Genomic DNA, 55,295 nt, shown 5'->3' with positions numbered 1-55,295 from the left:
GGCAACCTCGACACGCGCCTCGCGAAGCTCGACCGCGGCGACTACGCGGCGATCATCCTCGCCGCCGCCGGCCTGAAGCGCCTCGGCCTCGAAGCGCGGATCCGTGCGCTGCTCGACGTCGAGGCCAGCCCGCCCGCGGCCGGCCAGGGCGCGCTCGGCATCGAGATCGCCGCGCACCGCGACGACGTCGCCGCGTGGCTCGCGCCGCTGCACGACCCGCGGACCGCGCTCGCGGTCGAAGCCGAGCGGATGGTGTCGCGCGCGCTCGGCGGCAGCTGCGAGGTGCCGCTCGCCGCGCACGCGGTGTGGCGCGCGGGCGAGCTGTACCTGACGGGCCGCGTGTCGACCACCGACGGCAAGCGCGTGCTGACGGCCGACGCGTGCGGCGCGGTCGTGACCGTCGCCGATGCGCTCGCACTCGGCCGCGCGGTGTCCGACGAACTCGAGGCGCAAGGCGCGCTCGACATCGTCCAGGCGCTGCTCGCGAGCTCGCAGGCCGCGGGCAAGGGCGACGCCTGATGGCGGGCGGCGCGCGCGCGTTCACCGCTGTCCTGACGCGTCCGGACGGCCAGTCCGACGCGCTTGCGTCGCAACTGGCCGATGCCGGCTGCGACGTGCTCGAATTCCCGCTGATCGATATCGCGCCGGTCGACGATCCGGCGCCGCTCGACGCCGCGTTCGCGGCGCTGGCCGACTACGCGCTGGTGATCTTCGTGTCGCCGAACGCGATCGACCGCGCGCTCGCGCGCTACGGCGCGATCTGGCCGAACGCGCTGCCGGTCGGCGTGGTCGGGCCCGGCAGCGTCGCGGCGCTCGAGCGCCACGGCATCGCGGCGCCCGCGCATCGCGTGATCGCGCCGCAGGCGCCGGCCGACGGCGGCGTGCCCCATTACGATTCGGAAAGCCTGTTCGCGAGCATCGACGCCGCGTTCGGCGGCGCGCAGGCGCTGGCGGGCAAGCGCGTGCTGATCGTGCGCGGCGACGGCGGGCGCGAATGGCTCGCCGAGCGCCTGCGCGAGGCCGGTGCGGACGTCACGCTCGTCGCCGCGTACCGCCGTGTCGTGCCCGAGCCGCGCGTCGGCGCGTGGGAGCGCGTGCACGCGCTGCTCGACGGCCGGCCGCACGGGTGGCTCGTCACGAGCTCGGAAGGCGTGCGCAACCTGCACGCGCTCGCGCGGGCCCACCTGAACGATGCCGAGATCGACGCGCTGAAGCATGCGCCGCTCGTCACGCCGCACCCGCGGATCGAGCAGACCGCGCGCGCATTGGGTTTTGATAGGATTACGCTGACCGGCGCGGGCGATGAGCGCATCGTCCGCGCGTTTCGAACGATGGCCGACGAGGCCGTCCAACCGGCGACAGCCGCACCGGTGACTAAACGCATGACAGATACCAACGATTCCAAAAGCGTCGCTTCCCAGCCGGCCGCTGCCTCCGCGCCGCCGTCCAGCCCTCCTTATCGCGCGCCCGAACCGCGTGCGCGCCGCGGCGGCAGCGCGGTGCTGTGGTTCGTCGTCGTCGTGCTCGGCTGCGCGGCGGGTGTCGGCGGCTACGCGCTGAACCGCAAGATCGACCGGCTCGACGGCACGTTCGTCGCGCGCCAGAAGGCGCTCGACGCGCAAGCGGCCGAAACGCGGACGAAGACCGAGCAGGCGCTCGCCAGCACGCACCAGGTCGACACGCAGCTCGCGCAGCTCGACGGCAAGCTCGCCGATGCGCAGAGCGCGCAGCAGGCGCTGCAGCAGCAATACCAGGACCTGTCGCGCAACCGCGATGCGTGGATGCTCGAGGAAGTCGACCAGATGCTGTCCAGCGCGAGCCAGCAGCTTCAACTGACCGGCAACACGCAGCTCGCGCTGATCGCGCTGCAGAACGCCGACGCGCGTCTCGCGACGTCGCAGAGCGCGCAGGCCGTCACGGTGCGCAAGGCGCTCGCGCAGGACATCGAGAAGCTGAAGGCCGCGCCGGCAGCCGATCTCACCGGCCTCGCGATCAAGCTCGACGACGCGATCGCCAGGATCGACGCGCTGCCGCTGTCCGGCGAGGCGATCGTGCCGCACGCGGCGCCGAAGGCCGCGCCGGCCGACGCCGCGTCGTCGGTCGCCGCCGGCGAGCCGCGCTGGAAGGTGTGGTGGCACGCGTTCTCGGCCGGCCTCGGCCAGCAACTGAAGGGCCTCGTGCAGGTGCGCCGGATCGACAACGCGGACGCGATGCTCGCGTCGCCCGACCAGGGCTACTTCGTGCGCGAAAACGTGAAGCTGCGCCTGCTCACCGCGCGGCTGTCGCTGCTGGCGCGCAACGACAGCGCGATGAAGGCCGACCTGCACGCCGCGCAGGCGTCGCTCGGCAAGTATTTCGATCAGGCGTCGAAGGACACGCAGACCGTCGAGGATCTGCTCAGGCAGGTTGACGGCGCATCGCTGACGGTTGCGGTGCCGAACCTGAACACGAGCCTGAACGCCGTTCAGCAGTTCAAGAGCCGGGGGTAACGATGACGCTTCGAGGAATCGCCTGGCTCGCGGTCCTGTTCGCGATCGCCGCGGCGCTCGCCACCGTCGGCCGTTTCGACGCGGGGCAGGTGCTGCTCGTCTATCCGCCGTACCGGATCGACGTGTCGCTGAACCTGTTCGTGATCGCCATCGTCGTGCTGTTCATCGTCGTGTACGCGCTGCTGCGCATCGTGCGCAACATCTGGCGCATGCCGCAGCGGGTCGCCGCGTATCGCGCGCGTTCGCGCAACGAGAAGGCGCAGGCGTCGCTGCGCGATGCGATCGCGAACCTGTACGCGGGCCGCTTCTCGCGTGCGGAGAAGGCCGCGCGTGAAGCGTTGTCGGTCGATGCGAACCTGGGCGCCGCGAGTCTCGTCGGCGCCACGGCCGCGCACCGGATGCACGAGTACACGCGCCGCGACGACTGGCTGTCGAAGGTCGACGCGCCCGAATGGCAGGATGCACGGCTGCTCGCCGCGGCCGACATGCGCGCGGATGCGCGCGACGCCGACGGCGCGCTCGCCGCGCTGGCCGACATGCAGGCCGGCGGCAAGCGCATCCATGCGCAGCAGGTCGCGCTGCGTGCGCAGCAGCAACTGAAGAACTGGGCCGAGGTGCTGAAGCTCGCGAAGGCGCTCGAAAAGCGCGAGGCGCTGCATCCGGCCGCGGCCGTGCGGCTGCGCCAGCAGGCGGCGGAAAACCTGCTGCGCGAGCGCCGGCACGACCCCGATGCGCTGCTCGAAGTGTGGCAGTCGCTGTCGCCGGTCGAGCGCCAGTCGCCGCGCCTGGCCGATCTCGCGGCCGAGCTGCTCGTGCCGCTCGAGCGCCGCAACGAAGCGCGCCGCATCGTCGAGGACGCGCTCGCGCACAACTGGGATGCGCGCCTGCTGCGCCGTTACCCGGACACGGCCGGCGCCGATGCGCTGCCGCTGATCCAGAAGGCCGAAGGCTGGAAGAAGGATCATCCGGAAGATGCCGACCTGCTGTTCGCACTCGGCCGCCTCTGCCAGCAGCAGCAGCTGTGGGGCAAGGCGCAGTCGTTCCTCGAATCGGCGCTGAAGCTGGCCGACAACGAGGCGCTGAAGGTGCGTGCGCATCGTGCGCTCGCCCGCCTGTTCGAGCAGCTCGGCGAAACCGACAAGGCCGCGAAGCACTACCGCGAAAGCGCGCTCGCGATCACCGTGGTCTGACGCTGCGCTGCGCCGCGCCGCGTAAAAAGCCCCGAACGCCGAACGCCGAACGCCGAACGCCGATCGGCCTTCGGGGCTTTTTTCGTTCGTCGCGAGGCAGCGGGGCGCGTGGCGCGTTATGCGCCGAGCCTGCGCAGCAGATCGTTCTCGCTCGGGACGAACCAGACCGATTTTCCGCGATTGGACTCGCGAACGAGCGCGCGCAGCGCTTCGCTGCGCGCGAGCCAGCGGTCGATATCGCCGATCACGCCGAGCCGGACGCCGTAGTTGGTCAGCTTTTGCAGCACGGCGCCGGCCAGCCCGCTGTCGAGCCGATAGAAGTCGTCGTGCAGTGCGTCGGTGGCGATCGCGATCCAGTCGGCTTCATGCTCGTGCGCGAGCGCGATGAGGTCGAGCGCATCGCTTTCCCGCTGCACGAGGCCAGCGGAAGGATCCCGGACCAGCACGCGGTTGCCGGCGGCCTGAACGATTCGGTCGGGCATGCGGGTTGGCTCTGTCGACATGATCGTTACGCGCCGCGCATCACTTGTCGACGAGCCGCTTCGGCACCGACAGCGCCAGCAGCCCGCCGAGCACGAGGAACCCGGCCAGCATGTACATGCCCGCATCGTTGCTGCCCGTTACCTGCTTGAGCCAGCCCATCAGGTACGGGCTCAGGAAGCCCGCGAGGTTGCCGATCGAGTTGATCATCGCGATGCCGGCCGCGGCGGCCGTGCCGCCGAGGAAGGCGGTCGGCAGGCTCCAGAACAGCGGCAGCGTCGTCAGGATGCCGATCGTCGCGAGCGTGAGGCCGAGCATCGCGAGCGCCGTCTGGTGGGCCCAGATTACCGACAGCACGAGGCCGAGCGCGCCGATCGCGGCCGGAATCGCGAGGTGCCAGCGGCGTTCGCGGCGCTTGTCCGCGCTGCGCGCGATCAGGATCATCGCGACCACCGCGGCCGCATACGGAATCGCCGACAGCAGGCCGATCATGACCGTGTCGGTCACGCCCGTCGCCTTGATGATCGTCGGCAGCCAGAAGCCGACGCCGTAGAGCCCCATCACGAACGAGAAATAGATCAGCGCCATCAGCCAGACGCGCGGGCTCGACATCACGGCGCCGAGCGGCGGGTCTTCCTTGGTGGCTTCCTCCGCGTCGACGTTGCGGGCGAGCAGCGCCTTTTCTTCGTCGGTCAGCCACGTCGCCTTCACGATCCGCTCGTCGAGCGCGAAGAACACGAGTACGCCGGCGAGCACCGACGGAATGCCTTCGAGCAGGAACAGCCATTGCCAGCCGTGCCAGCCGCTTACACCGTCGAACGCCTTCAGGATGAAGCCCGAGATCGGCCCGCCGATCACGCCGGACAGCGCGACGGCCGTCATGAAGAACGTCGTCATCCGGCCGCGCCGGTGCGCGGGATACCAGTAGGTGAGGTAGAGGATCACGCCGGGGAAGAAGCCTGCTTCCGCGACGCCGAGCAGGAAGCGCATCACGTAGAACATCGCGGGCGTCGTGACGAACATCGTCAGGATCGAGATCACGCCCCACGTCGCCATGATGCGGGCGATCCACACGCGGGCGCCCACCTTGTGCAGGATGATGTTGCTCGGCACCTCGAACAGGAAATAGCCGAAGAAGAAGATCCCCGCGCCGAGCCCGTACACGGTATCGCTCAGGTTCAGGTCGCTCGCCATCTGCAGCTTCGCGAACCCGACGTTCACGCGGTCCAGATACGCGACCACGTAGCACAGCAGCAGCAGCGGCAGGAGCCGCCACGACACCTTGCGATAGGTTGCTTCCTCGAATGCGCCGGACGAGCCCGGCAGCGATTGCGTCGATGTTGCCATGTTGTCTCCTGTTTTATAGTTGGCCGGCGCAGACGCCGCGGCGTCCGATCCGGTTTCGTGCGAAGCAGGACGGGGCGATCGAGCGTCCCGGTACGACTAGATGCAGCGCCCGCCGTCGACTTCGAGGCACACGCCGGTGATGAATTCGGCTTCGTCGGACGCAAGATACAGCGCGGCGTTCGCGATGTCCTGCGGCGTCGAGAAGCGGCCGAGCGGGATCGTCGCGAGGAAGCGGCGGCGATTGTCCGGTGTGTCCTCGCAGCCCATGAACTCGGTCATCAGCGCGGTTTCGCCGAGCACCGGGTTGATGCAGTTCACGCGGATGCGGTCGGCGCCGAGCTCGGCCGCGAGCGACTTGCTCGCGGTGATCATCGCGCCCTTCGTGCTGTTGTACCAGACGAGGCCCGGGCGCGGCCGCACGCCGGCCGTCGACGCGACGTTCACGAACACGCCGCCGCCCTGTGCGCGAAAGTACGGCACGAAGGTCTGCACGCACCAGAACAGGCTCTTCATGTTGACCGCGTACACGCGGTCGAACTCGGCCTCCGTCACGTCGAGCACGGGCTTGTTGCGGTGCGTGGTGCCCGCGTTGTTCACGACGATCTGCACCGAATGGAAATCGTCGAGCGCGGCCTGCAGCAGCGCGCGCCAGTCGTCCTCTTTCGACACGTCGCCGGCCACCGCGATCGCCTTGCCGCCCGCGAGCGCGATTTCGCTCGCGACGCGCTCGGCCGCCGCGCCGTTCAGGTCGTTGACGACGACGTTCGCGCCTTCGCGCGCATAGGTCTTCGCGATGCCTTCGCCGAACCCCGAGCCGCCGCCCGTGACGATGGCCGTCTTGCCGCTCAACCGCATGGTGTGTCTCCTGTGCGGGTCATGAGAGTCGTCGTGTGTCGCGCTGCGGCCGGGCGTGGCCGGCCGCGTGTCTCGCGCCGCGCGTTCAGCCGTGCCGGATCGCGATCGTCTTCAGCGCGGTGAAGCCATACAGTGCCTCGAAACCTTTCTCGCGGCCATGGCCCGAATGGCCGACGCCGCCGAACGGCAGCTCGACGCCGCCGCCCGCGCCATAGTTGTTGATGAACACCTGGCCCGCGCGCAGGCGCCGCGCGAGCCGCATCTGGCGGGCGCCGTCGCGGGTCCAGATGCCCGCGACGAGGCCGTACGGCGTGCCGTTCGCGAGTGCGACGGCTTCGTCCTCGTCGACGAAACGCATCGCCGCGAGCACGGGGCCGAACACTTCCTCCTGCGCGAGCCGGTGCGACGGCGGCACGTCGCGCAACAGCGCGGGTGCCTGGTAGAAGCCGGTTTCGGGTGCGTCGGCGACGACCTGCCCGTGGCCGGCCATCGGAATGCCGTCGTGCTGGGCGTCGGACAGGAAATCCCACACGCGCTGCTGCTGCTTCGCGTTGATCAGCGGGCCGCAATCGAGATCGGCGCGGCTCGGGCCGACGCGCAGCCCGTTGAACGCGGTGGCGAGGCGCTCGACGAGTGGCTCGTACACCGCGCGCTCGATCAGCACGCGGCTGCCGGCCGAGCAGGTTTGCCCGCCGTTCTGCACGATCGCGGACACGAGCACGGGCAGCGCCGCGTCGAGATCGGCATCGGCGAACACGATTTGCGGCGACTTGCCGCCGAGTTCGAGCGTGACCGGCACGTGGTTCTCGGCCGCCATCTGCGTGACCAGCTTGCCGGTGGCCGGCGAACCCGTAAACGAGATGTGATCGATGCCCGGATGGCGGGCGAGCGCGGCGCCCGCTTCATGGCCGTAGCCGGTGACGACGTTGAGCGCGCCGGCCGGCAGCCCGGCCTCGGCGGCCAGCTCGGCGACGCGCAGCACGGACAGGCACGCGTCCTCGGCCGGCTTGACCACGCATGCATTGCCGGCCGCGAGCGCCGCGCCGACGCTGCGCCCGAAGATCTGCATCGGGTAGTTCCACGGCACGATATGGCCCGTGACGCCGTGCGGCTCGCGCACCGTCAGCACCGTATAGCCGGCCTGGTAGGGGAGGGTTTCGCCGTGCAGCTTGTCGGCGGCGCCCGCATAGAACTCGAAGTAGCGCACGAGCGCGGCGGCATCGGCGCGCGCCTGCTTCAGCGGCTTGCCGGTGTCGCGCGCCTCGATCGCGGCGAGTTCCTCGATCGAATCGGCCACGCGCGCCGACAGCCGCATCAGCGCGCGGCCGCGTTCGGCGGCGCTCGCGGCGCCCCACGGGCCCGCGAACGCGTCGCGGGCCGCGGCGACCGCGCGCTCGATGTCGGGCGCGGTGCCGCGTGCGATCGTCGCGAACGGCTGGCCGTCGGACGGATCGACGACCGCGATGGTTTCCAGTTGCGCGGGCAACGTCCATTCGCCCGCGATGAAGTGCTTCGCCTCTTCCATGCCTCCTCCTGTCGACCCAAGTTAGCGCTTTAGCGCTTACTTGGGTCCCATGCAACGCGGTCGACCCAAGTTGGCGCTTTAGCGCTTCTTTGGGTCCGATGCATAGCGGTCGACCCAAGTTAGCGCTTTAGTGCTTCTTTGGGTCCCGTGCATAGCGGTCGACTCAAGCAAGCGCTTCAGCGCTTGCCCGGCCCCCACGCACCGCGGTCGGCCCGGGTCGGCGCCTTGGCACCGACTCGGGCCGACGCTTTGTGATCAACCTGCCACGTCGTCGCCGGTTCAACAGCCCGACATCCGGAACGATTATCGCGCCGATCGTCATCCGGACGCCACCGGTCGATTGGCTATAATGGCGCATTCCTTTTTGGGGGACGCCCGCGGCCGTGCATCGGCCGCGGCGCCCTGTCCCGAATTCCCATCGACCTACAGAGAGTGCTCATGAGCTTCAATCATGTTCCGGCCGGCAAGGACCTGCCGCAAGATTTCAACGTGATCATCGAGATTCCCGCGCAAAGCGATCCGGTGAAGTACGAGGCGGACAAGGAACTGGGCCTCCTCGTCGTCGACCGCTTCATCGGTACGGGCATGCGCTACCCGGTGAACTACGGCTACATCCCGCAGACGCTGTCGGGCGACGGCGATCCGGTCGACGTGCTGGTGATCACGCCGTTCCCGCTGCTGGCCGGCTCGATCGTGCGCTCGCGCGTGCTCGGCATGCTGCAGATGACCGACGAGTCGGGCGTCGACGCGAAGCTGGTCGCGGTGCCGCACGACAAGATCTGCCCGATGACGGCGAACCTGAAGACGATCGACGACGTGCCCGAGTACCTGAAGGACCAGATCAAGCACTTCTTCGAGCAATACAAGGCCCTCGAGAAGGGCAAGTGGGTGAAGGTCGAAGGCTGGGCCGGCATCGAAGCCGCGCACAAGGAAATCACCGACGGCGCCGCGAACTACAAGAAGTAAGCGGCGTGCCGGCCGACGGCCGGCTCGTGCGGAACGCGAACCGCGCGTGTCTCGTCAGGAGGCCGCGCGGTTTTGTTTTGCGCGCGCGGTTTTCCGGCGGGCGGACGCGGAGACGGGCGGCAGCGAGGTAGCCGGTGCGTTCTTCGCGCGTTTCGCGCGGGGCGCGGCAACGGACGGCGCGGTCGCTTCGGCGGCTTTCGTGGCCGAACGACGGCGGGCCGGTGCGGAAGCGGCGTCTTCGCGTGCGTTCGCGGCGGGTTTGCCGGCGGCGGCCGGTGCCTTCCTCTTTGACGACGCGGATGCGGGCAGGTCGGTTTTCTTTACCGGTGTGCGACGCGACGACGTCTTTTTTGCGGCTGCATCGCCGTCTGGTTTTGCAGCACGTTTCGCGTCCGGTGCGGCTTGACTCGCCTTCGTCGACTTCGATGCTTGTTTGCCCTTCGCAGGCTTCGCCGTCTTCGCGGCCGTTGCTGCCCCGACCACTTTCCCGGCCTTCACCTTTTTTCCGGCAACCTGTTCCGTTGCAGCCGTCTCCGCCGCAGCGTCGACATTTTCCGCCTTCACCTTCTTCCGCCCGCGCGCCGTCACCTTCGTCCCGGCTGTGTCGCCGTTCTCGTCGAGCGTGACCACCGCCGGCAACACCGACTCCAGCGTGCGCAATCCAGCCGCGAGCTCGCGCTTTTTCGCGGGCGTGAGCCGCTTCACCCAGTATTCGGCGCGCGACGCGCTCGACCGGTCGGGCAGCGCAAACGCCGCGAGCACCGCGCGCGGCTTGCGCGAGCGCGTGTAGCGCGCGCCCTTGCCGGACGCATGTTCGTCGAAGCGCGCGGCGACATCGGTCGTGATGCCCGTGTAGACGCTGTCGTCGGCGCATTCGATCAGATACAGAAACCAGGACATGGCAGGGCGGCGGGATGCGAAGCCGCCAGTGTCTCAGAAAAAACGGGCTTCAACGCCGCCGGTCGCCGTGCCCGTCGCGAAAGCGGCTCGGCGCCGCGCCGAGTTCGCGCGTGAAGAAGCGCGTGAACGCGCTCGTCGAACGGAAGCCGACGCGCACGCCGATCTCGCCGATCGGCAACTGCGTATTGAGCAGCAGGTCGCGCGCCTCGCCGAGCCGCGCCTGCGCGACGAGCGCATGGAAACCGACCGCTTCGCGATGCAGGCGCCGGCGCAACGTCCAGCGCGACATCGCGAAGCGCGTGCAGACGTGCTGCATCAGCGTATCGGTCGGCACGTCGGCGTCGTCGGACGTGCGCAGCCAGTCGCGCACGCATTGCTCGACCGACGAGCCGAACGTCGAGCGAGCGCGCACGCGTTCGCGCGCGGCGTCGGCCGCATGCCGCTGGATGCCGGCGAGCGGCGCGTTGTAGCGCTCGAACGGCGTGTCGAAGTGCGCGGAGCGCAGCACGATGCGATTGTGTGAGGCATCGAACGATACCGGCGCGCCGAGCATGTCGCGCAGCGCGGCAACGGGCGCGAACGCGCGGCCGGCGAATGCGGCGTCGTCGACGCGCACGTGCGGGTCGTACAGGCGCGCGAGCGCCGCGAGGATCGCGAGGTTCGCGAACGCGCTGCCCGCGTGCCGGCCGTCGCCTTCGTTCACGTACTCGAGCGCGATCGCGTCGCCGTTCTCGTGCGCGAACACCCAGTCGACGTTGCCGATCAGCTCGCGATAGTGCAGGTAGCCGTGCAGCGCGTCGCGCAGCGTCGCCGCGTTGCACGTGATGCCCGCGAGTTCGGGAAACGGCACGAGCCACGGCACGACCTGCGGCGGCGGGCGGTGCCACGACAGCGGCCAGTCGTCCATCAATTGGAGCGCGGCCACGTGCCGATCGCCCGCGATGCGGCGCGTGTCGTCGGCGAGCTCGGCCGGCCCGATGCCGAGTGTTTCGTAAAGCGGTGCCGGATCGATGCCGTTCGCACGCGCGTCTTCGCACAGCCAGCGGTAGATCCGGACGGATACCGATTTCTGTTGCAACTCCATGTCTGTCTCCCTGTCGTCATGCCGTTCGGGTTTGTCCCCGCTGCGAGAGGTCAACGCATGCTCCTGCCGGTCAAGCGTGGTGACCGGTCGATTTTTAGACTTGGAGTGGCCACAAGTACAACAGAACGATTCTGGAGGATCAATGAAAACTTCGCTGTTCCGGTGTTCGACGATTGCGTCCGCGTGCGCGCTCACGGTGCTGCTCGCATCGTGCGGCGGCGACGACATTCACGCCCCGACCGATCCCGACGCGGCAGCCGACCAGCGCGCGGCCGCGCTCGTCGCGCAACTGACGACCGACGAAAAGCTGCAGCTCGTGCATGGCACCGGCATGCCGGCGCTCAGCCTGGGCGGCCCGTTCCCGGCCGACGCGCTGAACGGCGCGAGCTACATCCCGGGCGTGCCGCGGCTCGGCATTTCGGCGGTCAGCAGTGCCGATTCGGCGGGCGGCGTGAACGTGAAGAATGCGCGCGTGACCGCGCTGCCCGCGCCGGTCGCGCTCGCGGCGACGTGGGACCCGGCGCTCGCGGGCGCCTACGGCACGCGCATCGCGCTCGAACTGCGCGCGCTCGGTTTCGCCGAGGGGCTCGGCGGCGGCGTGAACCTCGCGCGCGAGCCGCGCAACGGCCGCACCTTCGAATACATGGGCGAGGACCCGGTGCTCGCGGGCACGCTGAGCGCCGCGCGCACGCAGGCCACGCAGGCGCGGAAGGTGATCGCGACGATCAAGCATTTCGCGTTCAACGACCAGGAAACCAACCGGATGACGGTCGATTCGGTCGTCGACGAGCGAACCATGCGCGAGGCCGAACTGCTTGCGTTCGAGATCGGCGTGAAGGACGGCCAGCCGGGCAACGTGATGTGCGCATACAACAAGCTGAACGGCGTGTATGCGTGCGAGAACCCGTATTTGCTGACGACGGTGCTGAAGAACGAGTGGGGTTTCAAGGGCGTCGTGCAGTCCGACTGGGGCGCGACGCATTCGACGGTCGCGGCCGTGCAGGCCGGCCTCGACGAGGAGCAACCGGGCGCGGCCGACGACGGCAACGCGCCGCTCGGCTCGTACTTCAATTCGAAGCTGCGCGCGGCGCTGCAGGCCGGCAGCGTGTCGGTCGCGCGACTGAACGACATGGTGCAGCGCAAGCTGCGCACGCTGATCCGCATTGGCGTGATGGACGCGCCGCCGAAGCCGGGCGGCGCGATCGACGAAGCCGCGGGCAATGCCGATGCGCTCGCGATCGCACGGCAAGCGGCGGTGCTGCTGAAGAACGCGGCCGCGCCGGGCGACACGCAGCCGGTGCTGCCGCTCGCCGCCGGCGCGCTCAAGTCGGTCGTCGTGATTGGCGGCCATGCAGACGCTGGCGTGCTGTCGGGCGGCGGCTCGGGTGCGGTGCCCGCGATCGACGGCAACGCGGTGACGTCCTGCCAGCAACCGGCCGACATGCTGTTCGGCGGGTGCGCGACCTGGTACAAGTCCGCGCCGCTCGCGGCGATTCGCGCGAAGGCGCCGAACGCGTCGGTCAGCTATCTCGACGGTACCGACGCGGCCGCGGCGGCCGCCGCGGCCGCACAGGCCGATGTCGCGATCGTGTTCGCCACGCAGTGGCAGACGGAAGGGCTCGACCTCGCGAGCCTGTCGCTGCCCGATGCGAAGGCGGACCCGTACAACCAGCAATACGACCAGAACGCACTGATCGCCGCGGTCGCCGCGAAGGCCAAGCGTGTGATCGTCGTGCTCGAGAACGGCAGCCCGGTGCTGATGCCGTGGCTCGCGAACGTGCATGGCGTGCTGGACGTGTGGTATCCGGGCGCGCAGGGCGGCCAGGCGATCGCCGACCTGTTGTTCGGCGACGCGAATCCGTCGGGCCGGCTGCCGCTCACGTTCCCGAAGCAGGAGGCCGACCTGCCGCAGCCGGCGATCGATCCGTCGAACCTGCAAAACGTTTATGCGGAAGGGCTCGCGTACGGCTATCGCTGGTTCGACGCGAAGGCGATCGAGCCGCTGTTCCCGTTCGGCTACGGGCTGTCGTACACGACGTATGCGTTGTCGGCGATGTCCGCGCAGGCTGACGCCGCGGGCAACGTGACGGTCGGCGTGACGGTGACGAACACCGGTGCGTGCGCCGGTACGCAGACGGTGCAGATCTACGCGGCGCTGCCCGCGTCGCTCGGCGAGCCGCCGAAGCGGCTCGTCGGCTGGACCAAGGTCGCGCTGCAGCCGGGCGAGGCGCGCACGGTCAGCGTCGCGGTGCCGGCGCAGCGCTTCGCGGTGTGGGATGCGAGCGCGCACGCATGGCGGATCGGCGCGGGCAGCTACGGGTTGTCGGCGGCCGCGTCGTCGCGCGATCCGCAGGCGCTGTCGCAGACGGTGACGCTCGCCGCGCACTGAACGCGCGGTGGCCGGACGACAGGCGGCGAGGCCATGCTGGGCTTCGCCGCCTGCGCGGCGCGCCGGATGACGTTAGCCGGTGTTGCGCCGGAACGGATCGTGTTCGCGCAGTTCGTCGACGTACGCGTGGATATGCTCGGTTTCGCGTTCGAGAAAGCGCGCGACCGCATCGGAAAACGCCGGATGCGCGAGCCAGTGCGCGGAGTGCGTGACGGTCGGCAGGAAGCCGCGCGCGAGCTTGTGCTCGCCCTGCGCGCCGCCTTCGAACGTGTCGAGGCCGGCCTCGATGCAGAATTCGAGCAACTGATAGTAGGCCGTTTCGAAATGCAGGCAGGGCACGTGCTCGATCGCGCCCCAGTAGCGGCCGTACAGCGTGCCGCCGCCGTGCTCGCCGCGCCGGTACACGGCGAGCGCGCTTGCGATCGGTTTCCCGTCGGCTTCCGCGATCACGAGCAGCAGGTTCTCGGGCATCGTCGCGCCGATCGTGCGGAAGAAGTCGAGGTTCAGGTACGGGCTCGAATAGTGCTCGCGGTACGTTTGCCGATAGCAGCGCGAGAAGAAGCGCCAGTCGGCGTCGGTGATCCGATCGCCGGTCAGCCGGCGGAAGGTCACGCCCGCGTCGTGCACCTTGCGCCGCTCCGCGCGGATGTTCTTGCGCTTCTTCTGCTCGAGCGTGCCGAGAAAATCGTCGAAGTGGCGGTAGCCGTCGTTGAGCCAGTGAAACTGCACGCCTTCGCGCAGCATCATCCCCATCGATTCGAGCAGGCGCGCTTCGTCACCGGTCGGAAACAGCACGTGCAGCGACGACACGTCGCTCTGCTCGGCGAACGCGAGCAGCGTGGCCGCGAGCCGGCGGCGCGCGTCGTCGTCGGCCGCGAGCAGCCGCGTGCCCTGCACTGGCGTGAACGGCACCGCGCACAGCAGCTTCGGGTAGTAGGGCAGGTCGTTGCGTTGATATGCGTCGGCCCACGCCCAGTCGAACACGTATTCGCCGTACGAATGCTGTTTCGCGTAGACGGGCGCGGCGGCCGCGAGGCGGCCGGTGCGCGCGTCGGTCAGCGTGACGAAGTGCGGCGACCAGCCGGTCTCGTCCACCGCGCATCGCGCGACGTGCAGCGCGTCGAGGAATTCGTGGCGCAGGAACGGCGTGGGCTGCGCGTCGCCCGCGAGCAGCGCGTTCCATTCGTCGGCCGGCACCTCGGCGGGGGACGACAGGATGCCCGTGCGATAATCGATGCGTTCGTGTTTCAAGCGTGAATCCGTACCGTTGGATGTTGCCGGATGCGGGCCGCCGTGGCCCGCGCCCGGATCGATTTCGTCAGCCGTTCAAGGCGCGCCGCCGGGTTGCGCCGCTCCCGCCATGAAGACCCGACTCGCTCTCGCCCAGATCAACGTCACCGTCGGCGATTTCGCCGGCAACGTCGCGCGCATCGTCGCGGCCGCGCGCGCCGCGCACAACGATGGTGCGCAATTGATGGTCGCCCCCGAACTCGCGTTGTCCGGCTATCCACCCGAAGACCTGCTGCTGCGACCCGCGTTCTACGCGGCGGCGGCCGCCGCGCTCGATGCGCTCGCCGACGCACTGAAGGCGTTCGACGGGCTCGCGGTGCTGGTCGGCCATCCGTTGCGCGGTCCGGGCAGGGGTGCGGGCAGCGGTCCGGGCAACGCGTCAGCCGTCGATGGTAATGCAAACCGCCCGATCGAGCGCGGCGTGCCGCCCACCGACACCTTCAACGCGGTGTCGCTGATCGTCGGCGGCGAGATCGTCGGCACCTACCGCAAGCAGGATCTGCCGAACGCCGAGGTATTCGACGAGAAGCGCTATTTCGCGACCGACACCGAGCCGCTCGTGTTCGAGCTGAACGGCGTGAAATACGGCGTGATCATCTGCGAGGACGCGTGGCATGCGTCGGCCGCGCAGATCGCGAAGGCGGCCGGTGCGCAGGTGCTGCTGATCCCGAACGGCTCGCCGTATCACATGAACAAGGAGGCGGTGCGCATCGACATCCTGCGCGCGCGGATTCGCGAGACCGGGCTGCCGATGGTCTACGTGAACCTCGTCGGCGGCCAGGACGAACTCGTGTTCGACGGCGGGTCGTTCGTGCTCGACGGCGACGGCGTGCTCGTCGCGAAGATGCCGCAGTTCGACGAAGGGCATGCGATCGTCGAATTCGACGGCGCGCGGCCGCTGTCCGGCGCGATCGCGCCCGAGCTGTCGACGCACGCGCAGGTGTACCGCGCGCTGGTGACCGGCGTGCGCGACTACATTGGCAAGAACGGTTTTCCCGGCGTGCTGATCGGGCTGTCGGGCGGCGTCGATTCGGCGCTGGTGCTGGCCGTCGCATGCGATGCGCTCGGGCCGGAGCGCGTGCGCGCGGTGATGATGCCGTCGCGCTTCACGGCCGACATCTCGACCACCGATGCGGCGGAAATGGCGCGGCGCGTCGGCGTGCGCTACGACGAGATCGCGATCGCGCCGATGTTCGATGCATTCCTCACCGCGCTCGCGGACGAATTCGCGGGCCGCGCGGAAGACGCGACGGAGGAGAACATCCAGGCGCGCATCCGCGGCACGCTGCTGATGGCGCTGTCGAACAAGTTCGGCTCGATCGTGCTGACGACCGGCAACAAGAGCGAGATGGCGGTCGGCTACTGCACGCTGTACGGCGACATGGCCGGCGGTTTCGCGGTGATCAAGGACATCGCGAAGACGCTGGTGTACCAACTGTGCCGCTATCGCAACGAAACGACCGATTACGCGCTGCGCGACGTGATTCCCGAGCGGATCCTGACGCGCGCGCCGTCGGCGGAGCTGCGCGAGAACCAGACCGACCAGGACAGCCTGCCGCCGTACGACGTGCTCGACGCGATCATGCGGATGTACATGGAAGAAGACCGGCCGCTCGCCGAGATCGTCGCGGCCGGCTACGCGCAGGCCGACGTCGAGCGCGTGACGCGGCTCATCAAGATCAACGAATACAAGCGCCGCCAGGCGCCGATCGGCATCCGGGTCACGCATCGCGCATTCGGGCGCGACTGGCGCTACCCGATCACATCACGTTTTACCGAACGGCTCGATTGACCGGTGCTGGGCCGGAGGCGGCCCGCCGGCTTACAATCGGGAACGCGATTTTTCATCCAAACGAGCATTGAGGGACAACCATCATGAAACGCATCACCGCCATCATCAAGCCGTTCAAGCTGGACGAAGTCCGCGAAGCGCTCGCCGAAGTGGGTCTCACGGGCCTGACCGTGACGGAAGTGAAGGGCTTCGGCCGCCAGAAGGGCCACACCGAGCTGTATCGCGGCGCCGAATACGTGGTCGACTTCCTGCCGAAGATGAAGATCGAGGTGGTCGTCGCGGAAGCGCAGGTCGATCAGGTGATCGACGCGGTGATCGGTGCGGCGCGTACCGGCAAGATCGGCGACGGCAAGATCTTCGTGTCGGACGTCGAGCGTGTGATCCGCATTCGCACCGGCGAAGAGAACGAAGCGGCCGTCTGAGCGCCGCGTCCGCGCCGCTCGATCAATCCCGGCCGCTTCGGCCGAGCGGGCCACGGGTCGCAAGAATCCGCCGCCCAAAAGAAAAAACGGTGCGGATACCCGGTTGGGTACCGCACCGATACGCGCCTCTCGCAGCAGCGTGGAAAGTGTTGTCGAATCGTTCTTTGACGGCGCCTGATCAGAACAGGTGCTGGATGCCGGCGTAGACGCCGGTCTGGCTGCCGCCCGGATGCGGGTTGCCGGTCGACACGGCGGTGCCCGCACCGTTCGCGTTCAGACCGAAGTTGGCCGACGAGCTGTTGCGCACCGTCGCGGCCTGCAGGTCGAACAGCGTGCGCTTCGAGATGTTGTACGAACCGCCGATCGTGTAGATGTTCGCGTTGCCGCCGCCGTGGTTCGCGTTCACGTGATACACGGCCGCGATCAGCGCCGCTGCCGGCGTCGCCTGCCACGTCACGCCGCCCCACACCTGTTGCGTACCCGTCACGCCGGCGTTCACTGCCGGGCCGCCGCTGCCGTCCGCGCGCGATGCCTGGTAGGCCGCCTGAACCTTGAACTGGCCGAGGAACACGTTCACGCCCGCGAAGTATTCGCGCGAGTAGTTGAACACGTCCGAGAAGCGGCCGTTGCTGTCGCGCGTTTCGTCGTAGATGCCGCGCAACTGGAACAGCGAGTTCGTGTAGGTGACCTGACCGCCCATTGCACGACCCGGTTGGCCGGCCGTCGTGTTGCCGTTGAAGCTGGTCGAATTCGAGAACGAGAACTGGCCGTAGAAGTCGAGGCCGTAGAGCGACGGCGACTGGTACGACACGTTGTTGCTGGTCTTGTTCCAGTTGCGGCCGCGCACCAGCGAGGCCGTCGACCAGGCCGACTGGCCGAACGGGTCGAAATCCCACACGCCGTTGGCGATCGCGAGCTCGCGACCCAGCAGCAGCGTACCGTAGCGGTCGTTCGAGATACCGACGGTCGCGAAACGATCCCAGATCGAACCGCTGAAGCCGCCCGTCATCGTGTTGAACGCGCCTTCGATGTGGAACAGGACCTTGTTGCCGCCACCGATGTCCTCGCTACCCTTCAAGCCCCACAGGCTCGTGCCCCAGTCGCCGCTTTCCGCGCGCACTTGGTGGCCGTTTTGCAGGCCGTTCATGTACTCGATACCTGCATCCAGGCGGCCATACAGCGTGACGCTGCTCTGCGCGTGCGCCGTCACCACCCCAGCAGCCATCAGCGCCGCCGCGACCAAAGCTTTCTTCATCATCTCCTCCATACCCTGTCAAAAAGTCAACCCAGACTGCACGAGATGCCCGGAGCGCGAGCGCCGGGCAAAAGCGGGATAACCAGGGAGACCTCGTGCAGGGCCGGTAAGCGCGGCACGCGGGCAAGCAGACGGAAAACCGTTGAGCGGTCCCGCGCAGCCGGGTCGGCCTGCGGGGTCTCCTTGTTGTGTCGTGAAGCTAAACTACATTTCACGAACTTCGTTTTGCTACTTTGGTTACTAATTTAGCAAAAATACAATTTTGTGGCGACGGAAATCGTTGTTTGACTAACCGCTGTCGCCAAATTGCCATGCAACACGGTGCGCAACAGGGGGCCCAGGGGTTCTCGATTACCGGAAAACCCTTGTCCCACAAGGGAGACATGGATTCGGCGGGCGTGGCTCAAGGATTGCCACTATTGACGTTGCAAAGGCGCCGGCGTAAGCGCGAAAGTCGCGAAATTGGTAAGTATTTCGTAATGATTCCGGCGATTGCAGCCATCGCCGATCGACGCCGGAAACGCCCGGCCGGCAACGCGCTGCGTAGGGCCTGTTCACGCTAATAACGGGCCAGCCCCACGAATGAATTTTTCCAAACAGGGGAACGCGCCTTTCCGCCCGCATGGCGGCGTCGTTCGTCGTTGCAATAGCTACGGCTATTGCGCCTCCTCTCTTCTTGCCTGCGCCCGAAGGAAGTCCCCTTGGGGGACGGGCGGAAAGGCGCGTTCGCAAGCCCGTTATTAGCGTGAACAGGCCCTAGCAGGCTGTTGAAAAGCGCCTCGTTTTGACAACCGAGGCAGTGTTTAAAAGGATTTCGTATGCGATTAGCGGCCGAGTTGCAGACGTATCGTGCCGGATGCCCCGCTGGCGATCGGGTTGCCCGATACGTCGCCGCGCGGCGATCGCACTTGGGCGGCTCATCGCGTTACTCCTTGCGGCACCGCTGGCAGTATTCGAGCCATTCGAGTCAGGTTGCTCGCCAGCATCGTCAGCTTGAAGTGCTGGTCGACTCGCTTGATGCCGCGATACGCGGTCTGTCGAATCCTGCCGACGGTCTTGCCCCAACCGAAGTGCTCTTCGATGCGCTTGCGAATCACTTGGCTGATGCCATAGCCGGCGTGCCGCGAGGTGCGGCCGTCGATCGCACTGCCGCCTTGATGCGTGTCGTTGCGCGCGACGTGTGGCGTCACTTTGCGCGCTCGGCAGTCCCGCACAAAGTCGCGCATGTCGTAACCCTTGTCGGCACCGAGCGTCTTGGCGTGACGACCCGGTACGCAATCGAGCAGGCTCAACGCACTTGCGCGTTCGGCGAAACCGTCGGCATGGCTGACCACAGCGCCAACCACCAAGCCCGAGCGGTTCTCCATCAGGATGTGCCCCTGATAACAAAGGATGGCTCCGCTTTGCCGTCCCTTGCGGAACAGGCGCGCATCCGGATCGGTGCTCGACTCGTGAGTCTCGTTGCTGCGCCGCTTGCCCTTCCAGTCGGTGTCGACATTGCGGCCGCCGCCGGCCGGTGGATCGTCCGAGCCGTCCTTGGGCCGGAAGCTCTTGTGGCTGGCCCACGCTTGGATCAGCGTGCCATCGACCGAGAAGTGTTCTCTGGACAGCAGCCCTTGCTTGTCGGCCAGGCTCATGACTTCGGTAAAGAACGCTTCGATTACTTCGTGCTCGAGCAGACGATCACGGTTCTTCGAGAACACCGAGTGGTCCCAGACGGCGTCTTCGATCGCCAACCCGACGAACCAGCGGAACAGCAGGTTGTAGCGCATTTGCTCCATTAGCATGCGCTCGCTGCGCACCGAGTACAGCACCTGCAGCAGCAACGCGCGCAACAGCTTCTCGGGCGCAATCGAGGCGCGCCCGCTGTCCGCGTAGATCGTGCCAAACAGCCCGTTGAGCCGCTTCAGCGCCTGATTGACCAGCAGCCGAAGCGGCCGCAGCGGGTGATCGGCCGGCACGAAGTCTTCCAGCTTCACCGTCGTCAACAGCGGCTCTTGCATCTCGTCCATTCCGCGCATCGCTCTCGTCTGCCCAAGATCATGAACACGATATCTCTAACGCACTGCCCTCAGCGCTCGTTTACACCGTATCCAATTTCAACAGCCTGCTAGTCCGCGCTCGGCCGTGCATCGAGCAACTGCGCGCGAATCCAGCGATGCGCGTCGGTGCGCGCATGCTTCGCATGCGAGTAGACCTTCACCGTGTAGCGCGGGATGTCGAACGGCGCGGGGAAGATGCGGATCGGCGCCGCGTGCCGCAGCGCCTGCGCGGCGCGGTTCGGCACGGTCATCAGCAGTGCCGACTCCGCGATCACGAACGGCGCGGCCAGCACGGTCGGCAACTGCACGGCGACGTGCCGCACGAGGCCGAGCCGGTCGAGCACGTAGTCGACGACGCCACGCGACTCGTTCCACGGCGTGACGACCACGTGGCGCGCCGCCAGGTACTGGTCGAGCGTCAGCCGCCGGCGGATGTCCGGATGCGTGGCGCTCGCGATCACGACGTAGTCGTCGGAAAACCAGTCGAAATCCTCGATGCCCGGTGCGTCGGCCGCCGATTCCTCGTGGTAGCCGAGCGCGAAGTCGATGCGGCCGGCCGCGAGCTCGTCGACGGAAATCTTGCGGTCCGAATGGACGACGCGGATGCGCAGATGCGGCGCCACGTGCTGGATGCGGGCGACGAACGCCGGCAGCACCGCGAATGCCGTGTAGTCGGTCGCGGCGAACACGAACGTACGGTCGCTTTGCGCCGGGTCGAAGCGGCGCGCGCGGGCGAGCCCCTTCGACATCGCATCGAGCGCGTCGCCGGCCCACGTGGCGATGTCGTCGGCGCGCACGGTCGGCTGCATCTCGTTGCCGAGCCGCACGAACAGCGCATCGCCGATCGCGTCGCGCAGCCGGGCGAGCGCATGGCTCAACGCCGACGGGCTCAACGCGAGCTCGTGCGCGGCCGCCGCGACCGACCGGTGGCGGTACAACGCGTCGAACACGAGCAGCAGGTTCAGGTCGAGGCGGCGCAGATCGGGATGCATCATGTTCAGGTCCGGATGAAGAAACTGCACTTCCTGCAGGCATCGCATGAACGTAGCATGACGGTTTGAGCGGCGCCACCGCGGCTGCGGGCTGCGCGGCGCCGTTTTCCGTTTCACATCCCGGGCCGGAGGAGGGCTCAACCCGTGCAAATCGATATCCGTTCCGCCACCGTCGCCGACGTGCCGCTGATCCTGCGCTTCATCACCGAACTGGCCGTCTACGAGAAGGCGGAGCACGAAGTCGTCGCGACGCCCGAATCGCTCGAACGCAGCCTGTTCGGCGAAGGCTCGCCGGCGCGAGCGCTGATGTGCGAGGTCGACGGCGAGCCGGCCGGCTTCGCCGTGTATTTCTTCTCGTATTCGACGTGGCTCGCGCGGCAGGGGCTCTATCTGGAGGATCTGTACGTATCGCCGCGTTTTCGCGGCGCCGGCGCGGGGCTGCGGCTGCTGAAGGCGCTCGCGCGGATCGCGGTCGACTCGGGCTGCGGGCGTTTCGAATGGAGCGTGCTCGACTGGAACGAGCCGGCGATCCGTTTCTACGAAAGTGTCGGTGCGGCGCCGCAGAGCGAATGGGTACGTTACCGGCTGGCGGGCGACGAACTGCGCGCGTTCGCCGACGGCACGCCGGTGAGCGCCGCGTAAACGCAAAACGGGCGCCGCGCGGCGAACCGCGGGGCGCCCGCTCGGGCGTGGCGCGCGACGGGCGTTACTTGAGGCTGCCCGACAGGAAGCCGCGCAGGCGGTCGCTCTTCGGGTTCGCGAATACCTCGGCCGGCACGCCTTGTTCCTCGACGCGGCCCTGGTGCAGGAACATCACGTGATTCGACACGTTGCGCGCGAAGCCCATCTCGTGCGTGACGACGATCATCGTGCGGCCTTCCTCGGCCAGCTTCTGCATCACCTTCAGCACTTCGCCCACCAGCTCCGGGTCGAGCGCGGAGGTCGGCTCGTCGAACAGCATCACGTCCGGATGCATCGCGAGCGCCCGCGCGATCGCCACGCGCTGCTGCTGGCCGCCGGACAAATGCGACGGATACTGCTTCTCGACGCGCGGCGCGAGGCCGACCTTCTCGAGATACTCGCGCGCACGGTCCTCGGCTTCCTTCTTCGGGATGCCGAGCACGTTCACCGGCGCTTCCATCACGTTCTCGAGCACGTTCATGTGCGACCAGAGGTTGAAGTGCTGGAACACCATCGACAGCTTGGTGCGCACGCGCTGCAGCTGCTTCGAGTCGGCCGCGCGCAGCGCGCCCGTCTTGTCGAGCGCGGTGCGCACTTCCTCGCCGTCCACGAAGATGCGGCCCGCGTTCGGCTGCTCGAGGAAGTTGATACAGCGCAGCATCGTGCTCTTGCCGGAACCGGACGAGCCGATCACGCTGATCACGTCGCCCGAGTTGGCCCTAAGCGACACGCCTTTGAGCACCTCGTTGTCGCCGTACCGCTTGTGGAGATCGTCGACGAAAAGCTTCTGGGTCTGGGAGTTCATCAATAGTCCTGCGAAAACTTACTTGCCTTGCGGGCGCAGATACGCGAGCCAGCGGCGCTCGGCCTGGCGGAACAGCCACACGAGCGTGAACGAGATCACGAGGTAGAGCAGGGCGGCGATGCCGAACGCGTGGAACGACATGTAGGTCGCCGAGTTCACGTCGCGCGCGATCTTCAGGATGTCCGGCACGGTCGCGGTGAAGGCCACCGTCGTCGCGTGCAGCATCAGGATCACTTCGTTGCTGTACAGCGGCAGCGCGCGGCGCAGCGCCGACGGCAGGATCACGCGGCGATACATCGTGAACGGGGACATCCCGTATGCGCGTGCCGCTTCGATCTCGCCGTACGACGTCGCCTTGATCGCGCCCGCGAAGATTTCGGTGGTGTACGCGCAGGTGTTCAGCGTGAACGCGAGCAGCGTGCAGTGCATCCCGTCGCGGAAGAACGCATCGAGCATCGGCGTGCCGCGCACGGCCTGCAGGCTGTACAGGCCCGTGTAGCAGAGCAGCAACTGCACGTAGAGCGGCGTGCCGCGGAACACGTACGTGTACAGCCATACGGCGCCCGCCAGCCACTTCTTCTTCGACACGCGCGCGACGGCGAGCGGCACCGACAGGCAGAAGCCGAGGCCGATCGACACGACCAGCAGCCACAGCGTGATCGCGACACCGGTGATGCGATAGCCGTCGGTGTACAGATAGTTGCGCCAGTATTCTTGGATGAGTTCGATCATAGGTCAGCCTTGCGGACACCGGTCGAGTAGCGCTTTTCGAGCCACATCAGCACGAAGTTCGAGATCGTCGTGATGGCGAGGTAGACCGCTCCCGCGATCAGCGTGAAGAAGAAGAATCGCAGCGTGCCCTTGCCGGCGTCCTGCGACGCCTTCACGACGTCGGCCAGGCCGATGATCGACACGAGCGCGGTCGACTTCACGAGCACCTGCCAGTTGTTGCCGATGCCCGGCAGCGCGAAGCGCATCATCTGCGGGAACATGATCCGCGTGAACACCTGCCAGTTCGTCATCCCGTAGGCGCTGCCGGCTTCGAGCTGGCCGCGCGGCACCGACAGGAACGCGCCGCGGAACGTCTCGGTGAAGTACGCGCCGTAGATGAAGCCGAGCACGAGCACGCCGGCGAGGAACGGGTCGATGTCGATCTGGTCCCAGCCGAGCGCGTCGGTCGCCATGTTGAGCCAGATCTGCAGGCTGTAGAACAGCAGCAGCATCAGCACGAGATCGGGCACGCCGCGGATCAGCGTCGTGTAGACGGTGCCGACGCCGTTCGTCACGCGGTTGCGCGACAGTTTCGCGCCGGCGCCGAGCAGCCCCAGCAGGAACGACAGCGCAAGCGAAAGCACCGCCAGTTTGACGGTTTGCCAGGTGCCGGCGAGGATCAGCGGGCCGTAGCCTTGTAGAAACATATGGGGTCCCTGGTGTGGTCCCTGACGGCGCACGCGGTGCGCCGCGAAACACGCGTCCGCCAAGCTGCGCGGAACGCCCCGTGCGTATCATGACCGTCCGCCCCGGCAACGATGCCGGGCCCGCCCGTCGCGCGAGCGGCGGGCAAGGGGGCGGGCGGCGCGTGGTTGACTGCCTGTACTGCCCGGACGCGGGGCCGCCCCCGCATCCGCTGCTTCTGCCTGGGCCGCGTTCAGCGGGCCGGCGCCGAATAGACGCTGAACGAGAAGTACTTGTGCGACAGCCGGTCGTACGTGCCGTCCTTGTGCATGTCGGCCAGCGCCCGGTTGATCTTGAGCTTCAGGTCGGTATCTTCCTTGCGCAGGCCGATCGCGGTGCCGTCGCCGATCGTCTTCGGATCCTTCACTTCCGGCCCGGCGAACGCGAAGCCCTTGCCGCGCGGCGTGCGCAGGAAGCCGTAGTCGGCCTGCAGCTCGTCCTGCAGCGTCGCGTCGAGGCGGCCCGTGCCGAGATCGGTATAGACCTGGTCCTGGTTCTGGTAAGGAATGACCGTCACGCCCTGCGGCTCCCAGTACGCCTTCGCGTAGGTTTCCTGCGTCGAACCCTGCTCGACGCCGACGCGCTTGCCTTTCAGCGACGCGACCGTCGGCAGCAGCGGCGAGCCGGTCTTCGCGATCATCCGCGCGGGTGCGTCATACACCTTGTCGGAGAAGTCGATCTGTTCGCGACGCTTGTCCGTGACGGTCAGCGACGACACGATGACGTCGTACTTCTTCGCCTTCAGCGCCGGGATGATTCCGTCGAGATCCTGCGCCACCCACACGCATTTCACGTTGATCCGCTTGCAGATTTCCTTGGTGAGATCCACGTCGAAACCGACGATCTCGCCGCTCGGCGCGGTCGACTCGAACGGCGGGTAGCTGGCGTCGACGCCGATCCGCACGGTCTTCCACTCCTTCGCGAAGGCGCTGCCCGCCACGAGGGCGAGGGCGGCGCACAGGGCGGCCTTCTTCATTTCCATCCTTCTGTTGCTGACTTTCCGGGGGCGCTCGCGGCCGGTCGAACCGGGCGCCGCGGCGTATTCTAGACGGCCAAAAATCGCCGATCGGCGCTCTGACGTTGGCGGCCGCCGGAACGGCGAACGCCAAAAGGGCGGTATTTTACCCGAACGCGATACCCGGAAAACGGCAATCCGGCACGGTCGACCGATTCCTCGAATCGGCTGTTGCGGGAATCGCGGTATTCGCAACGAATATTTCGGCAATTGGTTCCGCGGCTGCAACGATGCGGTGCGCGGGCGGCGGATTGTGGCGCGTTCGACCTCCCCCTACAGTGGAGGTAAACCCGAACAGAACATCTGCGCCCCCGAGCGTCCACCCCCATGTTCCAGATCCTGCGCGCCGAAGACCGCTGGCATACGCGCCACGGCTGGCTCGAATCGAGTCACAGTTTTTCGTCTGCCTGCCCCAGCGCGCATGCGCCGATGCGTCCACCCGTCGGCGCGCTGTGCGTGCTGAGCGAGGATCTGATCGCGCCGACGCGCGGTTTCGGGATGCAGCCGCGCCGCGACGTGGAGATCGTCACCTACGTGCTGGATGGCGTGCTCGCGCACCGCGACAGCCTCGGCTGCGGCGCGATCGTCCGGACCGGCGGCATCCAGCGGATGAGCGCCGGCACGGGGCTCATGCATAGCGAAACCAACGCGTCGCGCGACCTCCCGCTGCATCTGCTGCAGATCTGGCTGCAGCCGGCCGAGCGGGGCGGGCGGCCCGGCTACGAGGAGCGGCGTTTCGCCGACGACGAGAAGCGCGGGCGCCTGAGGCTCGTCGCGGCGCCCGACGGCGGCGACGGCGCGCTGTCGATGCGGGCGGATGCCCGCATCTTCGCGGGGCTGATCGACGGCGACGAGACGACGGCGTTCGACGTGCCGGCCGGGCGCAGCGTCTACGTGCACGTGGCGCGCGGCGAGGTCGAGGTCAACGGCCGAGAGCTGGCCGCCGGCGACGGCGCGCGGATCGGCGGCGTGGACGCGGTGGCGTTCGCGCGGGGCCGCGCGGCCGAGGTGCTGCTGTTCGACGTCGCCTGAAACGAAAAAGAGGACGCCGGCCGGTGCCTGCGTCCCCCCTTTTCTATGCCGCCGCGGGAGCGGCCCGCCGGCTTACTGCGCCGGTGCCGACGCGCCCTTGGCGGCCGCGCGATGCTGTTCCCAGCGCGCCTTCATCTTCTCGTGGCGCTGTTCCATCTTCGCGAACTGCTGCTTGAGCGCGGTGCTGACCATCGTCTTCTGCTGGTCGTTCAGCCCGTTGTAGAACGTGAGCCACGCGGCGGACGTCTGCTCGCGCAGCTGCGCGTTCTGCGCCTCCGCCTGCTGGCGTGCCGAATGCATCGCGCTCAGGTCGAGGATCGGCTGGTTCTGCTGTGCCTTGAACTGCTCGCGCATCTGCTCGTGGCTCTTGCGCATCGCATCACGGTTCTGCTTCATCGTGTTGACGGCCGCCTGCCATTGCTGTTCCTGCGACGCGTTGAGCTTCAGCTGGTCGTGCAGTTTCATGATCGCGCCGAACGGGCCGCCTTCGTGCCCGCCGTGCATCTCGTGCATGCCGGGGCCGCCCGGCGGCGGCATGTCGTTGGGCTGCGCGGCATGCGCGGCGCCGAATGCGAGAGCGAGCACGGTGGCGGCCGCGATGGCCACGCGGGAAGTCTTCTTATACATTTCAGAAACTCCTTGTATCCAAAGGGTCCGGCGATGCGGTGCCGGGAAAGTCGGGTACCGCATCCGGTAAGACGCAGGTTAGCGATGCAGGCGCCGACGGGTGTTACGCGGGGTGGCGGCCCGGTTACCGCGCATTACAGTTCCCTTGCGCGGTAACCCGCAGTAACCCTTTCGCCCCTTTGTTTCGTTCTTCGACTCCGCTCTCGCGCGGTAAACTTCGAGCCATGACTACCCAGATCCTCATCGTCGACGACGACCAAGAACTCCGAGACCTGCTGCGCGACTATCTCGTGCGCCAGGGGATGGAAGTGTCCGTGCTGCACGACGCGGCGACGCTCGAGAAGCGCCTCGAGCGCGAGCGGCCCGACCTGATCGTGCTGGACCTGATGATGCCGGGCGTGGACGGCCTGACCGCGCTGCGCCAGCTGCGCGCGGCCGGCGACGACATCCCCGTGATCATGCTGACCGCGCGCGCGGACGACGTCGACCGCATCGTCGGGCTCGAGCTCGGCGCGGACGACTACCTCGGCAAGCCGTTCAACCCGCGCGAGCTGCTCGCGCGCGTGCAGGCCGTGCTGCGCCGCCGCCGCGCGACGCCGTCGGCGGCCGCGCCCGAACAGCGCGAGCCGTTCGCGTTCGGCCGCTTCCTGCTCGACTTCCAGGCGCGCACGCTGTCGGTCGACGGCAAGCCGGCCACGCTGTCGAGCAGCGAATTCGCGCTGCTGAAGATCTTCGTGAACCATGCGCTGCGCACGCTCACGCGCGAGCGGCTGCTCGAGCTGCTGCACGGGCCCGAGTACGACGGCACCGACCGCGGCATCGACGTCCAGGTGTGGCGCCTGCGCCGCATCCTCGAAACGGATCCGTCGACGCCGCGCTTCATCCAGACGGTGCGCGGGCGCGGCTACGTGTTCGTGCCCGACGGCGAGGCCCATGCGCAAACCCATTGATTCGCTGTTCGGGCGGCTGGCGCTGCTCGTCGTCGGCGTCCTGCTCCTGTCGCACTTCGCGTGGTTCTTCGCGATGCGGCTTGAGCGCAACCAGATGCAGACGCGCTATGCGGTCGAGGAGGCCGCGTTCCTCGTCGACGCGGTGCGCCAGCACGTCGCGCGCACGCCCGACCAGCCGCTGCCGTCGCGCGTGCGGCTCGTGTCGCCGGATAGCGCCGACGTGCCGAAGGGCGGCGATGCGGGCCTGCCGCCGCCGCTGAAGCGGTTCCGCGACGACGTCAGCGAGCGCATGCCGCCCGGCACGCAGGTCGAGATCGGCACGCCCGGCCATCCGCCGGTGCTGTGGGTGAAGGAGCCGGCCGACCGCAACTGGATCGTGGTGCCCGTGCAGCCGCTGCGGCCGCCGCGCTCGCTCGACCGGATGCTGCTGTGGCTTGGCACGATCTTCTCGGCCGGCGTGATCGCCGCGCTGTTCGCGGCCTGGCAGTTGCAGCAGCCGCTGCGCTCGCTCGCGCGCGCGGTCGCGCGTTTCGGCCGCGGGCAGCCGGTGCCGCCGCTGCGCGAACGCGGGCCGCGCGAACTGCGCCAGCTCACGCACGGCTTCAACCAGATGGTCGAGCAGGTGTCGCAGGCCGACAGCGATCGCGCGGTGATGCTGGCCGGCGTCGCGCACGACCTGCGTACGCCGCTCGCGCGGATGCGCCTGCGGGCGGAAATGATGGACGACGCGCGGCTGCGCGACGGCGTCGTGCGCGACGTCGACTCGATGTCGCACATCGTCGACCAGTTCCTGGTGTTTGCGCATGGCGGGGCCGACCGCAGCGAGCCGGTGCCGGTCGATCATGCGTGCGAGCGGATCGCGCGCAGCTATCGCGCGGTCGCGCCGAACGCGCCGACGGTCCAGACGCGGCTGGAGGCCGATCCCGGCTTCCGGCTGCCGACGGCGACGCTCGACCGGATCCTGTCGAACCTGCTGGACAACGCGCATGCGTACGGCGCACCGCCCGTGCTCGTCGAGACGGCGCGCACGCCGGCCGGCTACGTGCTGTCGGTCAGCGACAGCGGCGGCGGCATCGCGCCGCGCGACCTCGCGGCCGCCACGCGGCCGTTCGTGCGGCTCGATCCCGCGCGCGGCGGGAACGGCCACAGCGGGCTCGGGCTCGCGATCGTCGAGCGGCTCGTGCTCAGGCTGGGCGGCGCATGCGACATCGGCAATCGCCCCGAAGGCGGCCTGCGCGTGTCGATGACGTTCCCGTTCGACGCCGTGCCGAAAGACGACGAATCCCACGCACAGGCCGCATGAGCGGGTGCGGCGCCTGCCCGGCCGGGCGGGCGCCGCGCGGCGTCATTCGCCGAACAGCGTGCCGAGCGTCTCGGCCGCGTTGCTGTCGATCGTGTTGTAGGTCACCGTGGTGGCCTCGAAGATATAGACGGTCGTATACCGGCCGAGGCGCTCCAGGATTTCCTCCTGCAGCGATTCCGGCACGACGTTCATGTTCAGGTACCACGCCGTGGACGACAGCCGCGTCTGGAACGACCCGTACTCCTGCATGAGTTCATAGAACGCGTCGGCATCCTGATCGCGACAGACGATCACCAAGTTTCCTGCCATTCCCTTCCTCCCGCTCGTCGGTCGATCCCCGGGGCCGGTCGACACGGCGCGCGTGCGCATTGCGGCGACACGGCCGAAACGGACCCCGGGGGCTAGCCCCGATCATACCTGCTTCGCCGTATCCGGCTGCTGATCCCGGACACGGTTTGTGCCCGCGTGCGGGGGCGGGTTCACGGCCGGGCCGGATCACGGCATAATTCGGGCCTGCGTGCCGGCCGCCGGACTGCGGCCAGGCTGTTCCGTACCGCGCGCCCGCCATCCGTCCACGCGCCGGGCACGATCCATGCATTGCCTGCGCCGTCCCCGGACGGTTGTACCTGAAATACAGGTTGGTGTAGTGTCGTGCCGTCGCGACCCGGCTCGACCGGCCGCGGCAGCGCATGCACGCACGGCGCGCCGCGCGTGCGCGAAATCGCCAGTCAATCGAATTACCGCGCCCGTGCGCTTTGCCATGAATCAACATCGACTGCCGGCTTCGATCGGCCTTACCGGGGAGGGCGCCTGATGAACGTCGGATTCTTCAATCCGAACCGGACCGCCAACGCATCCGCGTGGCGCGTGTTGCCGAACCGGTGGGACTTCATCGCCTTTCCGCTGATCATCTGCCTGATCGCGATGGCGGTGGTCGGTTTCCACGAAACGCTGGCGCCGATCGGCGTGCTGCAGACGCAGAAGATCTCGCTCGATCCGTCGAACCTGCCCGAATACGCGCTGCGCACCACGCTGCGGATGCTCGCCGCGATGGTTGCGTCGCTCGCGTTCACGCTCGTCTACGGCACGCTCGCGGCCAAGAGCCGCCGCGCGGGCATGGTGCTGATCCCGATCCTCGACATCCTGCAGTCGGTGCCGGTGCTCGGCTTCATCTCGTTTACGGTCACGTTCTTCCTCGCGCTGTTCCCGAGCCGCGTGCTCGGCGCCGAGCTGGCCGCGATCTTCGCGATCTTCACGAGCCAGGCGTGGAACATGACGTTCAGCTTCTACCAGTCGCTGCGCACGGTGCCGCGCGACCTGGACGAAGTGTCGCGCGGCTTCCACCTGACGTCCTGGCAGCGCTTCTGGAAGCTCGAAGTGCCGTTCTCGATGCCCGGCCTGATCTGGAACATGATGATGTCGATGTCGGGCGGCTGGTTCTTCGTCGTCGCGTCGGAGGCGATCACCGTCGGCAACCAGACGATCACGCTGCCGGGCATCGGCGCGTATCTCGCGCAGGCGATCTCGGACAAGAACTTCGGCGCGATCGGCTGGGTGATCCTGACGATGACGGTCGTGATCCTCGCGTATGACCAGTTCCTGTTCCGCCCGCTCATCGCGTGGGCCGACAAGTTCCGGATGGAGAACACCGCGTCGGGCGATGCGCCGCAATCGTGGCTGCTCGACCTCGTGCGCCGCACGCGGCTGATCCATCAGCTGCTCGTGCCGGCCGGCTGGTTCTTCGCGAAGGCCGCGCGGATCCCGCTGCGCCTGCCGCTGTCGGGCGCGATGCGCTTCACGCTGCCGAAAGTCGAGAAGAAGGCATCGCGCACGGTCGACATCGCGTGGGCGGGGCTCGTGCTGCTCGGCACGGCCTATATCGTGTGGCGCGTCGTCAGCTTCGTCGCGACCGGCGTGACGATGGCCGAGGTCGGCCACGTGCTCGTGCTCGGGCTCATCACGCTGCTGCGCGTGGTCGTGCTGATCTCGATCGCGTCGGTGATCTGGGTGCCGATCGGCGTGTGGGTCGGGTTGCGTCCGAAGCTCGCCGAGAAGCTGCAGCCGCTCGCGCAGTTCCTCGCCGCGTTCCCGGCGAACCTGCTGTTCCCGGTGTTCGTGATCGTGATCGCGCGCTTCCACCTGAACGCGGATATCTGGCTGTCGCCGCTGATCGTGCTCGGCACGCAGTGGTATATCCTGTTCAACGTGATCGCCGGCGCGACGTCCTACCCGAACGACTATCGCGAAGCGGCGACCAACTTCCGGATCCGCGGCTGGCAGTGGTGGCGTCAGGCGATCCTGCCCGGCATCTTCCCGTACTACGTGACCGGCGCGATCACCGCGTCGGGCGGCGCGTGGAACGCGAGCATCGTGTCGGAAGCCGTGCAGTGGGGCAGCACCCGGATCGAGGCGCACGGCCTCGGCGCCTACATCGCGCGGACCACCGCCGCCGGCGATTTCCCGAAGATCATCCTGGGCATCGCCGTGATGTCCCTGTTCGTCACCCTGTTCAACCGCCTGCTGTGGCGCCCGCTGTATGCCTTCGCCGAAGCGAAGCTGCGGCTCGACTGAGACCGATTGAGAGCGAAACGCGATGCACAATCCGAATGCTGTAAACGCCCCCGTCCAGACGTCCCAGCCGCCGCGCCTCGGTGAAGAAATCCTGCGCGTCGATCATGTCTGCCGCGGCTTCAACAAGACCCAGGGTGAGCTGCTCGTGCTCGACGACGCGAACCTGTCGCTGCGCGAAGGCGAGATCGTCGGGCTACTCGGCCGCTCGGGTTCGGGCAAATCCACGTTGTTGCGCATCATCGCGGGCCTCATCGAGCCGACCGGCGGCGAAGTGACCTATCTCGGCAAGCCGCTGCGCGGCCCGGCCGAAGGCGTGGCGATGGTGTTCCAGACCTTCGCGCTGTTCCCGTGGCTCACCGTGCTGCAGAACGTCGAAGCGGGGCTCGAAGCGCTCGGCGTCGGCGCGCGCGAGCGGCGCGAGCGTGCGCTCGCCGCGATCGACCTGATCGGCCTCGACGGTTTCGAGAACGCGTATCCGCGCGAGCTGTCGGGCGGGATGCGCCAGCGCGTCGGTTTCGCGCGCGCGCTCGTCGTCGATCCGACGATCCTGCTGATGGACGAGCCGTTCTCCGCGCTCGACGTGCTGACCGCCGAGACGCTGCGTACCGACCTGCTCGATCTGTGGACGCAGGGCCGCATGCCGATCAAGTCGGTGCTGATCGTCACGCACAACATCGAGGAAGCGGTGTTCATGTGCGACCGGATCCTCGTGCTGTCGTCGAACCCGGGCCGCGTGATCGCCGAGATCAAGGTGCCGTTCAAGCACCCGCGCAATCGTCTGGACCCGGCGTTCCGCAAGCTCGTCGACGACATCTACGCGAAGATGACCGCGCGTCAGACCGGCGAGGCGACGAAGAAGGGGCTCGAGCTCGGTAGCTGGCTGCCGCAGGTGTCGACCAACCTGATGGCCGGCCTGATCGAGACGCTCGCGATGGCGCCGTACCACGGCCGCGCGGACATGCCGGAAATCGCACGCACGCTGCATCTGGAAGTCGACGACCTGTTCCCGATCGCGGAAGTGCTGCAGTACCTCGGCTTCGCGGACGTGCGCGAAGGCGACGTGTTCCTGACGCCGCCGGGGCGCGTGTTCGCGGAATTCGGCACGCAGGAGCGCAAGCTGATGTTCGCGGATCACCTGCTGAAGCACGTGCCGCTCGCCGCGCGGATCAAGAAGGTGCTGAACGAGCGCCCGGGCCATCGCGCGCCGCGCGTGCGCTTCGAGCAGGAGTTGGAGGATTTCCTGTCGGACGGCGCGGCCGAGGAAACGCTCGACGCGGTGATCGACTGGGGGCGGTACGGCGAGATCTTCTCGTACAACGACCAGACCGAGATCTTCAGTCTCGAGGACGTCGAGTCCTGATGCTGGCGGGGCGATTCCTGCACATCCCGCTGGAGTCGCCCGGATGCCCCCAAGCGGGTTGATTCGGCCGCTGCGGGCCAAGGGCCCGTGGCCCGCCCTGGCGTTCGCAATGGGCGCCGGTGTCCCCATGGACACCTGCCTGGCGGATCGTGCTCCTGCCGGAAGCGCCGCGGATGGCGTTCGCCGAGGATGTCGCGCCCGGTTTCACGCTTCGGCGCCCACGCTTCGTTCACTTTCGCTGCCGTCCTCCCCCTTCAACACGCGTTGAATGCCGCATCGGTGCGGTGCGCTTCAATCGGCGCGCGAGCGCGCCCGCCCGTCAGCAATTGATATCGGGGATCGATCAATCGATCGACAGCGGCCGTTTTTCGGCGCCGACTACTAAATGCTGACAAGCGCTTATGAATTTCCCTACGGTTTGATATATTTGGCGCCACCAAGGCGGCTGAGAGCGCCTTGGTGGTGCGATAGCGTCCAGATCGCGGCGGGTCCGCCCGACAAAAAGAACGAGGTTAATGATGAGTTTCGCAACAAACGGAAACCCCGACGGGATGGGAGGGGGCGGTGCGGCCTTGGCCGGCGGTTTGAGCAACCTGGGTTCGCTTGCCGGCATGGCGGGCCAACTGGGCGCGCTGACCGGTATGCCGGGTGCGGGGCTGCTGGGCGGTGCCGCGAGCGCGGTGCAACTGGCGCAAACCGGCTTGTCGCTGATGGGCAAGGCCCCCGAATCGATCGCCGAGGCCATCAACGGCCTCACGGGCGCGCTTCCGCGTCTGACCCAGGACAATCGCTTCATCACGATCGAAACGCCGCTCGGCCCGGATGTGCTGCTGGTCAGCGCGGCGGTCATCGACGAGCACGTCAATCAACTGACTGAAACCCATCTCGACCTGCTTTCCCATCGCAACAATATCGAACCGCAGGAAATCGTCGGGCAGCGGGTCAAGATCACGCTCGAGCCGCAGAGCCGCAATTTCAGTCTGACGCGCGTGGTGACGTCGGCGGCGGATACCGAGACGAAACGATATTTCGACGGTTACGTTGCGTCGTTCGGCCGCGTCGGAAAATCGGGTTCGGTGACCCGCTACGAAATGTCGGTCGTTCCGTGGTTCTGGTTTCTCACGCGTTCGACCGATTGCCGGATTTTCCAGAACCAGACGCCGCAGGACATCCTGAGCGACATTTTCCGCGAGATGGGTTTTTCGGATTTCGAGTTCGCGATGCAGGGCGAACGTCCGAAACTCGAATACATCGTCATGTACGACGAGTCGTACTACAGCTTTTGCTCGCGCCTGATGGAGCAGGAAGGGCTGATCTGGACGATCCGCTACGAACAGGACAAGCACATCCTCGTGATCGGCGACACCAACGCGGTGTTCCAGCCGATTCCGAACCTGAAGACCATTCCGTACGAAGCCAGCAGCGCCGCCAGCGAACAGAACGGCATCGATCGATGGGACGAGGCGTTCAGTTTCCGCGTCGGCAAGATTACGTACCGGGACTTCAACTACAACCAGCCGTCGTCGCAACTGATGCATGTCGAGGTGCCGACCGTCAATCTGAAGCATCCGAACATCCAGACGACCGAGCGTTACCAGTTCCATTCGCTGTATGACCACGGCGACGACGGGCAGCGTTACGCGTGCTACGCGATGGAAGCGGAAGAGGCGCTCGCGCATCGTTTCAACGGCGCCGGTCATGCGCACGGGATGACGACGAGCGGGCGCTTCACGCTGGTCAATCACGGCACGTCCGCCTACAACAACAAGGACTTCGTGATCCTTCGCGTTCGTCACCAGGTGGCGAACGACTATACCCAGCAGACCTCGAAACTGCCGTACCACAACACGTTTACGTGCCTGCCGATCGACATCCCGTTCAGACCGGAGCGGCGTACGCCCAAGCCGCACATGCAAGGTACGCAGTCGGCGATCGTGGTCGGGCCGAAGGGCGAGGAAATTCACACCGACGGCAGCCGGGTCAAGCTGCATTTCCTGTGGGACCGGCGCGGCAAGCTCGACGGTTCCGATTCGATGTGGGTGCGTGTATCGCAACCATGGGCAGGCAAGGGCTGGGGCGGCTCGGCGATCCCGCGGATCGGCCAGGAAGTGCTCGTCTCGTTCAATCAGGGCGATCCGGACAACCCCATCGTCGTCGGCCGCGTGTTCAACGGCGAGTCGGGCAACCCGTATCACGGCAGCGGCGGCCAGACGATGGGGATGCGCAGCCAGACGCACAAGGGCGAGGGCTTCAACGAGTTGCGGTTCTCGGACGTGAACGGCGCGCAGGAAGTCTTTCTGCATGCGCAGAAGGACATGAAGACGATCGTCAAGGACAGCGAATCGCACACGGTCGAATCCGGCGCCCGGAACGTGTCGGTGCTGAAAGGCGACGAAAGCAAGCATGTCGCGGAAGGCAGCCTGTCGGAAAAGATCGCGAAGGCGCGCTTCACGACGGCCAACACCGTCGGCGTGCAGGCGCTCGCCGGCGATGCCGGGCCGGGCAAGCAGAGCTATCAGGCGACGGACGAGATCGAGCATCGGGTCGGCGCGAGCATCGTGACGCTCAAGCCGGACAGCATCAAGCTGTCCCACGGCGCATCGAGCATCCTGATCAATCAGAGCGGCATCTTCCTCGATGGCCCGGTGATCCACCTGAACCAGGGGCTGTTCGTGACGCCCGAGCAGGCGATGGCGATCGAGTGGGCCAATCAGCAGGCAATCATCGCGGCGGGTCTCGCCTCGGCCGATCCGAAGGTGCAGGCCGCGGCACGCAAGCTTCAGGCGACGGTCAAGGCGCAGCAACTGGCCAAGCTGGCGGAGGCCGTATATACGCCGGGCACGGCGCCGCCGGGATGGAAGAACGTGTCGAACGATCCGGAAGCGTTGAAGAAATTCGGCATGCGGCCGCAGGACCTGCAGATTCCCGGCAGCAATTTCGGCGCACAGGTCTATGCGCCCGATCCGGCGGTGTTCGGCGACAGCATGAAGCCGACGCTGGCCTTCAAGGGTACGCAGCCGACGGTCAAGGAGGACTGGTCGAACAACCTCAGCCAGGGGCTCGGCGACAATTCGCCGTACTACGATCGCGCCGTGACCCTCGGCAAGAAGGTCTACGGTTCGGGAAATGCGGGCGGCCTCGACCTCACCGGCCATTCGCTCGGCGGCGGGTTGGCGTCGGCGGCATCGCAGGCGAGCGGCGCCGGCGCGACGACCTTCAACGCGGCGGGCCTCAATCCTGAAACGCTGCCGCTGTACGGGGCCACGCCGCGATCGTCGTCGATCACGAACTATCGCGTCGACGGCGACATCCTGACGGGCGCGCAGGAGGGCGGGCTGGGCCCGATCAGCGATGTGACGTCGCAACTGATGCCCAAGGCGGTCGGTGAGCAGATCACCATTCCGGGCACCAGCGTGACGACGGTCCAGCGGCACATGATGGGCCAGGTGACGAGCGGGCTGAATACGACCGTCGCCGAGCAGCAATCGTCGCTGCTGAGTCAACTTCAGGGACATTGATGAAATACAACAAGGTCATCGCCGCGGGCGCGGTTGTCGCGGTAATCGGGTTGTCGTCGCCGTTCTGGTGGCCGACTCATGCACAGGAAACGAAAATGGCAGACTTCAAACGTTACCCGCCCGAAGATTTTTTCACGGGACAGCAACTCGAGCTGGCGCGTGCCATTCGCGACGGGAATCTGGAGCAGGTCAAGGCGCTTGCGACGCATACGGATCTCGCTGCGCTCGGCAACAAGAAGGCCAGCCTGTTGTCGTTCGCGGTGCAGGAGGCCGTGCCGGTGAAGACGGATGCGACCAACGTGCGCCTTCAGATCGTCAGCGAACTGGTCCGGGACGGCGCCAAGCCTGAACAGCCGTTCGGCGAGAATGGCGCGAACGTCGCGTATCTGGCCGCGCGGGCCGACACGCCGAACCTGCTGCGGGCATTGCTGGCCGGTGGCATGAGCCCGGATCTCAAGTACGACGGCGATACGCCGCTGCTCTTCGCCACCTGCAAGGACGCGTTGTTGCCGCAAATGCGCGTGCTGGTCGAGCACAAGGCGAACGTCAATCTGCGGGATTCGATGAAGGAAACCGCGCTCTACGAAGCGACGCGCCTGCGGCAGTGGGACGTCGTCGATTATCTGCTCGAGCACGGCGCCGATCCGTCGGTGAAGAACGATAACGGTCTCGCGTACGCGAAAGTCCTCGGCGACGAACTGCAACAGACGCCGAAAGGCTCGCCGCAACTGGGTCGCATCGAAGCCATTCACAAGCGTCTGGTCACGGCCGGCGTACGGTAACGCTGCCGCCTGACGGATGCGTCGGCGGCGCCTGTGTCGCCGGCGAACAGTTTCAATCCGGCGCCTGCCCGAATGGGCAGGCCGAACCGAGAAGAGCATGGCCGAATATCAGATGAACGATGCCGTCATTCAGTTGCCGGCGCACTTCAAAGACAAGACGATCCACCTGTTCACGGTCGACGAAGCAGGAAGCAGCGGATTTACCTTCGTAGTGTCGCGCGCGCCGATGGAGCCGGACGACACGGTCGATACGTTCGTGACGCGATTGGTCTCGGAGATGCGCAAGTCGCTGCCGCGTTTCGAGCTGAAGCATCTGGAAAACCGCGAAATCGACGGCGAAACCGCGCGCGAAATCGATTACCGGTGGGTGTCGGAAGGCTCGCCGCTGCATCAGCGCCAGACGGTCGTGATGTCGCCGAAGGCAGGGCGCGAACGCATGGCGATCAGCTTCATCGGTACCTGTCCGAAGTCGTTCACGGAGGACAAGAGCAAGGAATACAAGAGCCTGCTCGCGAGTGTCGTGTTGGCGCGGCCCGAGCGGGCGGCCTTCGCGCCGACGGCGCTCGGCCAGGACGCGGCCGGCATCGTGTTCGTGCTGCACGAGCCGAGCGCGACGCTGTACGCGCTCACCGGCATGGCCGAACTGTACCGGCACGACGTCACGGAAATGTTCGACGACACCGCGTTCTTCGGCCCGGGCGGCGAGCCGCTGGCGCTGCAGCCTGCGCCGCACGGGCAGCCGGCGTGGCGAGCCGTGGACGGCCGTCAATTCGCGCTATGGACGACGGATTCGAGCGAGCACGCATCGCTGGGCGATCGACTCGGTGAGGTGACGGCGGTGAAGGGCATGGTCGGCATGCAGAACGTCGAGGCCGTGCGGGCTTATCTGGCCGCGGTGGCGAACGCAGGCTGACGGGGAGCGCGTGTGGATACATTGCTTGCTGCTGCACGGTTCGGCGATCCGATCGCGCATACGGCGTCCAAGGGATGGATGATCGCCGGGATGATTGCCGGCGCGGTGATTGGCGCCGTGGCGGTGGTCGCAACCGGCGGTGCGGCGTTGACGGTGATTGCCGCGGTCGCCGCGGGTGCCGCCGCGGGCGGCGGACTGGGCGAAGTGTTGGGCACGATGTCGTGGGCGCCGCGGCACGTCACCGGAAGCCTGATAAAGGGCTCGCCCAACGTCTTCATCAACAGTCGTCCGGCGATACGGGCCATTTTGAGCCTCGGGCTGTGCAGCGACCACGCGGGCCCGCCGCAGGTGGTCGCGCAGGGTTCGTCGACGGTGTTCATCAACAGCCAGCCGGCGAGCCGCAAGGAAGACCGGATGATGTGCGGCGCGTTGATCAACGACGGATCGCCGAACGTGTTCATCGGTGGCCCGGCGGTCGGGGAGTTCAATCCCGAGATTCCGGCGTGGGTGAACTGGACGATGGCCGCGGTGGGCATTGCTGCCGCGGCCGTTCTTGCGGGGCCGGCGCTGGCGCTTCTCGGCGCGGCCGGCGGCTTTCTTGGCGGCGAAGTTGGCGGGTGGCTGGGCGGAAAGATTTTCGGCGAGGGTTCGGACGGGCAGAAGTGGTCGATGCTTGGAGGAAGCTTGCTGGGCGGGTATGCTGGAACAAAGGGGGGCGTTGGTCTTTTGGGCCGAGCGACTCCGGAAGTTCCGGTGACAGTCAATCCAGGAGAACTATCTGCGGCGCCGGACTATCTCAGCGCGGTATCGAAATTTACCGGGAAGTCGCCGACGGAAATCGAAGGGTTCTACAAGCAAATGAACGATCAAGGTGCAACGTATCAGGATCTTATCGGCAAGGCAGTCGATAAGCATGGTCTGACGCCAGATGAAGCGCACGGGATATTTGGTTACACGACGAAGCTATTCTATCGGGACCTGAATGAGACACTGTTGGCGGGTAGTAGCCCGGAAGCAGAGGGATTGAGTTCTATCATTCAGTCGGGTCTCGACAAGATGCCAAATTCGTCTCCGACGCAATATCGAGGATGGCGTCTTGGAGATACTGATGCGGTGGCGGAATTCGATGCAAGGTTTGCTGAAGGGAAAACGGTTGAGTCAAATTTCTGGTCGACTGCACCATCCGAAGGTGACGCTTATGTTGGAGACCGGAATGTTGTTATTTATACAGATAAGGCGAAAGATATTTCGGATCTTGCGTTCGGAGTACATTACCACGGTCTGATCGGGAAGCCGGTTTATTCATCAGAAACGGTGATACCTCCAGGTGTGAAGTTTGAAGTGGTAGGGGTGGATGAATTTGGACGAGTTATTTTGGAGCAATTGTGATGTTGAAGCGGGACAGACTACCTTACTCCTCGCTACCTCCAGCATTGAGAGTGTTGATTCCCGAGGCCATTTTTTTGAAGGCGTTCGAGAATGCAGAGTCTCAAACGATCATCGTTTGGTATTCCGACTCGAAAATCGGCAGTCAGCATGAGGTCGAATTTTCGTCAAAATTGGGGCGTTTGCTGTCACGCAGCGAGCGTGAAGCGCGATTTCCTGCGGAGCGGGAGATTGTTCTGCGGGACGGGATCCGAGTCAAAGTAGGCAATAGACTTGGGGTCCATACCGACGTTCGCTATGAGACCTATACGGCATACGATCCAATTACGTCGTCGAAGCTTGCAGTTGGGGAGCAGATGTTCTTCATGCGGTTTCTTGCTGAAGTCGAGACCGTCGTTCGGCAAGCAATCGAAAAAGCGAAGTTTCCAAGTACTTATGCTGGGTGGAGTCCACTCGAGCGCATTCGCTATTGGGTCGGCGTGCTGTATCGTGCGCGGCGCCAGACAGGGGAGTCGGGCATTAATGAGGATGAGGCCTTCCAGCCTTCTTTATTGAAGCAGATGAGAGCTGTGGATCCTGGGGTCGATGCCATTCTCGCGGCGGTCCTTGCCGAGTTGAGCCGCATGGAGATGATCAGCCCAGACGTCATGCGGGCCGCGTTCAATCAACGTACGGGCGCATCGATTTGATCGCCCGGCGGATAAGCATGTTGGATGGTCGGTATACTCGGGTTCGCACGAAATTTTCTATGGTTAAATTGAATGACCGATAAGAACCCCGATTTTTCACCGATGCGCATGCGGGCACGCGGATTCGTGGCGCAGGGCCGCATCGAGGATGCGCTTGGACTGTACGGCGACATCCTGAAAGTGGCGCCGGAAGACGCGGCGACGTATGCCGATCGCGGCACGACCTTCGCGATGATCAAGAAGACGGATCTCGCGCTGAACGATCTGAACCGGGCCATCGAACTGGGCTACACGGATCCGTCGGCGTATTGCACGCTCGCGACGATTTATCTCGAAGGCGGCGCCTACCAGAAGTCGCTCGATTACTTCGACAAGGCGCTGAAGCTCAATCCCGACCAGCCTTTCGTCTATTTCAATCGCGCCAGGACATACGAGACGCTGGGCGATATCAATGCGTCGATCGCCGATCTCGAGCGATGCCTGACTTACAACCCGGACGATGCGCTGTCCGCGAAGATCAAGGAAAGGGTGGCGCAGCTTCGCGCGCGTCTGTAACCACGGCAGGTCGCGAGCACGCAGAGCGCCACGGGCACCGCGCACGATGACGCGCGGCGCATCGCGCGATTACTGCAAATTCCCCCACCGATCGACGGCCGGTTCCGCCGACGCCCACTTCCAGTGCGTGCCTTGCTGGCACGCATTCGCGAAATACCAGTCGGCCTTGTCGCCGTCCTTCACCGAGAACGCGAATTCCTTGCACAGCGCGAGCGCCGACGAGTACGCGCGCGTGACGCGCACTTCGCCTTCGCCGTTTTCGAGCGGCAGCGTGTTCTTCACCTTCCACGGCTTCACTTCGCCGACGGCGAGACTGCCGACCGTCTTCGCGATCGCGTCCTGCTGGTTCTGATGGAGTTGCTTCATCGTGCGGTTGACGGCTTCGTCGGTCGCGGCCTGCACGGCAATGCCGACGCCGACGCCGACCGCCGGATTCGCCGTGACGAGGCCCGTCGCCGCGCCGGCCAGCGCGCCGCTCGCCGCGCCGACCGACCCGCAGCCCGACAGCGCGACCGTCGCCGCGCACAGCGCGCCGATCGCCGCGATACGGATCGCACCGCTCATTGCAGCGCGCCCCAGCGTTCGGTCGCAGGTTCAGCCGACGCCCATTTCCACGCGGGCCCGTCGCGGCAGATCGTGGCGACGTAGAACGCCGATTGCGCGGCCTTGTCGGCCTTCGCCGGCGTATCGACCGCGAACACGATTTCCTTGCAGTCGAGCGGACCGACGCTGATCATCCGGCTGACCGTCACGCGGCCTTGCTCGTCGTCCTCGATCGGGAACGAATGGTGCGTCGACCACGGCGCGACACCGCCGACGTCGAGCGGGCCGGCCGCCTTCGCGATCTGCTCCTGCGTGTAGCGGTGCGCGACGCGTTGCGAGTACTGGACGCCGGCCCGCGCGCCGGCGACGGCGCCGAGGCCGATGCCCGTCGCGACGGCGGCGTTGTTGGTGACCTTGGAGGCGATCGCGGCGCCCGCGATGCCGGCCCCGGCCGTCGCGCCTTCGCTGTACAGCGAATTGCAGCCGGACAGCAGTGCGGCCGTGGCGATCACGGCCAGCACGACGCGCGCCGGCGTGGCCCGGCGCGGCGATTCGAAACGAATGTTCATCCCTGAGTGCAAGTCCTGTCTGGGTGAGCGGCGGCGCGTGCACGCCCCGATGCCGCGTCATTGTTTCGCAATTGTCATAGGAAAACTGCAAAGCTTTGACAAATCGCCGTGCGGCGCGCCGCGTGCGCGCAGGCGGCGTTATTGTCGGATAGATGATCGGCGAGGGGTCGAAACGTTACAAATTGAAGGTAATTGTTACCTTCGGATGCGATCAAGCGACCTAGACTGTTTTGCTATGGAATGTTTCTACGACGGCCTCGAGCCGCGCCGCATATGAGACACCCAGCCATGCGCCGTTCGAAACGGTTGTCACACCGGCCGCCCGTCGCGGCGGCCGACCATCCGGAAGCGCCGCCGCGTCCGCGGACCGACGCGCCTTCGGCACCGCCTGCGGGCGCGCCGGACGAGACACCGTCGGACGGCGATCACAACCAGGGCGGTGCTCGCCCGGAAGGGCTCGACTATCAACGCGACCTGGGTCAGGAGCAGGACGCTTGATACGGTCGTCGCCGCATTCCATCGCCGTATTTCATTGCAATTCTCGGAACTGAGTCGCCGCGCGGTTGCCTTCGGGCCGCCGCGCCTGCTTTGGCGTGCGTCGCGCGCCAGCCAATCGAATCGAGGAGGGGAAGTCGCATGAGCAGATTGATCGTGGTATCGAATCGTGTCGCCGCCGGCGAGGACACGCGCCCGAGCGCGGGCGGCCTGGCCGTCGGCGTGATGGACGCGCTGAAGGAAACGGGCGGCGTCTGGTTCGGCTGGAACGGCGAGATCGTCGGTGCGCCGGATGCCGAGCCCGCGATCCAGCGGGACGGCAACGTGACCTACGCGACGGTCGGGCTGACCCGGCGCGACTACGACCAGTACTACCGCGGCTTCTCGAACGCGACGCTGTGGCCGGTGTTCCATTACCGCGGCGATCTCGCGCGCTTCGACCGCCAGGAGTACGCCGGTTATCTGCGCGTGAACGCGATGCTCGCGAAGCAACTCGCCGCGCTGCTGCGTCCCGACGACCTGATCTGGGTGCACGACTACCATCTGCTGCCGTTCGCGCACTGCCTGCGCGAGCTCGGCGTGAAGAACCCGATCGGCTTCTTCCTGCACATCCCGTTTCCGTCGCCCGACATGCTGCGCCTCGTGCCGCCGCACGAGGAACTCGTGAAGTTCATGTGCGCGTACGACGTCGCGGGCTTCCAGACCGACGCCGACAAGCAGGCGTTCACGGATTACATCGAGCGGCGCGGCATCGGCGCGGCGAGCGACGACGGGATGCTGCACGCGCACGGCCGCGTCGTGAAGGTCGCCGCCTATCCGATCGGCGTGCATCCCGACGCGATCGCGCAGGCGGCCGTCCAGTACGGCACGCGCAAGCCGGTGAAGATGCTGCGCGAGGCGCTGGGCGACCGCAAGCTGGTGATGAGCGTCGACCGCCTCGATTACTCGAAGGGGCTCGTCGAGCGCTTCCAGTCGTTCGAACGGATGCTTGCGAATGCGCCGGGCTGGCAGGGGCGCGTGTCGCTGCTGCAGATCGCGCCGCCGACGCGTTCCGACGTGCAGACCTACCAGCACATCCGCGAAACGCTCGAAGGCGAGGCCGGCCGCATCAACGGCCGCTTCTCGCAGCTCGACTGGACGCCGATCCAGTACCTGAACCGGAAGTACGAGCGCAACCTGCTGATGGCGTTCTTCCGGATGTCGCAGGTCGGCTACGTGACGCCGCTACGCGACGGGATGAATCTCGTCGCGAAGGAATACGTCGCGTCGCAGGACCCCGCCGATCCGGGCGTGCTCGTGCTGTCGGAGTTCGCGGGCGCGGCAGCCGAGCTGACCGGCGCGCTGCTCGTCAATCCGTACGACCTGTCGCAGATGGCCGAGGCGCTCGAACGCGCGCTGTCGATGCCGCTCGCGGAGCGGCAGGCGCGTCACGAGGAGAATCTCGCGCGGTTGCGCGAGAACGACCTGTCGGTCTGGCGCGATACATTCGTCGCCGACTTGCGCAGTGTCGCCGCGGCGGCGTCGGTCACGCAGCGCGCGGGCCGGCGGGTCGCGCATGCGTGAGTGCGCGCCGGGCGCGGGCAGCGACGAAGAAACGGCGGGCGATACGGCCGGCCGATTCTTCGTCGTGACGGGCGGCCCGGGCTCGGGCAAGAGCACGTTGCTCGATGCGCTGGAGCGCGCAGGGTTCGCACGCTCGCAGGAAGCCGGACGCGGCGTGATCCGCGACCAGATGACCGTCGACGGGCCGGCGCTGCCGTGGCGCGACCCGGCTGCATTCGCCGAGCTGATGCTGGGCTGGGAGATGCGGTCCTACCATCTCGCCCGGCAGGCGCGCGGGCCGGTGTTCTTCGACCGCGGCGTGCCGGACGTGATCGGCTATCTGAAGCTGACCGGGTTGGCGGTACCCGCGCACGCGGAAGCGGCGGCGCGGCGTTTCCGCTATCACCGGCGCGTGTTCATCGCACCGCCTTGGCCCGACATCTATGTGCAGGACACCGAGCGCCGGCAGGATTTCGCGGAAGCGGTACGGACGCATGACGCGATGGTCGAGTGCTATACGTCGTACGGCTATCGGCTGATCGAGTTGCCGCGCGCGAGCGTGAAGGCGCGTGTGCGCTTCGTGATGGATACGCTCGACGCCGCATGATGGCCGCCGCGGGTGCGGCGCACGACGGTGTCAGGCCGCCGTGTCCGGCCGAGGCGACGCGATGCGCAGCAGGCTGACGACCGCGGCCACCGCCGCGAACACCGTGGCGACATAGAGTGCGATCGTCGGTCCGCGGTCGGGCGCGAGCCCGAAAATCAGCGCGACGAGCGCGGCGCCGAGCGTCTGGCCGGTCAGGCGCGCGGTGCTCAGCATGCCGCCGGCGCCGCCGCTGCGCTCGCGCGGCGCCGACGACAGCATCGCGCGGTTGTTCGGCGACTGAAACAGCCCGAAGCCCGCGCCGCACAGCGCCATCCGCCACACGATGTCGACCGTGCCCGGGTGCGCGCCGATCGTCGCGAGCGACAGCAAGCCGGCGGCGAACAGCGCCAGCCCGATCCCGCCGAGGATGCCGGCCGAATAGCGGTCCGACAGCACGCCCGCGAGCGGCGCGGCGAACACGATCACGAGCGGCCACGGCGTCATGTAGAGGCCCGTCTCGACCTGCGAGAAACCGAGCGAATTCTGCAGCCAGAACGGCAGCGCGACGAACGCGAGCATCTGCGACGTGAACGACGCCGTCGACGTGTAGACCGACAGCGCGAACATCGGGATGCGCATCAGGTCGACCGGCAGCAGCGGCGCCGGCTGCGACAACTGACGCTTCACGAAGAAGTAGCCGACCACGAATGCGACGGCCAGTTCGGCCGCGACGTATGCATGACTTTCGCCGTGACCGAGCCCGTCGACGGCCGTGATCAGGAGGCCGAACACGCAGGCGTTCATCAGCGCGCTCGCGAAGTCGTACGGCGCGTCGTGCAGCGGATTGGCCGGCAGCGCGCGCACGCTGCCGAGCACGGCCGCGATGCCGATCGGCACGTTGACCGCGAAGAGCCACGGCCACGACGCGAACGACAGGATCGCGGACGCGACCGTCGGCCCGATCGCCGACGACAGCGCGACCACCATCGCGTTGAGCGACAGCCCGCGGCCGAGCATCGACGACGGGTAGATCATCCGCACGAGCGCCGCGTTGACGCTCATGATGCCGGCCGCGCCGAACCCCTGGATCACGCGCATCACGGCCAGTATCGGCAGCGAGCCGGCGAGCGCGCAGCCGAGCGACGCCGCGGTGAACAGTGCGAGGCCGGCGATGTAGACGCGGCGATAGCCGATGCGTTCGCCGAGCGACGCGAGCGGCAGCAGCGTGATCGTGACCGCGAGCTGGTACGCGTTGACGATCCAGATCGACGCGGCGTCGGACGCGTGCAGGTCGCGCGCGATGGTCGGCAATGCGACGTTCGCGATGGCGCCGTCGAGCACGGCAAGCGTGATGCCCAGGGCGACGCAGACGATCGCCCAGTAGCGTTGCGGAAGCGGCAGGCCGGTATCGGCGTTCATGACGGGAGCGAGAGCGTGGTTGTCCGCGCGCCCGCTGGCCGGTTGCGTGCGCAACCATGTGCAGGGACGGCGGCGATGAACGGCCCGGCCGGCGCGGCTGCGCCGGAACGGGGCCGGTCGAGTGTATCACCGGGCCGCATCGCGCGACGCCAGGCCGCGCGGGGGCCTGCTGGCGCGGGCATTCAGCCTTCGAAGTCGAGGCCGCCGAGCCGCACGAGCGGCTCGGCCTGCGTGCGCGACGCGAGATCGATGTCGCGTGCGCTTTGCCAAGCGCTCAGCTTTTTCGGCAACGCGGCGAGATAGTGCTCGAAGCGCGGCGGGCCGTCCGGCTCCATCAGCCGCTCGATTTCGTCGGTGTCCCAGGTCAGTTCGAGATTCAGCGGATACACGAAGCCGCTCACGTGCTCGTGCGGCGCGCTGCGGATCTGCACGCGCGTCGGGTGCCCGTGCCCGCCATAGGGGACGACGTCGGTCTGAACGTGATCGGCGAAGAATGCGGCGATCGCCTGCGCGATGCGCGGCGCGAATTCGGTATCGAAACGGCGGGCGGTTTCGGGCTGCATGAAGGCGTCTCCTGTGTGCCGAAAATCGTAGCACGACGACGCCGCGTTTCGGCGCGTGCGATACCGGTAATCGCGCGTTACCACTTGCTGCATCTATTACGGCCGCGTCCCGCCACAATGCATCGCATCCAGTACCACTTCGCGTGGGAGTCCATCATGAAAAAGATCGCCGCAGTATGTGTCCTTGCCGGTTCGCTCGCGATCGCGGGCCCGGCGTCCGCGCATGGCCGCGACGGCGGCGCCGTCATCGGCGCATTGATCGGCGGCGCGGTGCTGGGCGCGATCGTGACGTCCGCGATGAATCCGCCCGTCGCGTATCAGGCGCCCGTGTACCAGGCGCCGGCCTATCAGCCGCCGACGTACTACCAGGCGCCCGCGTACCAGCAGCCTGCGTATCCGACCTACCAGCAGGCGCAGTACCAGGACGACGGCCCGAACTATTGCTACGACCGCTACCAGCGCGCGTACGTGTGCGGGGCGCCGGTGCAGGGCGGCTACGCTCGGCCTGCCGGCTGGTAAGCGCGCGCGGGTTTCGGGCCGGTTGGCCGTTACCCGTCGATGCTCGCTTCGCCGGGCCGGACGACGAAAGGCCCTCGCTCGATGCGAGGGCCTTCGTCTTTTTGTGCGGCCGGTTCGTTGGCCGGAGCGATGCGCCGCCGGCCTTCGGCGGGCCGTGCGCGGATACAAACGGTTGCAATTGCGCGTCAGTGGCGATGACCGCCGCCACCGCCGCCTTCGTTCCAGTCGCCGCGATGTCCGCCGCCGCGCCCCCAGCCGTTGCCGCGGTTGCCGCGATCACCGCGATCGCCGTCCCAGCGATGGTAGTCGCGGCGGCCGCGATCCCAGTCGCGTCCGCCGCCACCGCCCCAGATATTGACCGTGCCGTACACGGGAGACGGCGCATACGCATAGCCGGGATCGGAATAGTAAGGCTGCCCGTAGCCGTATCCGTATCCGGCGTCCGGGGCGACGACGCAGCCGGCCAGCAGGGTGGCGACGCCGGCGGCAGCAATGAGCTTCAGCATGATGTTCTCCGTTGGTTCCGCTATAAGTACCGCGCCCGGGGATTGCCGGCTGTTTGCAATTGTGTCGCCAAATTACAGCCTCGTAAGGTCTTGTGACGAAAGTGTTAGCATTCGGGGCTCATTTGTTTTTCAGGAGCACATCGATGAAATTCGCGATCCGGGCCGCGCTGGCCGCCTTCTGCGTGACGACCGCCGCCGCATGCGTGGCCGCGCCGGCCTCCGCGCCCGCCGTGTCGGCCGAGTCGATCAAGATGTTTCCGCAGACAGCGAACGGCCAGCAGCGCGTCGTGATCGCGCTGCCCGCGCTCGAGAACGAGGGCGATGCGCGCGTCGAGCTGATGATCGGCAAGACGCTGCAGACCGACTGCAACCAGCAGTGGTTCGGCGGCGAACTGACTGCCGAGGACGTGAAGGGCTGGGGCTATACGTACTACCGGCTCACTGACGTGAAGGGGCCGGCATCGACGCTGATGGCGTGCCCGGGCCAGGCGCCGCAGCAACGGTTCGTGCAGGTGCGCAGTGACGGTCAACTGCTGCGCTACAACAGCCGCCTGCCGCTCGTCGTTTATGTACCGGACGGCTTCGACGTGCGCTATCGCGTGTGGCATGCGTCGAAGGACGTGCAACAAGCCGTGAAGCAGTAATCTCCGCGCGGCGTCCTGCCGCTACCCACTGGCCGTGCTGCTCGTGCCGACGAGCGCCGGCCAGGCGGCCAGCGCGGCTTGCGCGATGGCCTCCAGATCGCGGCGGCTCGCGCCGTCGCGTGCCTGGATCGACATGCCCTGCTGAACCGTCACGTAGTAGCGCGCGATCGCATCGACGTTCGCGTGTGCTGATATTTCGCCGGCCGCGACGCCTTGCGCGAGGCGTTCCCGCAACGCGTCGACCGTGCCCTCGCGCATCGCGATCAACGTTTGCCGGACCATATCGGAACGTTCGGCCGGATGCAGCGCCGACAGCACGATCAGGCAGCCGGCCGGCTTCGAGCGCCGCGTGAACACACGCGCGGTATCCATCAGGTAGCTCTGCACGGCATCGTGGGCGCTGGCCGCCCGTTCGACACCGCCCCAGATTTCTCGCCCCTCGGTTGCGCGGTAATGCTCGAGCGCTTGCCGGAACAACGCTTCCTTGCTGCCGAAGGCCGCATACAGGCTCGGCGACGCGATACCCATCGCGGCCGTCAGGTCCGTCATCGACGCGCCTTCGTAGCCGAGACGCCAGAACACCTCCATCGCGCGATCCAGCGCCGCTTCCTTGTCGAAGCTTCTCGGTCGGCCTCGTTCAGCCATTGCGTCCGTTCCTTCGTCGATATCTGTATCGATCGATAAAATAAATCAATTGACTGTGCGGCGCAACTTCCCACATTCTGTGTCGGTCGTTACATAAATGAGGAAAGGAACCGACATGAATCGACTTCAGGGCAAGCGTGCACTCATCACGGGCGGCAGCCGCGGCATCGGCGCGGCGATCGCGAAACGGCTGGCGGCCGACGGCGCGGACGTGGCGATCACGTATGAAAAATCGGCCGAGCGGGCGCAGGCCGTCGTCGCCGGCATCGAGGCGTTGGGCCGTCGCGCCATCGCGATCCAGGCCGACAGCGCCGATCCCGTTGCCGTGCGCAACGCGGTCGATCGTGCCGCGGAGACGTTCGGCGGCCTCGACATCCTCGTCAACAACGCGGGGATTTTCCGGGCCGGCGCGCTGGACGACCTCACGCTCGACGATATCGACGCGACGCTGAACGTGAACGTGCGCGCGGTGATCGTCGCGTCGCAGGCGGCGGCGAGGCATCTCGGGGAAGGCGGGCGCATCGTGTCGACCGGCAGTTGTCTCGCGACGCGCGTGCCCGATGCGGGGATGAGCCTCTATGCGGCGAGCAAGGCCGCGTTGATCGGCTGGACGCAGGGGCTCGCGCGCGATCTCGGCTCGCGCGGCATCACGGTCAACATCGTGCATCCGGGTTCCACCGATACCGATATGAACCCCGCCGATGGCGAGCATGCCGATGCGCAACGTTCGCGGATGGCGATTCAGCAGTACGGCAAGGCTGACGACGTGGCCGCGCTCGTGGCGTTCGTCGTCGGGCCGGAAGGGCGGTCGATCAACGGGACCGGGTTGACGATCGACGGCGGCGCGAACGCGTAAACGCCGATGCCCGGCGCGAGTGGGCCGGGTGGAGGCGTGTTGGTTGTTCGTCGTTGTTGGTTATTGGCAGCCGAGGCGCACATGCTCGGCTTCCAGGTCGGCCCGTTTGTCGTACGCGTGCAGTTCGTTGCGCGGCTTGCCGTCCGGGCCGATGCCGCGCACGACTCGGTGGCCGCGGTCGGGCGAGTGCGTGAGCGCATCGATGCCGGCGGCCAGTTCCCGGCACCGCGCGTCGGGAGAGGTGCTTTCCGGACGAGGGGCTGCCGAGGCAGTGACGTTGGCGATGCCCGGGCTGACGTAGCGTTGCTTGGCAGGCGCCGTGCCGGTGTCGGCGGCGTTGGCCGTGGCGGTTATCGCTGAAAGCGCGGCGAGCGCCGCGATCGTTCGAATCATTCGAGAAGTCCGTGTGCTGAACCGAAGAAGGTTCGGAATTCTACGCAATGTTCGCTGGATGTCCGCGGCGAATGGGCGAGGTGCGATCGCGTGTCGCACGTCGCGGTGAACGGTCGACTACCCATCTTCGTGTGCTGCGCCGCATGCGCAGCAATATCCCCCAGACAGCAAAAAGCCCGCTTGCTTTCGCAAAGCGGGCTTCAGCATTTGGTTGCGGGGGTAGGATTTGAACCTACGACCTTCGGGTTATGAGCCCGACGAGCTGCCAGACTGCTCCACCCCGCGGCGCGAAGTGTACTTCGGGTTGATGCTGAGAGTCAATCGATTCGTGCGATGACGGGTTGATGCCCGAGGCAAGTATTTCGATTCAGTCCCGATTCGCGTCGATGATCTGTTGCAGCGCGTTGGCATCGTCGGAGGGTTCCTCGGTGCCCCGAAACGTACAAACCTCGATGTGCCCGTCCCGGAACACGTCTACCTCGACTCGCATCCCCACCACCGTAACCGAAACCAGCACCGTGTCGGGTCGGTTGCGGCTCAGCGTGTAGTGGATTTTGGCGGCGTCCAGCCGATCGAGCAGATCAAACAATGTATTTGTGGTCATATCGTTCCTGTTCCTTGAAACCTCTACAACGCAGTGAAGCCGACGCGTACCACCGCAAATTTTTCACACTCGCCACAATATTCGCGCGCCTGAAACGTCTTCAGACGCATGGAACCGCCACCCACTTCGCAAACGATGACCGACCCAGACCGCGACATCACTGCGACAGTGATGCGTGAACGAACGAGGCTAGGGAACTTCATTCGGCGCCGGATCCGCGATCCGGACGACGCCGAGGACGTTCTGCAGGATGTGCTTCACGAGTTCGTGCAGGCTTATCGGCTTCCGGCACCCATCGAACAGGCGAGCGCGTGGCTGTTCCGTACCGCGCGTAATCGCATCATCGATCGTTTTCGCAAGAGGAAGGAGCAGCCGCTGGCCGATCTGCTCGATGCCGACGACGACGCGGACAGCGAGTATCGCCTGGATCTCGCGCTACCGTCGCACGATGCCGGCCCTGAGGCGCTCTACGCTCGCACGCTGTTGCTCAAGGCGTTGCAGGATGCGCTCGACGAATTGCCGGCGAATCAACGCGAGGTTTTTATCGCGCACGAACTGGAAGGGCGGTCCTTCAAGGAGATGGCCGCGGAAAGCGGCGTCACGCTCAATACGCTGCTCGCGCGCAAACGCTATGCGGTCCTGCATCTGCGTGCGCGACTGCAACCCATTTATGACGAACTGGATATCTAGAGGAGTCGACGGATGAATTTTCGAATCAGATGTGCGGGCAAGGCGCTGCTCGTGGTGGTCGCCATCGGCGTGCTCGGGTGGGTCGTCATGATGCTGTGGAACTGGGTGATGCCGGGGTTATTCGTCGGCGCCCGGACGATCGACTTCGCCCATGCGCTGGGGCTACTTGTATTGAGCCGCATCCTGTTCGGCGGATTCCGCGGACACCGCGGCTGGCACGGCCGGCGTCACTGGCGGAAGTGGGAAGCCATGACGCCCGAAGAACGCGAGCAATTCCGGGCCGCATGGCGATCGGGTGGCAAGCGGCCTACCGAGGAGTGAACATGCGCGAGAAATCAGCGGCCGACTGCAAACAGAAGGCGGGCGTGATTGCGCCCGTCGTCAATCTGAAACGTTGCGAAGGGAAGGGGGATTGCGTGACCGCTTGCCCTGAAGACGTGTTCGAGGTTCGGCGCATCGATCAGGCCGATTACCTCGATCTTGGTTTGATGCGTCGGTTGAAGCTGCGCGTGCATGGGATGAAGGTCGCGTATACGCCGAATGCGGACGCGTGCAGATCATGCGGGCTTTGCGTGACGGCGTGTCCTGAACGCGCAATCACGCTTGCGCGACGGGCATAGCGTCGCTCGTGCTTGCCGATGATGGAACGGCGCCGCAGGGCGCGTGACGGCGGATTGGCGGTTGCTGGATACACCGTCTACGTAATCAACCTCGTCAAGGAACGCACTTGACCTCAACTACTCATGTTCTTCTGCAACGGCTTCATGAAGAAAGCCGGAGCGAAATCATTGCCCGCGCTCGAGCGCAGTTCCAGGGGCCGAACGAGGCGTTTCCGACGCTCGTCGACGAATACGAAACACTCGCCCCTCGGCTGCGAGGGCGTTTTCTCGAAACGTTCGGCTTGTTCACCGAAGATTTCGAGTCATCGGCAGGCAGTGCTTTATCGTTAGCCGTGTCTGCGGAAACGGGAAGGTTCCTGCGCAACATGGTGCTGGGGCAACGGCCGACCAGAATCCTTGAACTCGGCAGTTCGTGCGGCGTGTCGACTTTGTATTTCGCCGACGCGCTGCGTACGTTGGGCCGTGGCGTCGTCATCGCGACCGGCGGCGATGCGCTCAAGTGCGAGCGTTTGCGGGCCCACGTCGAAGCAGCCGGCCTGGACGCCTATGTCGAGTTGCGGGAGGGCGACGTATTCGACACGGTTGCCGAACTGGACGGGACTGTCGACATGGTGTTTATCGACGTCTGGGCCGACGCCTATCTGAAGCTGTTCAAGCAGATCGAGCGCCTGCTGCGACCGGGATCGGTCGTGCTGGCCGACAACATGTATACGGCCGAGGACGCCGTTCGACCGTACAAGCACTACGTCGACGCGGATCCGCGGTTTTCTACCACGACGCTGGATTTTGAGTCGGGGATCGAGTTTACGGTTGTTGTTGCTTGAGGGGGGAGTTCTTGTGAATCTGAGGGGCACAGAGCATGACTGGTCCCCCGACAGAATTCATGCGTCAATGCTGGTGGCGTTTTTCAGGGTGATTTTCGTAATTTATACCCCCAAAAACACCCCTAAAAAATCGTAGTCGTGAATTCTACGGGTGCGGTTCCCGTCACAGACTAGTGCTCGCTATTTGATGCAACTACTTGCCAACTCTAGCCAGTGCGGTATCTTACCGACAATGGCGCTTCTGTATTGATAGGCGCCACGACAGCCTCGACCAGCGGCCAAGATTCGCGGTACGACGGCGACGATTATGCAAATATTCGACCAACGATTCGGGGGAATCTTGAGCACACCTGTTACCCAGCCCGGGGCCACGGGCGAAACCGTATTTTTCCAGCATGGAAATGTGACCGTCACGAACACACGCTTTATCGTGCCGGGCCAGATGTACGCCATGAGCAACGTCACTTCTATCAAGCACTACGAGAAAGCACCGTCCAGAGCGCTAGGCGTGATTGTGGCCATCATCGGCGTCCTCATCCTGTTCGCACATGCCTGGTTGGTTGGCCTTATCGCGATAGCTTTGGGCGTGTTTCTCGCTTGGAATGCCAAAGGGCAGTATGACGTATTGCTCCATACCGCATCGGGCGAGGTTCGCGCGTTTCAATCGACCGATCAAGGGCTTGTTGCAAAGATTGTGGAAGCCTTGAACCGAGCTGTTGTTTTTCGCGGATGACACCTACCGCGGCTGAAGTTGGGTGCCCATGACGTCGAGGCTGGACATTTCTCATATCTGAAATGAGACAGAAGGCTCTCGGAAATAGAGAGCCTTTGGAACAACCTAATTGCATAGGCCGTGGCGAACAAAACGGCTGACCACACGAGAGACCAAAGCGATGCCACCGATTGCAGTTCCTCCCTGGAACGCCCATCAGGTACTACCTCCGATTGACGCAAGCAATCCAGCAGCGATGTTTCGTTCGCCATATGAGGTGACCGTTTCAGATTTCGTTGGCCGATTTGCGACAAGCGTAGAAAGGTGTGTAATTTTGCGTGGCTTTCTCCTACTTCGTGCGGAGCTTAAAGCGGCCGGCCTCGTTGATGGCTTCCAGTGGGTAGATGGAAGCTTCACGGAAAACATTGAGGTCCTCGAGGGTCGGCCGCCAAATGACGTCGATGTCGTCACATTTATAGATGACACGGCTGGCAACATGAGTAATCTTTCAGCCGACCTTCTCAATCAAAAGTGGGTCAAGAAAAACCGGAGGGTAGACCATTATTGGGTTGAATTGACATTGAACCCTAATATACTCGTGCAGCTGTCGGCGTACTGGTATAGTATGTGGTCACATCGTCGTAGTTCTCAGTGGAAAGGTTACGTAAAAATTTCTCTCGATTCGACCTTTGATGCGGCAGCTTTTGCGCATCTCGACATTATGGAGCAACATTTTTCTCAGTTGCAGGCGCAGGGAGGCAATCCATGAACCGCCTCGAACGATCTCATCTACTCGCGGAAGCGTCTTTTCTTGAGGATCAGCTCAACGAAATTGGGCCGAACGCAGTTCTGACTCGGATGAGTTTGGAGTCGCGACTGGGCGAAATTCGCGAATCTCTGCAGAATCTCGAAGAGACACGTGAGCCTGCTAAAGCTATCGTAACTTTTCGAGGAAGGCCGGTTTTAGGGACTCACGGTATTATGGCCGATTTTGGGGCGATGGTTGCCAAGGCATTTTCGGATGCGGTTTCAACTGTTGCTGCTTCTATCGATAGGCCATTAAATGCAATGGGGCCAATTCCAAATAAAGAAAATAATCGATTGCTCATAACTGGTACGGCAACCGGGTCATTTGGGTTTGAGTTCGAAGAAATGGCACCCCCTCCTCTTTTGCAAGATGAAGAAAGTGCTGTTTCAATTGCGCTTCATCGGACGCAGATGCTGATAGAGAGTACTACTGAATCTGATGAGTCTTTGGCGGAAAACTTGCTTAATACCGATAAGCGAGCAATTGATAAAGTGAAGTCATTTTTAAAAGTTCTTTCCGATGCGGAGGCTACCTGTGCGATCGAAAGGGGTGGTCATAGATTTTCATTTTCTAACATAGAGCAAATTGAGACGAGTCTTGAGCGGTTGAGCGAGGATAACATTCATGAGGAAGTAATTCGAATTGACGGCACTATGATTGGATCAATTCCTGGGCGTCGCCAATTTGAATTCCGTCCTGATGGGGAAGTCGCCTCGATATATGGGACAGTTGGCCCTCAAATCGAAGAGCCAGGAATTGCTCTTGGACGCTGGGGGGCTAGATTCACGGCGACTATTCAGGTGACACGCGTAGGTAACGGCCAGGCAAAGTACCAACTGATCCGACTCGACCGTCTTGACGAACAACCGCAACTAGCGGACGACAACTAAAAAATGGCCCCGCCCCGAGCGGGGCTTTTCACATCTGACGAAACGCGCGATGATGCATCGATTGTTGATTTGCATGGAATCCTGACCCACGATTTGCATTGAATTCTGACCCACCCCTTGGACCAGCTTTGCGGGTTATTCGGTGGGTATCTGGGTCTTCTTTCTCTCCTTTTTTGGCTGTGTCGTGCTGTTTCTGAAACGATAGCT

At 65.8% G+C, this 55,295-nt stretch carries 56 protein-coding genes and 1 tRNA gene (1 of these 57 running past the window's edge); 32 read left to right on the top strand and 25 right to left on the bottom strand.

The genetic code is table 11. The annotated features are described in order from the left end of the window. The 3 genes in view from hemC to HWX55_RS16375 are tightly spaced (at most 2 nt apart) and all read left to right on the top strand, a layout consistent with a single transcriptional unit that may run on beyond the window. Positions 1 to 519, top strand: partial view of a hydroxymethylbilane synthase gene (gene hemC / locus HWX55_RS16385; RefSeq protein WP_175976493.1) — the 3' portion only. Its footprint begins 486 nt before the window's first position; 519 of the gene's 1,005 nt are visible here — the last part of the coding sequence; its start codon lies beyond the left edge, outside the window; it ends in the stop codon at positions 517 to 519. Further along, positions 519 to 2,489, top strand: a complete 1,971-nt coding sequence (gene hemDX / locus HWX55_RS16380) for a fused uroporphyrinogen-III synthase HemD/membrane protein HemX (protein ID WP_175976492.1) — start codon at positions 519 to 521, stop codon at positions 2,487 to 2,489. Before hemC ends, hemDX begins: the two co-directional genes overlap by 1 nt. Before the next feature lie 2 nt (positions 2,490 to 2,491). Beyond that, entirely contained in the window at positions 2,492 to 3,679 is a 1,188-nt protein-coding gene (locus HWX55_RS16375; RefSeq protein WP_175976491.1) for a heme biosynthesis protein HemY, read from the top strand. Between the two features lie 116 nt (positions 3,680 to 3,795). Here the strand turns inward: HWX55_RS16375 and HWX55_RS16370 are convergent, their stop codons facing one another. From HWX55_RS16370 to HWX55_RS16355, 4 genes are all read right to left on the bottom strand, one after another. Continuing rightward, positions 3,796 to 4,161: a DUF4180 domain-containing protein gene (locus HWX55_RS16370; RefSeq protein WP_175976490.1), complete on the bottom strand. Its 366-nt coding sequence runs from the start codon at positions 4,159 to 4,161 to the stop codon at positions 3,796 to 3,798. Positions 4,162 to 4,201: 40 nt separating this feature from the next. After that, entirely contained in the window at positions 4,202 to 5,506 is a 1,305-nt protein-coding gene (locus HWX55_RS16365; protein WP_175976489.1) for an MFS transporter, read from the bottom strand. Between the two features lie 96 nt (positions 5,507 to 5,602). Further along, a complete protein-coding gene (locus tag HWX55_RS16360) occupies positions 5,603 to 6,361 on the bottom strand; it encodes an SDR family oxidoreductase (RefSeq protein WP_175976488.1) in 759 nt (252 codons plus the stop codon). A gap of 85 nt (positions 6,362 to 6,446) precedes the next feature. Next, the gene (locus tag HWX55_RS16355; protein ID WP_175976487.1) at positions 6,447 to 7,886 is read right to left on the bottom strand and encodes an aldehyde dehydrogenase family protein; all 1,440 of its coding nucleotides are present in this window, start codon (positions 7,884 to 7,886) and stop codon (positions 6,447 to 6,449) included. A gap of 438 nt (positions 7,887 to 8,324) precedes the next feature. Between HWX55_RS16355 and ppa the strand changes: the two genes are divergently transcribed. After that, positions 8,325 to 8,852, top strand: a complete 528-nt coding sequence (gene ppa / locus HWX55_RS16350) for an inorganic diphosphatase (RefSeq protein WP_006489643.1) — start codon at positions 8,325 to 8,327, stop codon at positions 8,850 to 8,852. A gap of 54 nt (positions 8,853 to 8,906) precedes the next feature. Here ppa and HWX55_RS16345 read toward each other — a convergent pair whose 3' ends face one another. Continuing rightward, positions 8,907 to 9,752, bottom strand: a complete 846-nt coding sequence (locus HWX55_RS16345) for a GIY-YIG nuclease family protein (RefSeq protein WP_175976486.1) — start codon at positions 9,750 to 9,752, stop codon at positions 8,907 to 8,909. 49 nt (positions 9,753 to 9,801) lie between these two features. Continuing rightward, positions 9,802 to 10,836 (bottom strand): AraC family transcriptional regulator, encoded by a 1,035-nt coding sequence (locus tag HWX55_RS16340; protein WP_050012025.1) that lies wholly within the window; start codon positions 10,834 to 10,836, stop codon positions 9,802 to 9,804. A gap of 142 nt (positions 10,837 to 10,978) precedes the next feature. On the opposite strand from HWX55_RS16340, the gene HWX55_RS16335 reads away from it, so the two are divergent. Continuing rightward, positions 10,979 to 13,225, top strand: coding sequence for a glycoside hydrolase family 3 C-terminal domain-containing protein (locus tag HWX55_RS16335; RefSeq protein WP_175976485.1), 2,247 nt, complete (start codon positions 10,979 to 10,981; stop codon positions 13,223 to 13,225). Positions 13,226 to 13,297: 72 nt separating this feature from the next. Here the strand turns inward: HWX55_RS16335 and HWX55_RS16330 are convergent, their stop codons facing one another. Continuing rightward, the gene (locus HWX55_RS16330; RefSeq protein WP_175976484.1) at positions 13,298 to 14,476 is read right to left on the bottom strand and encodes a GNAT family N-acetyltransferase; all 1,179 of its coding nucleotides are present in this window, start codon (positions 14,474 to 14,476) and stop codon (positions 13,298 to 13,300) included. Positions 14,477 to 14,585: 109 nt separating this feature from the next. On the opposite strand from HWX55_RS16330, the gene HWX55_RS16325 reads away from it, so the two are divergent. Next, a complete protein-coding gene (locus HWX55_RS16325) occupies positions 14,586 to 16,307 on the top strand; it encodes an NAD+ synthase (RefSeq protein WP_175976483.1) in 1,722 nt (573 codons plus the stop codon). 83 nt (positions 16,308 to 16,390) lie between these two features. Then, positions 16,391 to 16,729 (top strand): P-II family nitrogen regulator, encoded by a 339-nt coding sequence (locus HWX55_RS16320; protein WP_006398637.1) that lies wholly within the window; start codon positions 16,391 to 16,393, stop codon positions 16,727 to 16,729. A gap of 178 nt (positions 16,730 to 16,907) precedes the next feature. Here HWX55_RS16320 and HWX55_RS16315 read toward each other — a convergent pair whose 3' ends face one another. The 3 genes from HWX55_RS16315 to HWX55_RS16305 all read right to left on the bottom strand — a co-directional run bounded on the left by HWX55_RS16315 (position 16,908) and on the right by HWX55_RS16305 (position 21,021). After that, positions 16,908 to 17,987, bottom strand: coding sequence for a porin (locus HWX55_RS16315; RefSeq protein WP_050012021.1), 1,080 nt, complete (start codon positions 17,985 to 17,987; stop codon positions 16,908 to 16,910). Between the two features lie 914 nt (positions 17,988 to 18,901). After that, positions 18,902 to 19,996 (bottom strand): IS5 family transposase, encoded by a 1,095-nt coding sequence (locus HWX55_RS16310; RefSeq protein ID WP_175976482.1) that lies wholly within the window; start codon positions 19,994 to 19,996, stop codon positions 18,902 to 18,904. Between the two features lie 98 nt (positions 19,997 to 20,094). Continuing rightward, complete coding sequence (locus HWX55_RS16305; protein ID WP_175976550.1) at positions 20,095 to 21,021, bottom strand: LysR family transcriptional regulator; 927 nt, start codon at positions 21,019 to 21,021, stop codon at positions 20,095 to 20,097. A gap of 141 nt (positions 21,022 to 21,162) precedes the next feature. Between HWX55_RS16305 and HWX55_RS16300 the strand changes: the two genes are divergently transcribed. Continuing rightward, a complete protein-coding gene (locus HWX55_RS16300) occupies positions 21,163 to 21,660 on the top strand; it encodes a GNAT family N-acetyltransferase (RefSeq protein ID WP_175976481.1) in 498 nt (165 codons plus the stop codon). Positions 21,661 to 21,724: 64 nt separating this feature from the next. On the opposite strand, the gene HWX55_RS16295 is transcribed toward HWX55_RS16300, so the two are convergent. The 4 genes from HWX55_RS16295 to HWX55_RS16280 form a co-directional block, all read right to left on the bottom strand. Then, a complete protein-coding gene (locus tag HWX55_RS16295) occupies positions 21,725 to 22,504 on the bottom strand; it encodes an ABC transporter ATP-binding protein (protein ID WP_175976480.1) in 780 nt (259 codons plus the stop codon). A gap of 18 nt (positions 22,505 to 22,522) precedes the next feature. Continuing rightward, a complete protein-coding gene (locus HWX55_RS16290; RefSeq protein WP_175976479.1) occupies positions 22,523 to 23,236 on the bottom strand; it encodes an ABC transporter permease in 714 nt (237 codons plus the stop codon). Then, entirely contained in the window at positions 23,233 to 23,922 is a 690-nt protein-coding gene (gene hisQ / locus HWX55_RS16285) for a histidine ABC transporter permease HisQ (RefSeq protein ID WP_006489645.1), read from the bottom strand. Before hisQ ends, HWX55_RS16290 begins: the two co-directional genes overlap by 4 nt. Before the next feature lie 230 nt (positions 23,923 to 24,152). Then, positions 24,153 to 24,935, bottom strand: coding sequence for an ABC transporter substrate-binding protein (locus HWX55_RS16280; RefSeq protein ID WP_175976478.1), 783 nt, complete (start codon positions 24,933 to 24,935; stop codon positions 24,153 to 24,155). 366 nt (positions 24,936 to 25,301) lie between these two features. Between HWX55_RS16280 and HWX55_RS16275 the strand changes: the two genes are divergently transcribed. Then, a complete protein-coding gene (locus tag HWX55_RS16275; RefSeq protein WP_175976477.1) occupies positions 25,302 to 26,006 on the top strand; it encodes a pirin family protein in 705 nt (234 codons plus the stop codon). A gap of 72 nt (positions 26,007 to 26,078) precedes the next feature. Here the strand turns inward: HWX55_RS16275 and HWX55_RS16270 are convergent, their stop codons facing one another. Next, on the bottom strand, positions 26,079 to 26,633 hold the full coding sequence (locus HWX55_RS16270) for a periplasmic heavy metal sensor (RefSeq protein ID WP_175976476.1): 555 nt from the start codon (positions 26,631 to 26,633) through the stop codon (positions 26,079 to 26,081). Between the two features lie 224 nt (positions 26,634 to 26,857). On the opposite strand from HWX55_RS16270, the gene HWX55_RS16265 reads away from it, so the two are divergent. Then, on the top strand, positions 26,858 to 27,583 hold the full coding sequence (locus HWX55_RS16265; protein WP_006493394.1) for a response regulator: 726 nt from the start codon (positions 26,858 to 26,860) through the stop codon (positions 27,581 to 27,583). Further along, on the top strand, positions 27,567 to 28,886 hold the full coding sequence (locus HWX55_RS16260) for an ATP-binding protein (protein ID WP_175976475.1): 1,320 nt from the start codon (positions 27,567 to 27,569) through the stop codon (positions 28,884 to 28,886). Before HWX55_RS16265 ends, HWX55_RS16260 begins: the two co-directional genes overlap by 17 nt. A 42-nt stretch (positions 28,887 to 28,928) precedes the next feature. On the opposite strand, the gene HWX55_RS16255 is transcribed toward HWX55_RS16260, so the two are convergent. Beyond that, positions 28,929 to 29,195, bottom strand: coding sequence for a hypothetical protein (locus HWX55_RS16255; protein ID WP_011545926.1), 267 nt, complete (start codon positions 29,193 to 29,195; stop codon positions 28,929 to 28,931). A gap of 504 nt (positions 29,196 to 29,699) precedes the next feature. On the opposite strand from HWX55_RS16255, the gene HWX55_RS16250 reads away from it, so the two are divergent. The 8 genes from HWX55_RS16250 (at position 29,700) to HWX55_RS16215 (ending at position 40,660) form a co-directional block, all read left to right on the top strand. Further along, a complete protein-coding gene (locus HWX55_RS16250) occupies positions 29,700 to 31,457 on the top strand; it encodes an ABC transporter permease subunit (protein WP_175976474.1) in 1,758 nt (585 codons plus the stop codon). A gap of 22 nt (positions 31,458 to 31,479) precedes the next feature. Beyond that, positions 31,480 to 32,817, top strand: coding sequence for a nitrate/sulfonate/bicarbonate ABC transporter ATP-binding protein (locus tag HWX55_RS16245; protein ID WP_006755837.1), 1,338 nt, complete (start codon positions 31,480 to 31,482; stop codon positions 32,815 to 32,817). A 518-nt stretch (positions 32,818 to 33,335) separates the two neighbouring features. Continuing rightward, positions 33,336 to 36,335 (top strand): type VI secretion system Vgr family protein, encoded by a 3,000-nt coding sequence (locus HWX55_RS16240; RefSeq protein WP_175976473.1) that lies wholly within the window; start codon positions 33,336 to 33,338, stop codon positions 36,333 to 36,335. 95 nt (positions 36,336 to 36,430) lie between these two features. Then, complete coding sequence (locus tag HWX55_RS16235) at positions 36,431 to 37,117, top strand: ankyrin repeat domain-containing protein (protein WP_244140589.1); 687 nt, start codon at positions 36,431 to 36,433, stop codon at positions 37,115 to 37,117. A gap of 97 nt (positions 37,118 to 37,214) precedes the next feature. Next, positions 37,215 to 38,030 carry a DcrB-related protein gene (locus tag HWX55_RS16230; RefSeq protein WP_175976471.1) on the top strand — a complete coding sequence of 272 codons (816 nt, stop codon included), beginning with the start codon at positions 37,215 to 37,217 and terminating at the stop codon, positions 38,028 to 38,030. A 12-nt stretch (positions 38,031 to 38,042) separates the two neighbouring features. Beyond that, entirely contained in the window at positions 38,043 to 39,419 is a 1,377-nt protein-coding gene (locus tag HWX55_RS16225) for a PAAR domain-containing protein (RefSeq protein ID WP_208458716.1), read from the top strand. A gap of 50 nt (positions 39,420 to 39,469) precedes the next feature. Then, the gene (locus tag HWX55_RS16220) at positions 39,470 to 40,105 is read left to right on the top strand and encodes a hypothetical protein (protein WP_244140588.1); all 636 of its coding nucleotides are present in this window, start codon (positions 39,470 to 39,472) and stop codon (positions 40,103 to 40,105) included. 72 nt (positions 40,106 to 40,177) lie between these two features. Next, positions 40,178 to 40,660 carry a tetratricopeptide repeat protein gene (locus HWX55_RS16215; RefSeq protein WP_175976469.1) on the top strand — a complete coding sequence of 161 codons (483 nt, stop codon included), beginning with the start codon at positions 40,178 to 40,180 and terminating at the stop codon, positions 40,658 to 40,660. Between the two features lie 69 nt (positions 40,661 to 40,729). On the opposite strand, the gene HWX55_RS16210 is transcribed toward HWX55_RS16215, so the two are convergent. Together HWX55_RS16210 and HWX55_RS16205 are read right to left on the bottom strand one after the other, a co-directional pair. Continuing rightward, positions 40,730 to 41,224, bottom strand: coding sequence for a hypothetical protein (locus tag HWX55_RS16210; RefSeq protein ID WP_175976468.1), 495 nt, complete (start codon positions 41,222 to 41,224; stop codon positions 40,730 to 40,732). Further along, positions 41,221 to 41,772, bottom strand: coding sequence for a hypothetical protein (locus HWX55_RS16205; protein ID WP_175976467.1), 552 nt, complete (start codon positions 41,770 to 41,772; stop codon positions 41,221 to 41,223). The genes HWX55_RS16210 and HWX55_RS16205 overlap by 4 nt, the downstream gene beginning before the upstream one ends. A 288-nt stretch (positions 41,773 to 42,060) precedes the next feature. Between HWX55_RS16205 and HWX55_RS36115 the strand changes: the two genes are divergently transcribed. The 3 genes from HWX55_RS36115 to HWX55_RS16195 all read left to right on the top strand — a co-directional run bounded on the left by HWX55_RS36115 (position 42,061) and on the right by HWX55_RS16195 (position 44,416). Beyond that, the gene (locus HWX55_RS36115) at positions 42,061 to 42,270 is read left to right on the top strand and encodes a hypothetical protein (RefSeq protein WP_244140587.1); all 210 of its coding nucleotides are present in this window, start codon (positions 42,061 to 42,063) and stop codon (positions 42,268 to 42,270) included. Between the two features lie 138 nt (positions 42,271 to 42,408). Further along, on the top strand, positions 42,409 to 43,830 hold the full coding sequence (otsA, locus tag HWX55_RS16200; protein ID WP_175976466.1) for an alpha,alpha-trehalose-phosphate synthase (UDP-forming): 1,422 nt from the start codon (positions 42,409 to 42,411) through the stop codon (positions 43,828 to 43,830). Next, positions 43,823 to 44,416 (top strand): AAA family ATPase, encoded by a 594-nt coding sequence (locus HWX55_RS16195; protein WP_175976465.1) that lies wholly within the window; start codon positions 43,823 to 43,825, stop codon positions 44,414 to 44,416. The genes otsA and HWX55_RS16195 overlap by 8 nt, the downstream gene beginning before the upstream one ends. Positions 44,417 to 44,446: 30 nt before the next feature. Here the strand turns inward: HWX55_RS16195 and HWX55_RS16190 are convergent, their stop codons facing one another. Both HWX55_RS16190 and HWX55_RS16185 read right to left on the bottom strand, forming a co-directional pair. Further along, positions 44,447 to 45,814 (bottom strand): MFS transporter, encoded by a 1,368-nt coding sequence (locus HWX55_RS16190; RefSeq protein ID WP_175976464.1) that lies wholly within the window; start codon positions 45,812 to 45,814, stop codon positions 44,447 to 44,449. 182 nt (positions 45,815 to 45,996) lie between these two features. After that, positions 45,997 to 46,377 (bottom strand): DUF5594 family protein, encoded by a 381-nt coding sequence (locus tag HWX55_RS16185; RefSeq protein ID WP_175976463.1) that lies wholly within the window; start codon positions 46,375 to 46,377, stop codon positions 45,997 to 45,999. Positions 46,378 to 46,494: 117 nt separating this feature from the next. On the opposite strand from HWX55_RS16185, the gene HWX55_RS16180 reads away from it, so the two are divergent. Beyond that, positions 46,495 to 46,896: a hypothetical protein gene (locus HWX55_RS16180; protein ID WP_175976462.1), complete on the top strand. Its 402-nt coding sequence runs from the start codon at positions 46,495 to 46,497 to the stop codon at positions 46,894 to 46,896. Between the two features lie 185 nt (positions 46,897 to 47,081). Here HWX55_RS16180 and HWX55_RS16175 read toward each other — a convergent pair whose 3' ends face one another. Continuing rightward, positions 47,082 to 47,402 carry a hypothetical protein gene (locus HWX55_RS16175; protein WP_175976461.1) on the bottom strand — a complete coding sequence of 107 codons (321 nt, stop codon included), beginning with the start codon at positions 47,400 to 47,402 and terminating at the stop codon, positions 47,082 to 47,084. Positions 47,403 to 47,545: 143 nt separating this feature from the next. Here HWX55_RS16175 and eco point away from each other — a divergent pair, with 143 nt between their 5' ends. Then, positions 47,546 to 48,046 (top strand): serine protease inhibitor ecotin, encoded by a 501-nt coding sequence (gene eco, locus HWX55_RS16170; RefSeq protein ID WP_175976460.1) that lies wholly within the window; start codon positions 47,546 to 47,548, stop codon positions 48,044 to 48,046. Between the two features lie 21 nt (positions 48,047 to 48,067). Here the strand turns inward: eco and HWX55_RS16165 are convergent, their stop codons facing one another. Continuing rightward, positions 48,068 to 48,691 (bottom strand): TetR/AcrR family transcriptional regulator, encoded by a 624-nt coding sequence (locus HWX55_RS16165; RefSeq protein ID WP_175976459.1) that lies wholly within the window; start codon positions 48,689 to 48,691, stop codon positions 48,068 to 48,070. 115 nt (positions 48,692 to 48,806) lie between these two features. On the opposite strand from HWX55_RS16165, the gene HWX55_RS16160 reads away from it, so the two are divergent. Continuing rightward, positions 48,807 to 49,547 carry an SDR family NAD(P)-dependent oxidoreductase gene (locus tag HWX55_RS16160; RefSeq protein WP_069618069.1) on the top strand — a complete coding sequence of 247 codons (741 nt, stop codon included), beginning with the start codon at positions 48,807 to 48,809 and terminating at the stop codon, positions 49,545 to 49,547. Between the two features lie 60 nt (positions 49,548 to 49,607). Here HWX55_RS16160 and HWX55_RS16155 read toward each other — a convergent pair whose 3' ends face one another. The 3 genes from HWX55_RS16155 to HWX55_RS16145 all read right to left on the bottom strand — a co-directional run bounded on the left by HWX55_RS16155 (position 49,608) and on the right by HWX55_RS16145 (position 50,544). Beyond that, a complete protein-coding gene (locus HWX55_RS16155; RefSeq protein WP_175976458.1) occupies positions 49,608 to 49,940 on the bottom strand; it encodes a hypothetical protein in 333 nt (110 codons plus the stop codon). A gap of 208 nt (positions 49,941 to 50,148) precedes the next feature. Continuing rightward, a tRNA-Met gene (locus HWX55_RS16150) sits at positions 50,149 to 50,225 on the bottom strand. Positions 50,226 to 50,307: 82 nt separating this feature from the next. Continuing rightward, positions 50,308 to 50,544 carry a hypothetical protein gene (locus HWX55_RS16145; protein WP_175976457.1) on the bottom strand — a complete coding sequence of 79 codons (237 nt, stop codon included), beginning with the start codon at positions 50,542 to 50,544 and terminating at the stop codon, positions 50,308 to 50,310. Positions 50,545 to 50,652: 108 nt separating this feature from the next. Between HWX55_RS16145 and HWX55_RS16140 the strand changes: the two genes are divergently transcribed. The 7 genes from HWX55_RS16140 (at position 50,653) to HWX55_RS16110 (ending at position 55,088) form a co-directional block, all read left to right on the top strand. Further along, positions 50,653 to 51,234, top strand: coding sequence for a sigma-70 family RNA polymerase sigma factor (locus HWX55_RS16140; RefSeq protein ID WP_080334378.1), 582 nt, complete (start codon positions 50,653 to 50,655; stop codon positions 51,232 to 51,234). Between the two features lie 12 nt (positions 51,235 to 51,246). Beyond that, complete coding sequence (locus tag HWX55_RS16135; RefSeq protein ID WP_069618072.1) at positions 51,247 to 51,555, top strand: hypothetical protein; 309 nt, start codon at positions 51,247 to 51,249, stop codon at positions 51,553 to 51,555. Between the two features lie 2 nt (positions 51,556 to 51,557). Further along, positions 51,558 to 51,854, top strand: coding sequence for a 4Fe-4S dicluster domain-containing protein (locus HWX55_RS16130; RefSeq protein WP_175976456.1), 297 nt, complete (start codon positions 51,558 to 51,560; stop codon positions 51,852 to 51,854). A 107-nt stretch (positions 51,855 to 51,961) separates the two neighbouring features. Then, positions 51,962 to 52,678, top strand: coding sequence for a class I SAM-dependent methyltransferase (locus tag HWX55_RS16125; protein WP_175976455.1), 717 nt, complete (start codon positions 51,962 to 51,964; stop codon positions 52,676 to 52,678). Between the two features lie 340 nt (positions 52,679 to 53,018). Further along, entirely contained in the window at positions 53,019 to 53,411 is a 393-nt protein-coding gene (locus tag HWX55_RS16120; RefSeq protein ID WP_175976454.1) for a DUF6232 family protein, read from the top strand. 160 nt (positions 53,412 to 53,571) lie between these two features. Beyond that, a complete protein-coding gene (locus HWX55_RS16115; protein WP_175976453.1) occupies positions 53,572 to 54,159 on the top strand; it encodes a hypothetical protein in 588 nt (195 codons plus the stop codon). Continuing rightward, a complete protein-coding gene (locus tag HWX55_RS16110) occupies positions 54,156 to 55,088 on the top strand; it encodes a hypothetical protein (RefSeq protein WP_175976452.1) in 933 nt (310 codons plus the stop codon). The genes HWX55_RS16115 and HWX55_RS16110 overlap by 4 nt, the downstream gene beginning before the upstream one ends. The last annotated feature ends 207 nt before the right edge of the window (positions 55,089 to 55,295 follow it).

The sequence above is a fragment of the Burkholderia sp. BCC1047 genome, assembly GCF_902833155.1.
GTDB lineage: Bacteria > Pseudomonadota > Gammaproteobacteria > Burkholderiales > Burkholderiaceae > Burkholderia > Burkholderia sola.
The sequence above is the reverse complement of the archived record's forward strand: the minus strand, read 5'-3'. Positions and strand labels throughout refer to the sequence as shown.

Coding starts and splice junctions, on each gene's coding strand:
- hemDX (WP_175976492.1), top strand. CDS start 519: ATGGCGGGCGGCGCGCGCGCGTTCACCGCTGTCCTGACGCGTCCGGAC.
- HWX55_RS16375 (WP_175976491.1), top strand. CDS start 2,492: ATGACGCTTCGAGGAATCGCCTGGCTCGCGGTCCTGTTCGCGATCGCC.
- HWX55_RS16370 (WP_175976490.1), bottom strand. CDS start 4,161: ATGCCCGACCGAATCGTTCAGGCCGCCGGCAACCGCGTGCTGGTCCGG.
- HWX55_RS16365 (WP_175976489.1), bottom strand. CDS start 5,506: ATGGCAACATCGACGCAATCGCTGCCGGGCTCGTCCGGCGCATTCGAG.
- HWX55_RS16360 (WP_175976488.1), bottom strand. CDS start 6,361: ATGCGGTTGAGCGGCAAGACGGCCATCGTCACGGGCGGCGGCTCGGGG.
- HWX55_RS16355 (WP_175976487.1), bottom strand. CDS start 7,886: ATGGAAGAGGCGAAGCACTTCATCGCGGGCGAATGGACGTTGCCCGCG.
- ppa (WP_006489643.1), top strand. CDS start 8,325: ATGAGCTTCAATCATGTTCCGGCCGGCAAGGACCTGCCGCAAGATTTC.
- HWX55_RS16345 (WP_175976486.1), bottom strand. CDS start 9,752: ATGTCCTGGTTTCTGTATCTGATCGAATGCGCCGACGACAGCGTCTAC.
- HWX55_RS16340 (WP_050012025.1), bottom strand. CDS start 10,836: ATGGAGTTGCAACAGAAATCGGTATCCGTCCGGATCTACCGCTGGCTG.
- HWX55_RS16335 (WP_175976485.1), top strand. CDS start 10,979: ATGAAAACTTCGCTGTTCCGGTGTTCGACGATTGCGTCCGCGTGCGCG.
- HWX55_RS16325 (WP_175976483.1), top strand. CDS start 14,586: ATGAAGACCCGACTCGCTCTCGCCCAGATCAACGTCACCGTCGGCGAT.
- HWX55_RS16320 (WP_006398637.1), top strand. CDS start 16,391: ATGAAACGCATCACCGCCATCATCAAGCCGTTCAAGCTGGACGAAGTC.
- HWX55_RS16315 (WP_050012021.1), bottom strand. CDS start 17,987: ATGATGAAGAAAGCTTTGGTCGCGGCGGCGCTGATGGCTGCTGGGGTG.
- HWX55_RS16310 (WP_175976482.1), bottom strand. CDS start 19,996: ATGGACGAGATGCAAGAGCCGCTGTTGACGACGGTGAAGCTGGAAGAC.
- HWX55_RS16305 (WP_175976550.1), bottom strand. CDS start 21,021: ATGATGCATCCCGATCTGCGCCGCCTCGACCTGAACCTGCTGCTCGTG.
- HWX55_RS16295 (WP_175976480.1), bottom strand. CDS start 22,504: ATGAACTCCCAGACCCAGAAGCTTTTCGTCGACGATCTCCACAAGCGG.
- HWX55_RS16290 (WP_175976479.1), bottom strand. CDS start 23,236: ATGATCGAACTCATCCAAGAATACTGGCGCAACTATCTGTACACCGAC.
- hisQ (WP_006489645.1), bottom strand. CDS start 23,922: ATGTTTCTACAAGGCTACGGCCCGCTGATCCTCGCCGGCACCTGGCAA.
- HWX55_RS16280 (WP_175976478.1), bottom strand. CDS start 24,935: ATGAAGAAGGCCGCCCTGTGCGCCGCCCTCGCCCTCGTGGCGGGCAGC.
- HWX55_RS16275 (WP_175976477.1), top strand. CDS start 25,302: ATGTTCCAGATCCTGCGCGCCGAAGACCGCTGGCATACGCGCCACGGC.
- HWX55_RS16270 (WP_175976476.1), bottom strand. CDS start 26,633: ATGTATAAGAAGACTTCCCGCGTGGCCATCGCGGCCGCCACCGTGCTC.
- HWX55_RS16265 (WP_006493394.1), top strand. CDS start 26,858: ATGACTACCCAGATCCTCATCGTCGACGACGACCAAGAACTCCGAGAC.
- HWX55_RS16260 (WP_175976475.1), top strand. CDS start 27,567: ATGCGCAAACCCATTGATTCGCTGTTCGGGCGGCTGGCGCTGCTCGTC.
- HWX55_RS16255 (WP_011545926.1), bottom strand. CDS start 29,195: ATGGCAGGAAACTTGGTGATCGTCTGTCGCGATCAGGATGCCGACGCG.
- HWX55_RS16250 (WP_175976474.1), top strand. CDS start 29,700: ATGAACGTCGGATTCTTCAATCCGAACCGGACCGCCAACGCATCCGCG.
- HWX55_RS16245 (WP_006755837.1), top strand. CDS start 31,480: ATGCACAATCCGAATGCTGTAAACGCCCCCGTCCAGACGTCCCAGCCG.
- HWX55_RS16240 (WP_175976473.1), top strand. CDS start 33,336: ATGAGTTTCGCAACAAACGGAAACCCCGACGGGATGGGAGGGGGCGGT.
- HWX55_RS16235 (WP_244140589.1), top strand. CDS start 36,431: ATGGCAGACTTCAAACGTTACCCGCCCGAAGATTTTTTCACGGGACAG.
- HWX55_RS16230 (WP_175976471.1), top strand. CDS start 37,215: ATGGCCGAATATCAGATGAACGATGCCGTCATTCAGTTGCCGGCGCAC.
- HWX55_RS16215 (WP_175976469.1), top strand. CDS start 40,178: ATGACCGATAAGAACCCCGATTTTTCACCGATGCGCATGCGGGCACGC.
- HWX55_RS16210 (WP_175976468.1), bottom strand. CDS start 41,224: ATGAGCGGTGCGATCCGTATCGCGGCGATCGGCGCGCTGTGCGCGGCG.
- HWX55_RS16205 (WP_175976467.1), bottom strand. CDS start 41,772: ATGAACATTCGTTTCGAATCGCCGCGCCGGGCCACGCCGGCGCGCGTC.
- HWX55_RS36115 (WP_244140587.1), top strand. CDS start 42,061: ATGCGCCGTTCGAAACGGTTGTCACACCGGCCGCCCGTCGCGGCGGCC.
- otsA (WP_175976466.1), top strand. CDS start 42,409: ATGAGCAGATTGATCGTGGTATCGAATCGTGTCGCCGCCGGCGAGGAC.
- HWX55_RS16195 (WP_175976465.1), top strand. CDS start 43,823: ATGCGTGAGTGCGCGCCGGGCGCGGGCAGCGACGAAGAAACGGCGGGC.
- HWX55_RS16190 (WP_175976464.1), bottom strand. CDS start 45,814: ATGAACGCCGATACCGGCCTGCCGCTTCCGCAACGCTACTGGGCGATC.
- HWX55_RS16185 (WP_175976463.1), bottom strand. CDS start 46,377: ATGCAGCCCGAAACCGCCCGCCGTTTCGATACCGAATTCGCGCCGCGC.
- HWX55_RS16180 (WP_175976462.1), top strand. CDS start 46,495: ATGCATCGCATCCAGTACCACTTCGCGTGGGAGTCCATCATGAAAAAG.
- HWX55_RS16175 (WP_175976461.1), bottom strand. CDS start 47,402: ATGCTGAAGCTCATTGCTGCCGCCGGCGTCGCCACCCTGCTGGCCGGC.
- eco (WP_175976460.1), top strand. CDS start 47,546: ATGAAATTCGCGATCCGGGCCGCGCTGGCCGCCTTCTGCGTGACGACC.
- HWX55_RS16165 (WP_175976459.1), bottom strand. CDS start 48,691: ATGGCTGAACGAGGCCGACCGAGAAGCTTCGACAAGGAAGCGGCGCTG.
- HWX55_RS16160 (WP_069618069.1), top strand. CDS start 48,807: ATGAATCGACTTCAGGGCAAGCGTGCACTCATCACGGGCGGCAGCCGC.
- HWX55_RS16155 (WP_175976458.1), bottom strand. CDS start 49,940: ATGATTCGAACGATCGCGGCGCTCGCCGCGCTTTCAGCGATAACCGCC.
- HWX55_RS16145 (WP_175976457.1), bottom strand. CDS start 50,544: ATGACCACAAATACATTGTTTGATCTGCTCGATCGGCTGGACGCCGCC.
- HWX55_RS16140 (WP_080334378.1), top strand. CDS start 50,653: ATGGAACCGCCACCCACTTCGCAAACGATGACCGACCCAGACCGCGAC.
- HWX55_RS16135 (WP_069618072.1), top strand. CDS start 51,247: ATGAATTTTCGAATCAGATGTGCGGGCAAGGCGCTGCTCGTGGTGGTC.
- HWX55_RS16130 (WP_175976456.1), top strand. CDS start 51,558: ATGCGCGAGAAATCAGCGGCCGACTGCAAACAGAAGGCGGGCGTGATT.
- HWX55_RS16115 (WP_175976453.1), top strand. CDS start 53,572: ATGCCACCGATTGCAGTTCCTCCCTGGAACGCCCATCAGGTACTACCT.
- HWX55_RS16110 (WP_175976452.1), top strand. CDS start 54,156: ATGAACCGCCTCGAACGATCTCATCTACTCGCGGAAGCGTCTTTTCTT.